This is a genomic window from Pseudomonas sp. PA15(2017), from assembly GCF_001945395.1.
In the GTDB taxonomy this organism is placed as follows: domain Bacteria; phylum Pseudomonadota; class Gammaproteobacteria; order Pseudomonadales; family Pseudomonadaceae; genus Aquipseudomonas.
The window spans coordinates 1-55,483 of the sequence record NZ_MSXV01000037.1 but is presented as its reverse complement, the minus strand read 5'-3'; the positions used below and the strand labels follow the sequence as shown (position 1 = coordinate 55,483).

At 63.7% G+C, this 55,483-nt stretch carries 57 protein-coding genes (1 of these 57 cut by a window edge); 25 read left to right on the top strand and 32 right to left on the bottom strand.

The window, feature by feature from the left end; all coding sequences use genetic code 11:
• A protein-coding gene (gene tatC, locus BVH03_RS11985; RefSeq protein WP_075961375.1) for a twin-arginine translocase subunit TatC crosses the window boundary here: on the top strand, window positions 1-242 show its 3' portion. 508 nt of this gene lie to the left of the window's left edge; only the last 242 of its 750 coding nucleotides appear in the window; the start codon falls outside the window, past its left edge; the stop codon is at window positions 240-242.
• 39 nt (window positions 243-281) lie between these two features.
• Here the strand turns inward: tatC and BVH03_RS11980 are convergent, their stop codons facing one another.
• Window positions 282-599, bottom strand: coding sequence for a YqfO family protein (locus BVH03_RS11980; protein WP_075961374.1), 318 nt, complete (start codon window positions 597-599; stop codon window positions 282-284).
• Between the two features lie 286 nt (window positions 600-885).
• Entirely contained in the window at window positions 886-4,782 is a 3,897-nt protein-coding gene (gene purL, locus BVH03_RS11975) for a phosphoribosylformylglycinamidine synthase (protein WP_075961373.1), read from the bottom strand.
• Window positions 4,783-5,115: 333 nt separating this feature from the next.
• On the opposite strand from purL, the gene mltF reads away from it, so the two are divergent.
• Window positions 5,116-6,579 (top strand): membrane-bound lytic murein transglycosylase MltF, encoded by a 1,464-nt coding sequence (gene mltF / locus BVH03_RS11970; protein WP_075961372.1) that lies wholly within the window; start codon window positions 5,116-5,118, stop codon window positions 6,577-6,579.
• A gap of 162 nt (window positions 6,580-6,741) precedes the next feature.
• On the opposite strand, the gene BVH03_RS11965 is transcribed toward mltF, so the two are convergent.
• The 7 genes from BVH03_RS11965 to BVH03_RS11935 form a co-directional block, all read right to left on the bottom strand.
• Window positions 6,742-7,200 (bottom strand): hypothetical protein, encoded by a 459-nt coding sequence (locus BVH03_RS11965; RefSeq protein WP_075961371.1) that lies wholly within the window; start codon window positions 7,198-7,200, stop codon window positions 6,742-6,744.
• 106 nt (window positions 7,201-7,306) lie between these two features.
• Complete coding sequence (gene tadA, locus BVH03_RS11960) at window positions 7,307-7,783, bottom strand: tRNA adenosine(34) deaminase TadA (protein WP_075961370.1); 477 nt, start codon at window positions 7,781-7,783, stop codon at window positions 7,307-7,309.
• A 15-nt stretch (window positions 7,784-7,798) separates the two neighbouring features.
• Window positions 7,799-9,175, bottom strand: coding sequence for a multicopper oxidase family protein (locus tag BVH03_RS11955; protein ID WP_075961369.1), 1,377 nt, complete (start codon window positions 9,173-9,175; stop codon window positions 7,799-7,801).
• A 137-nt stretch (window positions 9,176-9,312) separates the two neighbouring features.
• Window positions 9,313-10,887 carry an iron ABC transporter permease gene (locus tag BVH03_RS11950; RefSeq protein WP_075961368.1) on the bottom strand — a complete coding sequence of 525 codons (1,575 nt, stop codon included), beginning with the start codon at window positions 10,885-10,887 and terminating at the stop codon, window positions 9,313-9,315.
• A gap of 2 nt (window positions 10,888-10,889) precedes the next feature.
• On the bottom strand, window positions 10,890-11,876 hold the full coding sequence (locus BVH03_RS11945; protein ID WP_371915353.1) for an extracellular solute-binding protein: 987 nt from the start codon (window positions 11,874-11,876) through the stop codon (window positions 10,890-10,892).
• Between the two features lie 186 nt (window positions 11,877-12,062).
• On the bottom strand, window positions 12,063-13,076 hold the full coding sequence (locus BVH03_RS11940) for an NAD(P)-dependent oxidoreductase (RefSeq protein ID WP_075961366.1): 1,014 nt from the start codon (window positions 13,074-13,076) through the stop codon (window positions 12,063-12,065).
• A 106-nt stretch (window positions 13,077-13,182) separates the two neighbouring features.
• Entirely contained in the window at window positions 13,183-14,097 is a 915-nt protein-coding gene (locus BVH03_RS11935; RefSeq protein WP_075961365.1) for a LysR family transcriptional regulator, read from the bottom strand.
• A 421-nt stretch (window positions 14,098-14,518) separates the two neighbouring features.
• Here BVH03_RS11935 and BVH03_RS11930 point away from each other — a divergent pair, with 421 nt between their 5' ends.
• The 3 genes from BVH03_RS11930 (at window position 14,519) to BVH03_RS11920 (ending at window position 19,916) form a co-directional block, all read left to right on the top strand.
• Window positions 14,519-16,156 (top strand): amidohydrolase, encoded by a 1,638-nt coding sequence (locus tag BVH03_RS11930; RefSeq protein WP_075961364.1) that lies wholly within the window; start codon window positions 14,519-14,521, stop codon window positions 16,154-16,156.
• Between the two features lie 99 nt (window positions 16,157-16,255).
• A complete protein-coding gene (locus BVH03_RS11925; RefSeq protein ID WP_075961363.1) occupies window positions 16,256-17,599 on the top strand; it encodes an APC family permease in 1,344 nt (447 codons plus the stop codon).
• A 370-nt stretch (window positions 17,600-17,969) separates the two neighbouring features.
• Window positions 17,970-19,916 (top strand): bifunctional diguanylate cyclase/phosphodiesterase, encoded by a 1,947-nt coding sequence (locus BVH03_RS11920; protein ID WP_075961362.1) that lies wholly within the window; start codon window positions 17,970-17,972, stop codon window positions 19,914-19,916.
• A 149-nt stretch (window positions 19,917-20,065) separates the two neighbouring features.
• Here BVH03_RS11920 and guaA read toward each other — a convergent pair whose 3' ends face one another.
• The 4 genes from guaA to BVH03_RS11900 form a co-directional block, all read right to left on the bottom strand.
• Window positions 20,066-21,643 (bottom strand): glutamine-hydrolyzing GMP synthase, encoded by a 1,578-nt coding sequence (gene guaA / locus BVH03_RS11915; protein WP_075961361.1) that lies wholly within the window; start codon window positions 21,641-21,643, stop codon window positions 20,066-20,068.
• A 76-nt stretch (window positions 21,644-21,719) separates the two neighbouring features.
• A complete protein-coding gene (guaB, locus tag BVH03_RS11910; RefSeq protein ID WP_075961360.1) occupies window positions 21,720-23,189 on the bottom strand; it encodes an IMP dehydrogenase in 1,470 nt (489 codons plus the stop codon).
• Between the two features lie 224 nt (window positions 23,190-23,413).
• Entirely contained in the window at window positions 23,414-23,950 is a 537-nt protein-coding gene (locus tag BVH03_RS11905) for a sugar ABC transporter ATPase (RefSeq protein ID WP_075961359.1), read from the bottom strand.
• A 93-nt stretch (window positions 23,951-24,043) separates the two neighbouring features.
• Window positions 24,044-24,505, bottom strand: a complete 462-nt coding sequence (locus BVH03_RS11900; protein WP_075961358.1) for a multidrug/biocide efflux PACE transporter — start codon at window positions 24,503-24,505, stop codon at window positions 24,044-24,046.
• 85 nt (window positions 24,506-24,590) lie between these two features.
• On the opposite strand from BVH03_RS11900, the gene BVH03_RS11895 reads away from it, so the two are divergent.
• From BVH03_RS11895 to BVH03_RS11885, 3 genes are read left to right on the top strand one after another with little or no spacing between them, the layout of a single operon-like run.
• A complete protein-coding gene (locus BVH03_RS11895; protein WP_075961357.1) occupies window positions 24,591-25,466 on the top strand; it encodes a LysR family transcriptional regulator in 876 nt (291 codons plus the stop codon).
• A 15-nt stretch (window positions 25,467-25,481) separates the two neighbouring features.
• Window positions 25,482-25,739, top strand: coding sequence for a hypothetical protein (locus BVH03_RS11890; RefSeq protein ID WP_075961356.1), 258 nt, complete (start codon window positions 25,482-25,484; stop codon window positions 25,737-25,739).
• A gap of 52 nt (window positions 25,740-25,791) precedes the next feature.
• Window positions 25,792-26,106 carry an NIPSNAP family protein gene (locus BVH03_RS11885; protein WP_075961355.1) on the top strand — a complete coding sequence of 105 codons (315 nt, stop codon included), beginning with the start codon at window positions 25,792-25,794 and terminating at the stop codon, window positions 26,104-26,106.
• Window positions 26,107-26,756: 650 nt separating this feature from the next.
• Here BVH03_RS11885 and BVH03_RS11880 read toward each other — a convergent pair.
• Window positions 26,757-27,152: a DUF488 domain-containing protein gene (locus BVH03_RS11880; protein WP_075961354.1), complete on the bottom strand. Its 396-nt coding sequence runs from the start codon at window positions 27,150-27,152 to the stop codon at window positions 26,757-26,759.
• A 66-nt stretch (window positions 27,153-27,218) separates the two neighbouring features.
• On the opposite strand from BVH03_RS11880, the gene BVH03_RS11875 reads away from it, so the two are divergent.
• On the top strand, window positions 27,219-27,890 hold the full coding sequence (locus BVH03_RS11875; RefSeq protein ID WP_075961353.1) for a COG3650 family protein: 672 nt from the start codon (window positions 27,219-27,221) through the stop codon (window positions 27,888-27,890).
• Window positions 27,891-28,133: 243 nt separating this feature from the next.
• Here BVH03_RS11875 and BVH03_RS11870 read toward each other — a convergent pair whose 3' ends face one another.
• From BVH03_RS11870 to BVH03_RS11850, 5 genes are all read right to left on the bottom strand, one after another.
• Window positions 28,134-28,325: a DUF1289 domain-containing protein gene (locus BVH03_RS11870; protein WP_075961352.1), complete on the bottom strand. Its 192-nt coding sequence runs from the start codon at window positions 28,323-28,325 to the stop codon at window positions 28,134-28,136.
• Window positions 28,325-28,849, bottom strand: a complete 525-nt coding sequence (locus BVH03_RS11865; protein WP_075961351.1) for a gamma carbonic anhydrase family protein — start codon at window positions 28,847-28,849, stop codon at window positions 28,325-28,327. The genes BVH03_RS11870 and BVH03_RS11865 overlap by 1 nt, the downstream gene beginning before the upstream one ends.
• A 22-nt stretch (window positions 28,850-28,871) precedes the next feature.
• Entirely contained in the window at window positions 28,872-29,474 is a 603-nt protein-coding gene (locus BVH03_RS11860) for a CoA pyrophosphatase (protein WP_075932716.1), read from the bottom strand.
• Between the two features lie 141 nt (window positions 29,475-29,615).
• Window positions 29,616-30,377 carry an ABC transporter permease gene (locus BVH03_RS11855; RefSeq protein WP_075961350.1) on the bottom strand — a complete coding sequence of 254 codons (762 nt, stop codon included), beginning with the start codon at window positions 30,375-30,377 and terminating at the stop codon, window positions 29,616-29,618.
• The gene (locus BVH03_RS11850) at window positions 30,374-31,300 is read right to left on the bottom strand and encodes an ABC transporter ATP-binding protein (RefSeq protein ID WP_075961349.1); all 927 of its coding nucleotides are present in this window, start codon (window positions 31,298-31,300) and stop codon (window positions 30,374-30,376) included. Before BVH03_RS11850 ends, BVH03_RS11855 begins: the two co-directional genes overlap by 4 nt.
• A 248-nt stretch (window positions 31,301-31,548) precedes the next feature.
• On the opposite strand from BVH03_RS11850, the gene BVH03_RS11845 reads away from it, so the two are divergent.
• Window positions 31,549-31,860, top strand: a complete 312-nt coding sequence (locus BVH03_RS11845; protein WP_075961348.1) for an I78 family peptidase inhibitor — start codon at window positions 31,549-31,551, stop codon at window positions 31,858-31,860.
• A 70-nt stretch (window positions 31,861-31,930) separates the two neighbouring features.
• The gene (locus BVH03_RS11840; protein WP_075961347.1) at window positions 31,931-32,848 is read left to right on the top strand and encodes a LysR substrate-binding domain-containing protein; all 918 of its coding nucleotides are present in this window, start codon (window positions 31,931-31,933) and stop codon (window positions 32,846-32,848) included.
• 45 nt (window positions 32,849-32,893) lie between these two features.
• Here BVH03_RS11840 and BVH03_RS11835 read toward each other — a convergent pair whose 3' ends face one another.
• The 8 genes from BVH03_RS11835 to mdcA all read right to left on the bottom strand — a co-directional run bounded on the left by BVH03_RS11835 (window position 32,894) and on the right by mdcA (window position 40,565).
• Window positions 32,894-34,240, bottom strand: a complete 1,347-nt coding sequence (locus tag BVH03_RS11835) for an SLC13 family permease (RefSeq protein ID WP_075961346.1) — start codon at window positions 34,238-34,240, stop codon at window positions 32,894-32,896.
• A gap of 251 nt (window positions 34,241-34,491) precedes the next feature.
• On the bottom strand, window positions 34,492-35,427 hold the full coding sequence (gene mdcH, locus BVH03_RS11830) for a malonate decarboxylase subunit epsilon (RefSeq protein WP_075961345.1): 936 nt from the start codon (window positions 35,425-35,427) through the stop codon (window positions 34,492-34,494).
• The gene (locus BVH03_RS11825; protein ID WP_075961344.1) at window positions 35,424-36,056 is read right to left on the bottom strand and encodes a malonate decarboxylase holo-ACP synthase; all 633 of its coding nucleotides are present in this window, start codon (window positions 36,054-36,056) and stop codon (window positions 35,424-35,426) included. Before BVH03_RS11825 ends, mdcH begins: the two co-directional genes overlap by 4 nt.
• A gap of 9 nt (window positions 36,057-36,065) precedes the next feature.
• The gene (mdcE, locus tag BVH03_RS11820; protein WP_075961343.1) at window positions 36,066-36,872 is read right to left on the bottom strand and encodes a biotin-independent malonate decarboxylase subunit gamma; all 807 of its coding nucleotides are present in this window, start codon (window positions 36,870-36,872) and stop codon (window positions 36,066-36,068) included.
• A 2-nt stretch (window positions 36,873-36,874) separates the two neighbouring features.
• Window positions 36,875-37,726 (bottom strand): biotin-independent malonate decarboxylase subunit beta, encoded by an 852-nt coding sequence (locus tag BVH03_RS11815; RefSeq protein ID WP_075961342.1) that lies wholly within the window; start codon window positions 37,724-37,726, stop codon window positions 36,875-36,877.
• Window positions 37,719-38,018: a malonate decarboxylase subunit delta gene (locus BVH03_RS11810; protein ID WP_075961341.1), complete on the bottom strand. Its 300-nt coding sequence runs from the start codon at window positions 38,016-38,018 to the stop codon at window positions 37,719-37,721. Before BVH03_RS11810 ends, BVH03_RS11815 begins: the two co-directional genes overlap by 8 nt.
• Window position 38,019: 1 nt before the next feature.
• Complete coding sequence (locus BVH03_RS11805; protein ID WP_075961340.1) at window positions 38,020-38,898, bottom strand: triphosphoribosyl-dephospho-CoA synthase; 879 nt, start codon at window positions 38,896-38,898, stop codon at window positions 38,020-38,022.
• Window positions 38,898-40,565: a malonate decarboxylase subunit alpha gene (gene mdcA, locus BVH03_RS11800; protein ID WP_075961339.1), complete on the bottom strand. Its 1,668-nt coding sequence runs from the start codon at window positions 40,563-40,565 to the stop codon at window positions 38,898-38,900. Before mdcA ends, BVH03_RS11805 begins: the two co-directional genes overlap by 1 nt.
• Window positions 40,566-40,737: 172 nt before the next feature.
• Here mdcA and BVH03_RS11795 point away from each other — a divergent pair, with 172 nt between their 5' ends.
• Window positions 40,738-42,270, top strand: coding sequence for a sigma-54-dependent transcriptional regulator (locus BVH03_RS11795; RefSeq protein ID WP_075961338.1), 1,533 nt, complete (start codon window positions 40,738-40,740; stop codon window positions 42,268-42,270).
• Window positions 42,271-42,332: 62 nt separating this feature from the next.
• On the opposite strand, the gene BVH03_RS11790 is transcribed toward BVH03_RS11795, so the two are convergent.
• Window positions 42,333-42,707 (bottom strand): hypothetical protein, encoded by a 375-nt coding sequence (locus BVH03_RS11790; protein WP_075961337.1) that lies wholly within the window; start codon window positions 42,705-42,707, stop codon window positions 42,333-42,335.
• A gap of 104 nt (window positions 42,708-42,811) precedes the next feature.
• Window positions 42,812-43,279 (bottom strand): flavodoxin, encoded by a 468-nt coding sequence (locus tag BVH03_RS11785; RefSeq protein WP_075961336.1) that lies wholly within the window; start codon window positions 43,277-43,279, stop codon window positions 42,812-42,814.
• 124 nt (window positions 43,280-43,403) lie between these two features.
• Between BVH03_RS11785 and BVH03_RS11780 the strand changes: the two genes are divergently transcribed.
• Together BVH03_RS11780 and BVH03_RS11775 are read left to right on the top strand one after the other, a co-directional pair.
• Window positions 43,404-43,856 (top strand): PAS domain-containing protein, encoded by a 453-nt coding sequence (locus BVH03_RS11780; RefSeq protein WP_075961335.1) that lies wholly within the window; start codon window positions 43,404-43,406, stop codon window positions 43,854-43,856.
• Between the two features lie 62 nt (window positions 43,857-43,918).
• Window positions 43,919-44,521 carry a hypothetical protein gene (locus BVH03_RS11775; protein WP_075961334.1) on the top strand — a complete coding sequence of 201 codons (603 nt, stop codon included), beginning with the start codon at window positions 43,919-43,921 and terminating at the stop codon, window positions 44,519-44,521.
• A 6-nt stretch (window positions 44,522-44,527) separates the two neighbouring features.
• Here BVH03_RS11775 and BVH03_RS11770 read toward each other — a convergent pair whose 3' ends face one another.
• Entirely contained in the window at window positions 44,528-45,475 is a 948-nt protein-coding gene (locus tag BVH03_RS11770) for a MerR family transcriptional regulator (protein ID WP_075961333.1), read from the bottom strand.
• Window positions 45,476-45,861: 386 nt separating this feature from the next.
• Between BVH03_RS11770 and BVH03_RS11765 the strand changes: the two genes are divergently transcribed.
• The 6 genes from BVH03_RS11765 to BVH03_RS11740 all read left to right on the top strand — a co-directional run bounded on the left by BVH03_RS11765 (window position 45,862) and on the right by BVH03_RS11740 (window position 48,966).
• A complete protein-coding gene (locus tag BVH03_RS11765; RefSeq protein ID WP_075961332.1) occupies window positions 45,862-46,434 on the top strand; it encodes an antibiotic biosynthesis monooxygenase in 573 nt (190 codons plus the stop codon).
• Window positions 46,435-46,583: 149 nt separating this feature from the next.
• Complete coding sequence (folM, locus tag BVH03_RS11760) at window positions 46,584-47,294, top strand: dihydromonapterin reductase (RefSeq protein WP_075961331.1); 711 nt, start codon at window positions 46,584-46,586, stop codon at window positions 47,292-47,294.
• A gap of 21 nt (window positions 47,295-47,315) precedes the next feature.
• Window positions 47,316-47,876, top strand: a complete 561-nt coding sequence (gene folE, locus BVH03_RS11755) for a GTP cyclohydrolase I FolE (RefSeq protein ID WP_075961330.1) — start codon at window positions 47,316-47,318, stop codon at window positions 47,874-47,876.
• 2 nt (window positions 47,877-47,878) lie between these two features.
• Window positions 47,879-48,250 carry a dihydroneopterin triphosphate 2'-epimerase gene (gene folX / locus BVH03_RS11750; protein ID WP_070885581.1) on the top strand — a complete coding sequence of 124 codons (372 nt, stop codon included), beginning with the start codon at window positions 47,879-47,881 and terminating at the stop codon, window positions 48,248-48,250.
• A gap of 75 nt (window positions 48,251-48,325) precedes the next feature.
• The gene (locus BVH03_RS11745) at window positions 48,326-48,628 is read left to right on the top strand and encodes a DUF1244 domain-containing protein (RefSeq protein WP_075961329.1); all 303 of its coding nucleotides are present in this window, start codon (window positions 48,326-48,328) and stop codon (window positions 48,626-48,628) included.
• Window positions 48,625-48,966 (top strand): HopJ type III effector protein, encoded by a 342-nt coding sequence (locus BVH03_RS11740; RefSeq protein WP_075961328.1) that lies wholly within the window; start codon window positions 48,625-48,627, stop codon window positions 48,964-48,966. The genes BVH03_RS11745 and BVH03_RS11740 overlap by 4 nt, the downstream gene beginning before the upstream one ends.
• Window positions 48,967-49,159: 193 nt before the next feature.
• Here BVH03_RS11740 and BVH03_RS11735 read toward each other — a convergent pair whose 3' ends face one another.
• Window positions 49,160-50,377 carry an argininosuccinate synthase gene (locus tag BVH03_RS11735; protein ID WP_075961327.1) on the bottom strand — a complete coding sequence of 406 codons (1,218 nt, stop codon included), beginning with the start codon at window positions 50,375-50,377 and terminating at the stop codon, window positions 49,160-49,162.
• A gap of 99 nt (window positions 50,378-50,476) precedes the next feature.
• Window positions 50,477-51,355, bottom strand: coding sequence for an OmpA family protein (locus BVH03_RS11730; protein ID WP_177344907.1), 879 nt, complete (start codon window positions 51,353-51,355; stop codon window positions 50,477-50,479).
• A 213-nt stretch (window positions 51,356-51,568) separates the two neighbouring features.
• Between BVH03_RS11730 and pyrC the strand changes: the two genes are divergently transcribed.
• The 5 genes from pyrC to bfr all read left to right on the top strand — a co-directional run bounded on the left by pyrC (window position 51,569) and on the right by bfr (window position 55,337).
• The gene (gene pyrC, locus BVH03_RS11725) at window positions 51,569-52,615 is read left to right on the top strand and encodes a dihydroorotase (RefSeq protein WP_075961325.1); all 1,047 of its coding nucleotides are present in this window, start codon (window positions 51,569-51,571) and stop codon (window positions 52,613-52,615) included.
• Complete coding sequence (rnt, locus tag BVH03_RS11720) at window positions 52,612-53,286, top strand: ribonuclease T (protein ID WP_075961324.1); 675 nt, start codon at window positions 52,612-52,614, stop codon at window positions 53,284-53,286. Before pyrC ends, rnt begins: the two co-directional genes overlap by 4 nt.
• 5 nt (window positions 53,287-53,291) lie before the next feature.
• The gene (gene argC, locus BVH03_RS11715; RefSeq protein WP_075961477.1) at window positions 53,292-54,224 is read left to right on the top strand and encodes an N-acetyl-gamma-glutamyl-phosphate reductase; all 933 of its coding nucleotides are present in this window, start codon (window positions 53,292-53,294) and stop codon (window positions 54,222-54,224) included.
• A 220-nt stretch (window positions 54,225-54,444) separates the two neighbouring features.
• Window positions 54,445-54,663 carry a bacterioferritin-associated ferredoxin gene (locus tag BVH03_RS11710; protein ID WP_070883855.1) on the top strand — a complete coding sequence of 73 codons (219 nt, stop codon included), beginning with the start codon at window positions 54,445-54,447 and terminating at the stop codon, window positions 54,661-54,663.
• A gap of 203 nt (window positions 54,664-54,866) precedes the next feature.
• Complete coding sequence (bfr, locus tag BVH03_RS11705; protein ID WP_075961323.1) at window positions 54,867-55,337, top strand: bacterioferritin; 471 nt, start codon at window positions 54,867-54,869, stop codon at window positions 55,335-55,337.
• The last annotated feature ends 146 nt before the right edge of the window (window positions 55,338-55,483 follow it).

Here is a 55,483-nt window from a genome sequence, read left to right as displayed (position 1 = left end):
TGGCCACCTTCATCATCGTCTGGGCCGGGCTGACCGATGTCGAAACGCTGCGCCGCAGCCGGCCTTACGTGATCGTCGGCTGTTTCGTGGTCGGCATGCTGCTGACCCCACCGGACGTGTTCTCGCAAACCATGCTGGCGGTGCCGATGTGGCTACTGTTCGAAGTTGGCCTGCTGGCCTGCGGCAGCATTCAGCGCCGGCCGGAACGGGAAAGCGAGCAGGAGCTGGCCGTTACCGAGTGAGGCTCGCGGCAGGCGCCGCGAGCACGGGAGCGCGCGCGATCAGAACTGCAGATCGGACAAGCGCCACACTTCGAAGGCGGGCACTTCGTAGGGGTGGGCTTTCTTCAAGGCTTTGACCGCGTTATGGATCAGCTCGTCGGCGACGACCAGCTCGACTTTCCATTCCGGGATCGTCGCCAGCTCGCCGCTCTGGCCAATGAACGGCTTGCTGCCTTCCAGCGGGCGGAACTGGCCGCGGCCCTGGGTTTGCCAGCAGCAGTGCTCGTAGCCGGCGGCGCGCCCGGCGCCTTCGGCGAAAACGGCCACCTTCACGCTTTCCAGGTGGCTCTCCGGAACGTAGAAACACAACTTGTACATCAACTACTCCACTGCAAGTCGCTGAAAACAATGTGCTAATCATGCCACAGCATGATGGCACATTGCCCAGCAAGATTCGTGACACAAGCATCACTGCTGAAACATTCGGATTCACCTGGCGGAGCACTGTTCCCGAGCGCAAAGATGCTGTCATGAGTTGATGCATCGAAACCGGCCGGCGCCCGCATCGCTTACTTGATAGAAGTCGAAATCGCGACGCGATTCAAATGCCGGAATGAAAAACGCCAGGCAATGCCTGGCGTTTTCGATACTGCGAGAAGAGCAATCAGTCGACCCACACCCGGGCGTTGCGGAACATGCGCATCCAGCCGCCGTCTTCCTGCCACTCGTCCGGGCGCCAGGAGTTCTGCACGGCGCGGAATACCCGCTCCGGGTGCGGCATCATGATGGTCACCCGGCCGTCGCGGCTGGTCAGGCCGGTGATGCCGCGCGGCGAGCCATTCGGGTTGGCCGGGTAGGCTTCGGTGACCTTGCCGTGGTTGTCGATGAAACGCAGCGCCACGGTGCCGGACAGATCGGCTTCGAGCAGGGCTTCCTCGCTTTCGAACTCGGCATGGCCTTCACCGTGGGCGATGGCGATCGGCATGCGCGAGCCGGCCATGCCACGCAGGAAGATCGACGCCGACTCCTGCACCTGGACCATGGCCACGCGCGCTTCGAACTGCTCGGAGCGATTGCGCACGAAGTGCGGCCAGAACTCGGTACCGGGAATCAGCTCGTGCAGGTTGGAGAGCATCTGGCAACCGTTGCACACGCCAAGGGTGAAGCTGTCCTTGCGCTCGAAAAAGCCCTGGAAGGCATCGCGGGCACGGGCGTTGAACAGCGCCGACTTGGCCCAGCCTTCACCGGCACCGAGCACGTCACCGTAGGAGAAGCCGCCACAGGCAACCAGGCCCTTGAAGTCGTTCAGATCGACGCGACCAGCGAGGATATCGCTCATGTGCACGTCAACCGAGGCAAAGCCGGCGCGGTCGAAGGCCGCAGCCATTTCCACCTGCCCGTTGACGCCCTGCTCGCGCAGCACGGCAACCTGTGGGCGCACGCCTTTCTTGATGTACGGCGCAGCGATGTCGTCATTGACGTCGAAGCCCAGCTTGATCGACAGGCCCGGGTTGTCTTCTTCCAGCAGCGCGTCGAATTCCTGATCCGCGCACTCGGCGTTGTCACGCAGACGCTGGATACGATGGCTGGTTTCGGCCCACTGGCGCTGCAGCAGGCGGCGCTGGCCGCTGAATACCGGCTGGTCGTTGTAGCTGATGGCCACGTCACCGTTGTTGACCGGCTTGCCGATCACCGCAACGCAGTCTTCCAGCCCGGCGGCGCTGAACTGGGCGAGCACGTCCGGGGTGGCGTCCTGGCGAACCTGAATCACCGCACCCAGTTCTTCGTTGAACAGGAAGGCGGCCAGCTCTTCACGGCACTCGACCAGGCCGTCGAGTTGCAGGCTGAGGCCGCAATGACCAGCGAAGGCCATTTCCAGCACGCTGACCAGCAGACCACCGTCGGAACGGTCGTGGTAGGCCAGCAGGTGACCGTCGGCATTGAGGCCCTGGATCACCGCGAAGAAGGCCTTGAGGTCTTCGGCGTCGTCGACGTCCGGCGCCTGCTTGCCGAGCTGGCTGTAAACCTGGGCGAGAATCGAGGCGCCCATGCGGTTCTGGCCACGGCCCAGGTCGATGAGGATCAGGTCGGTCTCACCCTTGTCCATACGCAGCTCTGGGGTCAGGGTCTGGCGTACGTCGGCGACCGGCGCGAAACCGGTGACGATCAGCGACAGCGGCGAGGTAACGCTCTTCTGCGCGCCCTCCTCGCTCCACTTGGTCTTCATCGACATCGAGTCCTTGCCGACCGGAATGGTCAGGCCCAGCTCGGGGCACAGCTCCATGCCGACTGCCTTGACGGTGTCGTACAGGCGGGCGTCTTCGCCCGGGTGACCGGCAGCGGACATCCAGTTGGCCGACAGCTTGATGTCGGAGAGCTTGTCGATACGCGAGGCAGCGATGTTGGTCAGCGTTTCACCGATGGCCATACGCCCGGAAGCCGGGGCGTCGAGCAGCGCCAGCGGCGTGCGCTCGCCCATGGCCATGGCTTCGCCGGTATACACGTCGAAGCTGGTGGCGGTCACGGCGACGTCAGCCACCGGTACCTGCCACGGGCCGACCATCTGATCACGGGCAACCAGGCCGGTGATGGTACGGTCGCCGATGGTGATCAGAAAGCTCTTGCTGGCCACGGCCGGGTGGCGCAGAACGCGCTCGGCGGCTTCGCCGATGTCCAGGGTGCTCGGGTCGAAATCGTCGCCCAGTTCGGCCTCGCGGGTCACCGAACGGTGCATGCGCGGCGGCTTGCCGAGCAGCACTTCGAGCGGCATGTCCACCGGGGTGTTGGCGAAGTGACTGTCGGTGACGGTCAGGTGCGGCTCCTCGGTGGCCTCACCGACCACCGCGAACGGGCAACGCTCGCGCTCGCAGATGGCCTGGAAGCGCTCGAAGTCCTGCGCGCTGACGGCCAGCACGTAACGCTCCTGGGATTCGTTGCTCCAGATTTCGTGCGGGGCCATGCCCGGTTCGTCGTTGGGCACGTTGCGCAGCTCGAAGCGACCGCCGCGACCGCCGTCGTTGACCAGCTCCGGGAAGGCGTTGGAAATGCCGCCGGCGCCGACGTCATGGATGAAGGCGATCGGGTTGGCGTCGCCCAGCTGCCAGCAGCGGTCGATGACCTCCTGGCAACGGCGTTCCATTTCCGGGTTCTCGCGCTGCACCGAGGCGAAATCCAGATCGGCGGAGCTGGCACCGGTGGCCACCGACGAAGCGGCGCCACCACCCAGGCCGATCAGCATGGCCGGGCCGCCGAGCACGATCAGCTTGGCGCCGACGGTGATTTCAGCCTTCTGCACGTGGTCTTCACGGATGTTGCCCATGCCGCCAGCGAGCATGATCGGCTTGTGATAGCCGCGCACTTCGTCGCCATGGGGCGTGCTGATCGATTGTTCGAAGGTACGGAAATAGCCGGTCAGCGCCGGACGGCCGAATTCGTTATTGAACGCGGCGCCGCCCAGCGGGCCTTCGATCATGATGTCCAGCGGCGTGACGATGCGCTCAGGCTTGCCGTAGGCCTGCTCCCAGGGCTGTTCGAAACCGGGGATGTTCAGGTTGGAAACGGTGAAACCGGTCAGACCGGCTTTCGGCTTGGCGCCGCGGCCAGTGGCGCCTTCGTCGCGGATCTCGCCACCAGAGCCGGTAGACGCGCCGGAGAACGGCGAGATGGCGGTCGGGTGGTTGTGGGTTTCCACCTTCATCAGGATGTGCACCGGCTCCTGCACCGCGCCGTACTGGCGGGTTTCAGGATTGGGGAAGAAGCGCCCGGCGGTGTGGCCGACGATCACCGAGGCGTTGTCCTTGTAAGCGGACAGCACGTTCTCGCTGTGCATCTGGTAGGTGTTCTTGATCATGCCGAACAGCGACTTTTCCTGGCTTTCGCCGTCGATGTCCCAGCTGGCATTGAAGATCTTGTGACGGCAGTGCTCGGAGTTGGCCTGGGCGAACATCATCAGTTCGATGTCGTGCGGGTTGCGCTTCAAGCCCTGGAAGGCGTTGACCAGGTAATCGATCTCGTCTTCGGCCAGGGCCAGGCCCAGCTCGACGTTGGCCCTCTCCAGCGCCGGACGGCCGCCACCGAGGATGTCCACGGCGGTCAGCGGCTTGGGTTCGGCATGGCTGAACAGCCCGGCCGCGTCCTGCAGATTGCTCAGCACCAGCTGAGTCATGCGGTCATGCAGCAGCGCAGAAGCCTGCTGTACGTCGGCTTCGCTCAGTTCGCCGGCGACATAATAGGCAATGCCCCGCTCCAGGCGACGGATCTTGTCCAGGCCGCAGTTGCGGGCGATGTCGCTGGCCTTGCTCGACCACGGCGAAATGGTGCCGAAACGCGGGATGCTCAGCAGCAGGCGACCGCTGGGTTCCTGCACCGGCACGCTCGGGCGGTACTTGAGCAGACGGGCCAGTACCTGCTCTTCGTCGGCACTCAGGGCACCGTCGACGTCGGCAAAGTGGGCGAACTCGGCATACAGGCCGGTCACAGCAGGCACTTTACTGGTCAGTTGCTCGAGCAATTTACCGTGGCGAAAAGCGGAAAGGGCGGGAGCGCCGCGCAGGATCAGCATCAGGGGACAGCCTCTGGGAAGGGGTGTGCTTTGAGGGCGCATATTCTAGCCTAAAGCGACGAGCGCAGCACGCCCGCTCATGCCCTGGCCGGCCAGCGGACAAGCGCCTGTAGGCGGCGCTTTCGCACTGCAGGCCGTTGAAAAACGTAGGCGAGGCAGCCAGTGCAAGGCAAAAACAGCCGAAAAAGCGGAGTGTACGAGCTGTACATGAGCATTTTGAGGCTGTTTTTAACGCGGCAATGGCAACGTAGGTAGTTTTTCAACGGCCTGATAGCAGAGCGCACGCGCGCTGTCCAGATATGGCACGGCACGACGTTGGCGTATACTGCGCCGATGCCCTCTCCATACCTGATTGGCAAGCGCTACGCCGGCTGGTTGTCGGCGCTCGGATTACTCCTGATGCTCAGCGGCTGCGCGGAACCTCCGAGCAGCCTGGAGCGGATCAAGGAGGAAGGCGTGCTGCGCGTGATTACCCGCAACAGCCCGGCCACCTACTTCCAGGATCGCAATGGCGAAACCGGCTTCGAATACGAGCTGGTCAAACGCTTCGCCGATGACCTGGACGTCAAACTGGAAATCCAGACCGCCGACAACCTCGATGACCTTTTCATACGCCTCGGCAAGCCGGGCGGACCGGTGCTCGCCGCCGCCGGCCTGGTGGAAAGCGAAGGCCGCCAGCAAAGTGCGCGTTTCTCCGTGCCTTACCTGGAAGTCACCCCGCAGATCGTCTACCGCAACGGCCAGCGCCGCCCCAGCCGCCCCGCGGACCTGGTCGGCAAACGCATCCTGGTGCTCAAGGGCAGCAGCCATGCCGAACAGCTTGCTGCGCTGAAGATCGAAGAGCCCGAGCTGCAATATGAAGAGTCGGCGGATGTCGAGGTCGTCGACCTGCTGCGCATGGTCGACGAGGGCGAAATCGACCTGACCCTGGTCGACTCCAACGAGCTGGCCATGAACCAGGTGTACTTTCCCAATGTGCGCGTCGGCTTCGACCTGGGCGACTCGCGCAACCTGGTCTGGGCGGTCGCTCCGGGCGAGGACGACAGCCTGCTGGAACAGGTCGACGGCTTCCTGCGCCGCTCCCAGGACAACGGTAGCCTGCAGCGCCTCAAGGAGCGCTACTACGGCCACGTCGACGTTTTGGGTTACGTGGGCGCCTATACCTTTGCCCAGCACCTGCAGCAGCGCCTGCCGCGTTACGAGAAGCACTTTCGCAAGGCTGCCCAGGCCAACGGCCTGGACTGGCGCATGCTCGCCGCCGTCGGTTACCAGGAGTCGCTCTGGCAACCGGGCGCCACTTCCAAGACCGGCGTCCGCGGCCTGATGATGCTGACCCTGCGCACCGCCCAGGCGATGGGCGTGTCCGATCGCCTCAACCCGCAACAAAGTATCCAGGGCGGCGCCAAGTACCTGGTGCACGTCAAGGAACAGTTGCCGGACAGCATTCAGGAGCCGGATCGCACCTGGTTCGCCCTCGCCTCCTACAACATCGGTGGCGGCCACCTGGAAGACGCGCGCAAGCTCACCGAGGCCGAGGGCCTGGACCCCGACAAGTGGCTCGACGTGCAGAAGATCCTGCCGCGCCTGTCGCAGAAACAGTGGTACAGCAAGACCCGTTACGGCTATGCCCGCGGCGGCGAGCCGGTGCATTTCGTGCGCAACATCCGCCGCTACTACGACATCCTCACCTGGGTGACCCAACCGCAGCTGGAAGGCAGCCAGGTCGCCGAAAGCGGTCTGCACGTACCGGGCGTCGCCAAGGACCACCCGGAGCAGCAGGAAAAGGCGCCGCTCTAGACGCCTGGTCATAATCTCTAAGCCCAGATTCGTCGACCTTGACTGCGAAGCGGCGGGAGCGGCCGTTCCCCGCTCCCACAGGTAAGGCGACGATGTCCGCTTCTGCCTTGTAGTGGCCGCTTCATGCGCATACGAGACTTTCAACAGACTCGAAGAAGCGACTCAGCGGGTGACGGTCTGGTTGCCCATGGCGCAGAAGCTCTGCGCCTTCGTGTTGGCCGGCAGGGCGCGTAATTGCGCGGAGCACTGCGCCTGGCTCGCAGAGCGGCTAACGTTCAGCACCGCGTCATCGTCGATGCTGATCAGATAGGGCTGGTTGTAGCGCATCTTGTCGTACCAGCCGCTGATCTGCAGATCGCTGTAAACGCAGCGGTAGCGCATATGGCCGGTGAAGCCCTTGAACTTGTCGCGCTGGAAGATGTGGTGATACTGCTGCCAATCGCGCTCGCGCTGGCCCTTGCGCACGGCATCCAGGCAACCCTGCAACTCGGTGATTTCCGGCTCGTGGAGAAAGATGCTCTGGGCCAGATTGGAGCCGTCCAGATGTGCCGTGGCCACCAGATAAACCTGCCGCTCCGCCGCCTGGGCAGACGCGCCCAGCAGTGCCGCTGCGGCAAACATCCCTGCTTTGATCAATTGCATGATTCCCTGCCTCAGTTGGTCGGCCTGCGGTACGAGTTCTGATCTGCCTGCGGCATCGCCACGAGCGACGCAACCTGAAAGAGGGCTAGCCCCGCCGCGCCTTGAAAAACGCCTTCAGCACCTCGCCACACTCCTCGCCCAGCACCCCGCCCTCAACCAGTACACGGTGGTTGAGGAAGGCTTGGTCGAAGAACTGGCCGCGGCTTACCGCCATGCCTGCGCGGGGTTCGCTGGCGCCGAATACCACGCGCTGTATGCGCGAGTGGACGATGAGTCCCGCGCACATGGCGCAGGGCTCCAGGGTCACGTACAGGGTGCTGCCGGGCAGGCGGTAATTGGCGATGGCTTGCGCGGCGGCGCGGATGGCGACCATTTCGGCATGGGCACTGGGATCTGAGGTGGAGATCGGGCAGTTGAAGCCACGGCCGATCACCTCGCCATCCTGCACCAGCACCGCGCCGACCGGCACTTCGCCGCGGGCAGCGCCTTCGGCTGCCAACTCCAGGGCTTCGCGCATGAAGCGCTCATCGTGGCTACGGTCGATGATCAAGGGGGCTCTCACGTCAAGGCACTCAAATCAGGCGATCTCGATGGCGGCCATCAGGCCGGTTTCCATATGGTCGATGACATGGCAATGGAACATCCACACGCCAGGATTATCGGCCACGAAGGCGATGCGCGCGGTCTCGTTCTTACCAAGCAGGAAGGTGTCGGTGTAGTACGGTTCGATCTTGCGGCGGTTGGAATCCAGCACCTTGAAGATCAACCCATGCAGGTGGATCGGGTGCTGGTACTGGGCCATGTTGCGCAGCACGAAGATGTAGTGGCCATCCTTCTTGAGGCTGGCGATGGGCCGGTCGGCGCAGGTCTTGTCGTTGATATCCCAGGCCTGGCCGTTGATCTGCCAGTACTTGTAGCGGCCGGCAGCCTCGTCGGCGGGCGATGCCAGTGCCGCGGCCCACTCGAAGTTGAAGCGCAGGGTTTCGGCTTTCGCCAGATCCGGCTCGGCCACCGGGTTCGGCGGCAATGCCGGCGGCCACTCGGCGGCAGGCTCGTTGCTGGCCACCGCTTTGATGGTCGCCAGGCGCAGTGGCCCGTTGCGCAGTGACAACTCTTCGCTGCCAACAGCCGGCACCTTGAGCGCCAGGTCGATGCGCATGCCCGGGCCGAGCCAGTAATCCTTGCCCAGCGGGCGTGGCTCGACCGGGTTACCGTCCAGGGCATAGATGCGCGCCTCGCCGCTGGAGAGATTGAGGCGATAGGTGATGGTGCTGTCGACGTTGATCAGGCGCAGGCGCACCACCTGGCCGGCGGGCAGTTCCAGGGTAGGCAACGACACGCCGTTGATGGTCGACAGGCGCCCACGGGTGCCTTCCCGGGCTGCCTCGCGAGGCACGCTGAATTCAGTGAAGGCGCCCGCCTCGTCCACGTGCCAGCTCTTCAGGCACAGGGTGCGCTCGTGGCGGAAACCGGTGGGCTCGCGCTCCTCGATGATCAGCGGACCGACCAGCCCGCGGCCCAGCTGTTTGGCGCTGGACTCGTGGGGGTGGTACCAGTAGCTGCCGGCGTCCGGGGTGACGAAGCGGTAATCGAAGAACTCGCCCGGCAATACCGGCGCCTGGGACACATAGGGCACGCCGTCCATTTCCAGCGGCAGGCGGATGCCGTGCCAGTGGATGGTGGTGGGCTCGGGCAGGTGATTGATGAAACGCACGCGCAGCTCGTCGCCCTGGCGGCAGCGCAGCTCCACGCCGGGCGCCTGGCCACCGAAGGTCCAGGCCGGGGTGACATGGCCGGGCACCAGCTCGATGTCGTGGGGTGCGGCAATCAGTTCGTAGTCGTGGGTCTTGCGGTCGAAGGGGCGCCCCAGCCAATAGCGCGCGCCGCCAGCGCCGAGACCGACCACGCCCAGGCCGACCAGACCGCCCAACACCTGTCTACGGGTGAAACTCATGAAACCTGCTCCTGAAGCGGGACTGCGGTGACACTAATCAGGTCTGAACGATTGCGCCTCTGCGGGCGCTGGAGAGCTGCGCACGATACACCTTGAGCGCCAGTGCGTTAAGCCGCGACAGCACTTCCTGCCCGCACTCAAGCACGCCGATAAGCGCGGGTCGTCAGCAAATACACCGGCAGCCCCGACACCAGCACGATCAGCGCGGCATAGGGCGCGGCGCCAGCGTATTCCAGGTTGCCGGTGTGCGACCAGACCTTGGTGGCCAGGGTTTCCAGGCCGGTGGGGCCGAGAATCAGCGTCGCGGTCAGCTCTTTCATGCAGTCGAGAAACACCAGCACGAAACCAGCGCCGATGGCCGGCGAGATGATCGGCAGGGTCACCCGCAGAAAGGTCGCGATAGGCGTGTGCCCCAGTGTGCGCGCCGCCTCTTCCAACTGCGGCGAGGCCTTTTCCAGGGCGACGCGGATCGGCCCTTGGGCCATGGGCATGAACAGCAACGCATAGGCCACCAGCAGCAGGATGCTGGTCTGGTACAGCGCCGGCACGTAGCCAAGGGCGAAGAACACCAGCGACAGGGCGATCACCAAACCCGGCAAGGCGTGCAGCAGATACGGCAGGCGATCCGCCAGGGTGGCCATGCGCCCGTAGTAACGCACCACCACCAGGCACACTGGCAACGCCAGCAGGCAGCTGAGCAAGGCGCCGCCGAAGGAATAGCGCAGCGACGACCACAGCGTTGCGACGATTTCCATTACCGGGAAGCTGGCCGAGCTGCCTTCGACGATCCAGAAACCCAGCATCACCAGCGGCACGCCACAGCCAACGGCCACCAGGACCACCAGCAGCGCCTGTGCCAGGACACTCCAGTGCCCCAGGCGCACCCGGGCGGCACTGCGCGCCACGCCCTGGCCGGTACGCGCGTAGCCGCGCCCGCGCAGGCGGAACTCGCCCCACAACAGCAGCATGCACAGCCCCAGCAGCAAGGCCGACAGCATGGCTGCGTTGCTGCCGCTGAACTCCAGCTCGAACTGCTGATAGATGGCGGTGGTGAACGTCTGGTAGCGCATGATCGACGGCGCACCGAACTCCACCAGCATGTGCACCGCCACCAACAGGCTGGTGGCCATCAACACCGGGCGCAGTAAAGGCAGGGTGACGCGCCAGAACACTTCACGGCGGCTGCAACCGAGCATGCGCGCCGACTCTTCCATGGCCGGGTCCAGGTTGCGCAGCACCGCCACCACCGGCAGGTAGATCAGCGGGTACTTGGACAGGATCATCACCAGCACGGTGCCGCCCAGGCCCTCGAACAGCGGGCTGATCGACACCCAGGTAAAGCCGCTGACGAACGAGGGTATGGCGAACGGCAGGCACAGTAGCACGTTCCAGTGCCGGCGCCAGCGCAGGTCGCTGCGCTCCACCAGCCAGGCCAGTGCCAGGCCGATCACCGCGCAGCCGAGCGTCACCAGCACCATCAGTTTCAGGGTGTTGGCCAACAGGCCGAACACGAACGGCCGCCACAACAGCGCAAAGGCCTCGTGCGGGCCGACCTGCGCGGCGCGCACCACCACGAAGAACAGCGGCAGCGCCGCGACCAGCAACAGCGCCAGCACCGGCAATTGCAGCCAGATCGGCGGTGCCTTGCGACGCCGGCTGGTGATGGCCGGTGCCGGCAGCGGTAGTTCCGGATTGACCGCCTGGGGCTGCATGATCAGTTCATACCCACTTCGCGTTGCAGCTCCAGAGCGTCCTCGGCCAGGCCGATCTGCGCAGCGGTGATGGCCGGCGGCTTGAGCTGGTCATAGGGTTTGAGCAGCGGATCGGCCGGCACCTTGGGGTTGACCGGGTATTCAGCGGACTGGGTGAGCACGGCCTTCTGGCCTTCTTCGCTGATCATGAAGGCGAGAAACTGTTGCGCCTCCTTCGGGTGCTTGCTGGCCTTGACCACGGCAGCACCGGAGACGCTCGACAGGCCACCGGCATCGCCATCGGCGAAGTAGTGCAGCTTGGATTTCAGCTCGCCCTTCTCTTTCTTCAGCGCTGTCCAGTAATAACTGTTGACCAGCGCCGCGCCGACCTCACCGTTCTCCACTGCCTTCATGGCGATCACGTTGTTGGTGTAGGTGGAGCCGAAGGCCTTGAGGCCGGTCAGCCATTCTTCGGCGGCTTCACGGCCGTCGAGGCGGATGACCGCGGCAGTCTGGCCGAGGAATTCGCCACTGCTCGGCACGAAGGCGATCTTGCCGGCCCACTCGGGGCCTGCCACTTCCAGCACGCTCTTTGGCAGCTCGGTTTCGGTGACCAGATCCGGGTTGTAGGCCAGCACGCGCACGCGCGAGGTGATGCCGATCCAGTTGCCGTTGTCATCGGAGAACTTGGCGTCGATCTGCTTGAGGGTGCTGTCATCGACCTTGGCCAGCAGGCCCTGGCTGCCGAGCTTGATCAGCGGCGGCGCTTCTTCGGTGTAGACGATGTCGGCTGGCGAGCGCTCGCCTTCCTCGGCGATCTGGTTAGCGAGCTGGCCACCGCCGCCCTTGCGGATCAGCACCTTGATGCCGGTCTTCTTCTCGAAGGCAGCCGCCACGGCCTTGCCGGTAGCCTCGTGCTGGCCGTTGTACAGGGTCAGGGTGACCGGATCCGCGGCATGGGCCGGGCCACTCAGCAGCAGGCCGCAGGACAGAACGCTGGCGCCGATCATGTGCGCCAATCCGGTTACTCGATGTACCGACATAAGCCTCTTCCCCTCGAAACAAATAGTTACCATGGATTATACGGGCCAACTGCGTTTGATTCTCAGGAAAATCCACCTGAAGCATTCGCCGTGATGAAAACCCAAAGGCGCGAATGGCCTGCACCATTCACGCCCTGCGCTGACGTTTACCGGCTAATCGTCGATCGGCTCCAGCTCACGCAGCTCGCCGCCTTCCTGCTGCAAGCGCTGCAGAAAGCGCGGGCGGTCCAGCAGTTGGTAAGGGAAGTACAGGCCGGGCCGCGTCGGCTGCTCGCCGTCCAGCCCCAGCAAACGTTCAACCACCATGGTCACGCAAAGGGCCGTCAGCAGTGCCGCGCCCTTTGGATGCACGACGGCATGCCGGGTGCGCAGCGGCTGGCCTTGCGGGTCTACACCGGTCAGCTCGATGAGGATTTCCGTCGACATCGCCCCGCCCTGGCGACGGGTGGAGCTGACGTCAATGGCCATGTTGAACTGCACGTTGGCAGCACCGGTTGCCGCGGCGAGGCCGACGACATCGACGGACGAGAACCCCGCCGCCTCGATAGGCGTGCCGTCCACGGCGTGAAAGCGCGCTTTCGCCTCGTCGCCTTCGCGCCACACATAAACGCCATCACGGCGCGTCAGTGCCGCCGGCAGCATCCGGTTCAGATGCTCGAAGTCGGCGGCGACGGTCGGCCCGCCGGTATCCTGCTCATCGACCAGGGCACCGAGGCGGATCTTATCGATTCGCCCGAACGCCTCGGCGGCATGCAGGGTCGACGCTGTCGTCGCGCCCACCAGCCATTCGTAGCCGAGCACGATGGGCGCAGCGTCGGGCGTGTGCATGTAGGTGGCGATTTCCGGCGCGATCTCGAATATCCCGGACGAGATGCTCAGGTGCGGTACACCGCGTTTCTGGGCAAACCGCAGCCCGGCCAAGGCGTGGTCCATATAGAACACCACCACCGCACTGACCGGCTGCTCGCCGAGGCCCAGGTCATCGGCTGCAGGGTCGATAACCACCGCCTGCGCATTGCCGATTCGCTGGGCGGCCTGCTGGGCCTTGGCCAGATCACGACCACCGATCAGCAAGGCAATATCGGGATGCTGGGCACGCAGCGCCGCAGCCGTGTGGCTACCGATGGCTCCAGAGCCACCCATCAACAGAATAGGGTCAACAGTCATACTGTACGTCCTCCGCTTGCTGACTTAACCTACCTTTAGTAGGAATCTGCAAACGAGCCAGCTAGACGACATCTAAGGCAGAGGATTGATCACGCTAGCGCGGTGGCTATGCCAAGCCCGAACCATGCGCCGCAAGATAGTCACGCAAATGCTCGATAAAGGCGTTGATCTTACGGGTCGCGCGGCGGGTGCTGGGATAGACGGCCAAGAGCCTTGAGCCCAAGTCGCGCTGATCGAAGCGGTAGTCGCCCAGCACAACCTGCAGCAGCCCCTCGCTCAAGTAGGGCAGCATGCTCCAGTACGGACATGGCATGATCCCCTGCCCGGCCAGACAAGCCTCGAGCAGCAGTTCCAGGTTGTCGCTGTTCAGGCGCCCCCGGTGCCTGATCAGGTGGCGCTGGCCGCCCTTTTCCAGGCACCAGCCCTCCCCCAGCGCGGCATGCCGGTAGACCAGCCAGTCGAAGTCGACCAACTGCTGCGGATGCTGCGGTATTCCTGCCCGCGCGAGATAGTCCGGGCTCGCGCACAGCACCGCGCGGCTCTCGCCGATGTCTTGGGCGATCAGCCCGGGCGAGTCGCTATGGCCGAGCCTCAGCGCCAGATCGTAGCGTCCGTCCATGAGGTCGACGTACTCGTCCGACAGATCGACCTCCAGGTAGATACCTGGATTCTTTTCCATGAAAGCGGCGCAGACGGCATTGAGAAAGGGTCGCCCGAAAGACAGCGGCCCACTGATCCTAAGGGCGCCCTGCAGACTCTGCTGCAGCTGGACGATTTCTTCTTCTCCCTCGCGAATCCGTGCAATCACATCTCGGGCAAGCTCCAGATACAGCGCTCCGGCCTCGGTCAACGCCATTCTTCGCGTGGTGCGCTCGAACAGCCGCACGCCCAGTTGCGTCTCCAGCAAGCGAGTGGCTTTGGCCACGCCCGATGGAGTCATGCCCAGCTGTTCGGCCGTGCGGCTGAAGCTGCGCGACTCGGCGGAGGCGACGAACAGTTGCATGGCACCGAGCTTATCCATGATTTAGTCCAAAAATTCTTAAAAGTTGTGACCAGGCCAGTCTAAATAATCGCGACTTCGAGCACTAATCTACGCCATGCAACCTGATCAACACCAACCGTTGCATGGCCGACGGCCAAGCACGTCAGCCCTGAGGCTGGGTGGCGGATATTGAACTCAAAAGGTCAATTGCTGCGGCCTCCAACTGAGCCCGACCGGGCAACGATAGGGAAGACCGCTTTCAGGCCCTGCACAAAACAACAATAAAAACAGGAAGCAACCACTTCATGGTGCACACCGACGCCTTGTCTCTCTGACCGCGACGACCTGGAAAACCACGATTTCCTGGCGCTGCACCCGCAATCCACCGACGCGTACCGACCGCCAACGACCTGAGCGGCCCGTTCGTACGCCCGCTCCTTCCCGTAGAACTGGAGTCACCATGTCCCGCACAGCCGAACTGATCATCACCCAGGCCAACATTCACACCATGGATGCCCACTGCCCGCGGGCCGAAGCCATCGCGATCCGTGATGGCCGAATCCTGGCGGTGGGTTCCAACCGGGACATCGAAGCACTGGCGAACTCCGGCACAAGGCGCATCGATGCCCAGGGCAGGCTCCTGCTACCGGGCCTGCAAGACACCCATGTGCACTTCCAGTTGAGCAGCGCCGACATGTACCACAGTGCCGACCTGTACGAAGCGCAGACCCTCGACGAGTTGCTGTCGACCATCCGTGACTTCGCCAAGGCGAACCCGAACAAGCTGTGGGTTCGCGGCGTCGGTTTCTCCACTTCACGCTTCACCCCCGAGCAGTTGACCAAAGAAGCGCTGGACAACGTGACCGATGGCCGCCCGGCGCTGATGTTCGCCAATGATTATCACAATGGCTGGGCCAACAGCGCTGCCTTTGCCGCCGCCGGCGTGCACCCCGGCAGCCCGGAGCCGGAGAACGGCAGCTACCTGCGCCTGGCCGACGGCACGCCCAAGGGCTGGCTGATCGAAGATGCCATCTGGGCCATGGGCCGCATCGCCCCGTCGTACACCGATGACGACTTCCTTGAGGCGATGGCCCACTACAGCAAGGTCTTCAACAGCCGCGGCATCACCGGCGTGCTCGATGCGATGGTCAGCCGCAACTACATGAAGAACTACCAGGCCTCCTTCGAGCGCGCAGACCTGACGCTACGCGTGCGCGCCACCTCCAAGGTGTTCGCCCACAAGCCACTGGCCGAGCAGCTCAACGACCTCATCGACCTGCGCCGCACCTACCAGGGCGACCGCGTGTCACTGCATTCGGCAAAGTTCTTTCTCGATGGCACGCTGGAGAACGGCACGGCCGTATTGCTTCAGCCACGTAGCGACAACGGCGGCAATGCCGAGCTGATGTTTACCCAGGAGCAGATCAACGAATATTTCGCGGCCTTCGATCGCGAGCGTTTTCAACTGCATGTGCACAGCATCGCCGATGGCGCCGTGCGCGCGGCCATCGACGGGATCGAATACGCCCGCAAGCATAACGGCACATGGGATGCCCGTCACCAGTTGGCCCACCTGCAGGTCGTCGAACCGAGCGACATTCCACGGATGCGCGAACTGGGCATCCTCGGCAACTTCCAGACCCTTTGGGCGCAACCCATCCCGGACACCGACCGCATTGCCGACGCCATGCTTGGTCCAGCGCGCACGCCTTGGATCTACCCCATCGGCGAATGTATCCGCCAGGGCGTGACCTGCATGCTCAGCAGTGACTGGGGTGTGACCTCCTTCGACCCCTTCCAGATCATCCAGTGTGCGGTCACCCGACAAGACCCGACCGCCGGTGAACATGGGCCTGTGCACACCCCGCAGCACCGCATCAGCGTCGAAGACGCGATCAGTGGTTACACCATCAACGCCGCCCATGCGGCTTGGCGCGATGACTGCACGGGCAGCCTGAGCGTGGGCAAATACGCCGACCTGATCATTGTGGATCGCGACCTGTTCAGCATCTCGCCCTACGACATCGGCCAGACCCAGGTTCTGCTGACCTTGCTGGAAGGCCAGGAGGTTCACCGCCACCAGCAGTTCGGCGGCTAAGTCGAGGTCCGCGCCATCCGCACAGGCCAGCCACATCGCTCACCGGCACTCGCCGGCGGTGTGAGTTGCACAACGACAATGAAAAATCTGGAGTCCAGCATGGGCCTCTCAATCAGCACCGCTACCGAACAAGGCGCCCCCACTCTGCGCCGCACCTTGCGCATGAAGGATCTCGTCGCCTACGGCCTGGTCTACATCGCCCCGATGGCGCCGCTCACCACCTTCGGTTTCGTATGGGACGCCTCCGGCGAGCTGATCGCCCTGGCCTACCTGCTCGGCGCGCTATGCATGTATTTCACCGCGCAGAGTTACGTCGCCATGTCTGCCAAGGTTCCGTCCTCGGGCTCGGTGTATGGCTTCACCCGGCACAGCCTTGGCGAAGTCCCGGGCTTTATCGCCGGCTGGCTGATTCTGCTGGATTACCTGCTGATCTCGGCGCTGGTGTTCCTGGTCATGTCGATCGGCTTGCAGACCCTGCTGCCGAACCTCGATCGCACGTTGAGCATTCTCGGCCTGGTGGCGCTCTGTCTGGCGGTGAACTGGGCGGGCATCGCGGTGACCACCCGGATGAGCCTGGTGTCGGCGGCCATCCAGTTCGTGGTCATGATCGTGCTGATCATCCTGGCGCTGTATGCGCTTTCCGATGGCAAGGGCGCTAGCGCACTGACGGCCGCTCCGTTCTACGATGCCAGCCAGTTCGACCCGATGAAGATCTTCGCGGCCACCTCAATCTGCGTTCTGTCATTCCTGGGCTTCGATGCCATTACGACGCTCTGCGAAGAGGCCAAGAGCGATGACCGCCGGATGATCGGGCGAGCGATCTTCATCGTCCTGGGCATCTGCACCCTGGTGTTCGTCGGCGGCACCTGGGTGCTGGGCAACCTGATGCCCGGCATCACGATCGACGATCCGTCCAGTGCGATCTATCAATTGCTGACCGTGCAGATCAGCCCCTTTAGTACGCTGGCGGTGGCCTGGATCATCGCGCTGCTGACCGGCTTCACCAATGTGCTGCCCATGCAGGTCGGCGTATCGCGGGTGCTCTGCGCCATGAGCCGCGACCGCCAACTGCCCGGCATTCTGACTCGGCTTAACCCCAAGAACGGCACGCCTCAGGTCGCCTTGCTGTTCTCTACGCTCATTTCCCTGGCCGTGGCCATCGCCATACGCAACGACATCGACACCCTGGCGACCTTCGTGAATTTCGTTGCCCTTTCGGCTTTCGCCCTGTTGCACGTTTCGGTGCTAGTGCAGTTCGCCATCAAGGAGAGAAGCCGCCTCTTCGCCCATTGGATCGTGCCAATCGTGGGCATCGTCGTGGTGCTGGTAATCCTCCAGAGCATGAACCGCAGCGTACTGGAACTGGGTGCCGTCTGGCTGCTGATCGGCTTTGTGTACGGCCTGTTCCTACGTCAAAAAGGCCGAGCGGCACTGGAGGTCTGAGCGGTGAAGGCAAGAATCTGAGCAACAAGCCTTACGCCAAACTCCACCCGCATCTGCCAGCCCCGAAGCTCGCCATCGCGCGGGCTTTTGATTTATCTGTCTCTGCGTCGCATCCCAAACGCCAAACGCTGTAGACGACAGCTCTCCTGCCTGCCAATTGCTCATGCAGCGCAATGGCGCCTGCCTTACTGGCAATTTATTGCGACCAGCGCACGGAACGAAATCAAAGTGCCACTACTCATAAGATTGCAGTAATTTGAGGACCGGCCGATACGATCACACGAAAGCAGGATTCGGCCCTGCGTTGTACAGACTGGAAAGAACAATCCGTTCGGTTATTCAGCTGGTTGTATTTTCAGAGCGACGCCTGATGAAGAAAACACTGCTGGCCGTGCGAGCGTTGATGTCCGTCCCCAAGGACAACCCCGGCCTGGTCAAGGCGCAATACAGCGCGCTGGCTCGCCAATTGCCGATGATGTATTTCATCCTGCTGGTCAACACGCTGCTGCTGGCCGGCACTCACTTTGCGGTCGCGCCACGCTGGCTGGTGGTGTACTGCCCAGCGGTCATGACGTTGTTCGGCGTGATTCGTACGGTGGAATGGATCCGCACGCGCAAGCAGACGCGCAGTCCGGCACAGATGCTGACGGCGCTGAAGCGCACCAACATGCTCGCGCCATTCGTGGCCGTTGCCTTCACCGCCTGGTCGCTGGCACTGTTTCCCTACGGCGACGGCTACACCCAGGCGCATGTCGCCTTTTACATGGCGATCACCGTCATCGGCTGCATTTTCTGCATGATGCACCTGCTGCCAGCCGCCCTGGCCACCACGGCAGTGGTCAACACCGCGTTCGTGGTGTTCTTCGCGTCGACCACTATCATCACCTTCGTCGCCACCGCGATCGACGTGCTGCTGGTGTCCATCGCCATGCTGGTCATCCTCAAGGTGCAGTACGCCGACTTCACCCGGCTGGTGAACATGCAGGCGCACACGGCGAAACTCAGCGAGGAGAACCTTCACCTGGCCAATCAGGACAGCCTCACCGGGCTGGCCAATCGGCGGCAGTTCTTTTCTCGCCTCGATACGCTGTTGGCCCGCGCCCGTGAGCAGGAGACCCGGCTGGCCGTGGGGCTGATCGACCTGGATGGCTTCAAGCCGGTCAACGACCTGTATGGTCACAGCGTTGGTGACAGGCTGCTCTATCAGGTTGGCCAGCGCCTGACCGGGTTGCTCGACGACGACACACACCTGGCCCGGCTGGGCGGCGACGAATTCGCCCTGATCATCACCCAGCCCATGAGCGACGACCAGTTGCGCACCTTTGGCGAAAAAGTCTGCGCCAGCATGCGCGAGCCGTTCCTGCTCGTGGACATACCCATCCAGATCAGCGCCTCACTGGGCATCGCCACCTTCCCCGATCAGGCAGCCAGCGCCACCGAGGTGTATGAATACGCCGACTATGCCCTCTACCAGAGCAAGCGCCACCGCCCCGGCACGGTGTGCCTGTTCAGCGCCGCCCATCGCCAGCAGCTCAACCGTGAAGGGTTGACCGAACAGGCCCTGCGCCGTGCCGATCTGAACGATGAGTTTCACGTGGTGTTCCAACCCATCGTGGAGCTTGGCAGTGAACGAACCATCGCGTTCGAGGCACTGGCACGCTGGCAAAGCCCGGAGTTGGGTAACGTGTCGCCCAGCGAATTCATCCCGATTGCCGAACGCGTCGGCATGGTCAATCGCCTCACCGTGCCGCTGCTTGGCAAGGCGCTGGAAGCGGCCGCGAGCTGGCCTGCCGGGATGCGCCTGTCGTTCAACCTGTCGGCCCACGACTGCGGTTCGGAAGACGCCGCCCAGCAGATCGTCGAGCTGATCAAACGCAGCCCGTTCGACCCGGCCCGTATCGACCTGGAAATCACCGAAACCGCCGCCATCCAGGATCTGCCGCAAACCCAGCAGGCGATCCGCCGGTTTCGCGAACTGGGCTGCGGCATTTCCCTCGACGACTTCGGCACCGGCTACTCCAGCCTGAGCCAGATCCACGCGCTGTCGCTGACCAAGCTGAAGGTGGATCGCACCTTCGTCACCCACATCGACGCCGACCCGGCCAGCTTCAAGATCGTCAAATCCCTGATCGCCCTGTGCCAGGACATGCAGCTGGAATGCATCGTCGAAGGCGTGGAAACCGCCGCAGAACTCGCCGCCTTGAAAAACCTCGGCTGCGCCTGGGCCCAGGGCTACCTGTTCGCCAAACCCATGCCGGCCAGCGAAATCGGCGCCTGGCTCGAAGGCGAGCAACTGGCCAGGGCGAAGGCGGTTTGATGCGCCGGTAGGGCGAGGCGTAACCCTCGCCTCATGTCCCGAAAGCAGCAAACGCCATCCGAACTTGCCAGCCCAAAACGCCAAAAGCCCGCATTACGCGGGCTTTTGGTTTTATGACCACTGACTACCGGCCTAGACCGGACGCGGGATCACTCCCACTCGATGGTCGCTGGCGGCTTGCTCGATACGTCGTAGGTGACGCGGGAGATGCCGTCGATTTCGTTGATGATCCGGCCGCTGACGATTTCCAGCAGCTCGTAGGGCAGGTGTGCCCAGCGTGCGGTCATGAAGTCCACGGTTTCCACGGCGCGCAGGGCGACGACCCAGGCGTAGCGACGGCCGTCACCGACCACGCCCACCGAGCGTACCGGCTGGAACACCACGAAGGCCTGGCTGGTCTTGTGGTACCAGTCGGCCTTGCGCAGTTCTTCAATGAAGATGTGGTCGGCGCGGCGCAGGATGTCCGCGTATTCCTTTTTCACTTCACCGAGGATGCGCACGCCCAGGCCCGGTCCCGGGAACGGGTGGCGGTAGACCATGTCGTACGGCAGGCCCAGCTCCAGGCCGATCTTGCGCACTTCGTCCTTGAACAGTTCACGCAGTGGCTCGACCAGCTTGAGGTTCATTTCCTCCGGCAGGCCGCCGACGTTGTGGTGCGACTTGATCACGTGGGCCTTGCCGCTCTTGGCACCAGCCGACTCGATCACGTCCGGGTAGATGGTGCCCTGGGCGAGGAATTTGATGTTCGGCAGCTTGCTGGCTTCGGCGTCGAACACGTCGATGAAGGTGCGGCCGATGATCTTGCGCTTCTTCTCCGGGTCAGCTTCGCCGGCCAGATTGTCGAGAAATTGCTTTTCAGCGTCGGCGCGGATCACCTTGACACCCATGTTTTCCTTGAACATGGCCATCACCTGGTCACCTTCGTGCAGACGCAGCAGGCCGTTGTCGACGAACACGCAGGTCAGCTGGTCGCCGATGGCGCGATGCAGCAGCGCGGCGACCACCGAGCTGTCGACACCGCCGGACAGGCCCAGCAGCACGTTGGCGTCGCCGACCTGCTCACGCACCTGGGCGATGGCGTCTTCGACGATGTTGGACGGCGTCCACAGCGCTTCGCAGCCGCAGATGTCCTGCACGAAACGGGTGAGGATGCGACCGCCCTGCTTGGTGTGGGTCACTTCCGGGTGGAACTGCACGCCGTAGTAACCGCGAGTGTCGTCGAACATGCCGGCGATCGGGCAGCTCGGGGTGCTGGCCAGCACGTTGAACTGGCTCGGCAGCTGGGTGACCTTGTCGCCGTGGCTCATCCATACGTCCAGGCCCAGCACGCCGTCGGCGTCGACATGGTCTTCGATGCCGTCGAGCAGCTTGCTCTTGCCGACCACGTCGACGCGGGCATAGCCGAACTCGCGCAGGTCGGAGCCTTCGACCTTGCCGCCCAGTTGCTCGGCCATGGTCTGCATGCCGTAGCAGATGCCCAGCAGCGGTACGCCGAGGTCGAACACGGCCTGGCGCGCGCGCGGGCTGTCGGCTTCGTGAACCGACTCGGGGCCGCCGGCGAGAATGATGCCGCGCGGGGCGAAGGCACGGATGTCCTCGTCGGACATGTCCCAGGGATGCAGTTCGCAGAACACCCCGATCTCGCGCACGCGGCGAGCGATCAGCTGGGTGTACTGGGAACCGAAGTCGAGGATCAGGATACGGTGAGCGTGAATGTCGAGGGCCATGACTCTGTTCTCGTCAGTGGAAGCAGAAACAACGCGGGGCTGTCGATACAGCCCCGTTGAAAGGTGATGCTGGGAATCAACCGACCCGGTAGTTCGGGGCCTCTTTAGTAATCTGCACGTCGTGGACGTGGGATTCGGCCATGCCGGCACCGGTGATACGCACGAACTCGGGCTTGGTGCGCATCTCGTCGATGGTCGCGCAACCGGTGTAGCCCATGGAGGCACGCAGGCCGCCCATCAGCTGATGGACGATGGAGCCCATGGCGCCTTTGTAGGCCACACGGCCTTCGATACCTTCGGGAACCAGCTTCTCGGCACCAGCGGCGGAATCCTGGAAGTAACGATCCGAGGAGCCCTGAGCCTGGGACATGGCGCCCAGCGAACCCATGCCGCGGTAGGCCTTGTAGGAGCGGCCCTGGAACAGTTCGATCTCGCCTGGGGCTTCTTCGGTACCGGCCAGCATCGAGCCGATCATCACGGCGGAGGCACCAGCGACGATGGCCTTGGACAGGTCACCGGAGAAGCGGATGCCGCCGTCGGCGATCAGCGGGATGCCGCTGCCTTCCAGCGCAGCGGCGACGTTGGCCACGGCGGAGATTTGCGGCACGCCGACGCCTGCAACGATACGGGTGGTGCAGATCGAGCCCGGGCCGATGCCGACCTTGACCGCGTCAGCGCCAGCTTCGGCCAGTGCCAGGGCAGCAGCGCCGGTGGCGATGTTGCCGCCGATCACCTGGATGTCCGGGAAGTTCTGCTTGACCCAGCGCACGCGCTCGATCACGCCCTTGGAGTGACCGTGGGCGGTGTCGACGATGATCACGTCGACACCGGCATTGGCCAGCGCGGCTACGCGGTCACCGGTATCGGCGCCGGTGCCGACCGCAGCGCCGACGCGCAGACGCCCCTGGTCGTCCTTGCTGGCCAGCGGGTAGGCCTTGGCTTTTTCGATGTCCTTGACGGTCATCATGCCCTTGAGCGTGAAGGCGTCGTCGACGATCAGCACTTTCTCGATGCGGTGCTTGTGCAGCACGTCGCGAACGGCTTCCTTGGCGGCGCCTTCCTTGACGGTGACGAGGCGCTCCTTGGGCGTCATCACGTCACGCACCAGGGCATCCATTCGGGTCTCGAAGCGCACATCGCGGGAGGTGACGATACCGACCAGGTCGCCATTGCTCAGCACCGGCACACCGGAGATGTTGTTCTGGCGGGTCAGCTCGAACAGGTCGCGCACGGTGGCGTCGGCCTCGATGGTGATCGGGTCCTTGACCACGCCAGACTCGAACTTCTTGACCTTGCGCACTTCAGCGGCCTGCTGCTCGATGGTCATGTTCTTGTGGATGATGCCAATGCCGCCTTCCTGCGCCATGGCAATGGCCAGGCGGGCTTCGGTGACGGTATCCATGGCCGCGGAAAGCAGCGGGATATTCAGCTCGATGCCGCGGGTAAGGCGAGTCTTGAGGCTTACGTCCTTCGGCAGAACGTCGGAGAAACCGGGAATGAGAAGAACGTCGTCGAAGGTAAGGGCTTCTTGACTGATACGCAGCATGGCGGGGGCTCCCAGGCGGGAAAATTGGAAGCGCGCCATTATACCGAGTCGGCTGCTGTCACTCAATGTAAAGAATGGGAATGACCGTTCGGCGTTTAATCGAAACGATTGTCGCAGAGCGGGGAACCGAAGCGCATTCGTGTAGCCTGAACTATCTCAGGCTCAAGGAAGAGCTCCCCTTTTCGTTCGAAAGCAGCAACTTCGTCGAGCGGTCGACGCCTCGCTCAAGCCTCCACCACCGTCACCGGATAGCCCAACCGCTCGGCGAACTCTTCGAGAAAAGCCGCAGTGAATCGCGCCTGCGCCCAGCCATTGAAGATGAAGCCCAGGTTGGAAAACCCGCAGGGCTGCAGAAACAGAAAGCCATTGATGTCGTCTTCATGCCCGCACAGCGGACAGGTGAAGTTATCGGTCTCGCCGGGCATCCATTCGTCCAGGCTCTCGAAAAGCGCTTCGCCGATTTCCTGCCGGCATTCCGGGCAACCGGCTTCCTCGAGAAAAGCCTCGGTGGGCGTATAGATGCAGCGTCGGTAAATGACTTCCAGGCCATTGACCGGCTGATCGAATGGCAACCCCTCGGCCGCCTCCACCACTCGGCTGGCTCCCGGCGCGATGGCGTAGGCCATGCCGCTACGCCCGCAGGTGGTCGGCAGCGCGGCGACAATGTCGCGCTTGGCCAGCCAACGCAGAACCTGCTGCGCCTTGCGCTCGTGACCGGGAAAACTGGAAATGCGCGGAACAATGATGCTTTGCGTGGCCATGCCGACTCTGGAGTAGCGAAAACCGCGCAGCTTAGTGGCAGCCGCCGGTCGGCTACAAGCCGGCCGGGACTGACGGCCATGCGCGCTCGGCCATCAGGGGCATGCCAGCGAGCGCGCCTGGCGCCGGCTGAAATAGCGCTCGCGCAGTTTGTCGTAGGCCAGGTTGTAGCCCAGGGTGTACGGCAGGAAGAACAGGATCAGGCCGATTTCCAGGAAAAACGCTTCGACCAGGCTGATCGACAGCCACCAAGCTCCCAGCGGCACCAGCAACATGATCAGACCGACCTCGAACAGCAGCGCGTGGCTGATCCGCGCCCACAGACCGCGCTCGAAGCCAATGTATCGCTGCGCGATGTCGAACAGGATGTTGAAGACCATATTCCAGAGCATGGCGACGGCCGAAACCATCAGGGTAAACACGCCCATATGCACCAACGACTTATCCATGACCCAGGCCAGCAGCGGTGCCGACAAAATCACGGCGATCACTTCGAACAGGATGGCATGCAATACGCGCTCCTTCATGGAGCGCCGGGCAACGTTGGACTGCTTCATTTCAGACTCGCCAGATAAGATCGATGACGCTATTCTCATCGGTAAAACTGCCATTTAAAAGTTAACTGCCATCGGCTTAACCGATATGAACCCTTCTCCAGAATCACTTCACGCTTTCGCGCAGGCGGCCGCTACCGGCTCGTTCAGCGCTGCCGCCAGGCGCCTGGGCAAAAGCCAGTCGACAATCAGCGAGGCGATTTCGCGCCTGGAGGTCGAGTTGGACGTCACGCTGTTCGAGCGCGGCGCCCGCCAGCTGACGCTTACCGATGCCGGCGCCAGCCTGCTGAGCCATGTCGAAGACGTGCTGGCTGCCTCCGATCGCCTGCTGCGCCAGGCCAGCCAACTGGCTTCGGGCCTGGAGCCCAAGCTGACGCTGGTACTCTCCGATGCCTACCAGACCAGCCAGTACCAGGCGCGCTTGGTGGAGCTCGACGAATGCTATCCGGACCTTGAGTTCGAGTGTTTCTTCGCCGAGCACGCCGACGTGCTCGATCTGGTCGGCCAGGGCCGCGCGCACCTGGGCCTGCTCGCCGCCCAGGCCACCTACCCACCCGAATTCGCCCACGCGAGCCTGGCAGACGCAGCAGACTTCGGCCTGTTCGTCGCCAAGGGCCACCCGCTCAGCCAGTTGCCGCGCGCCACCTTCCAAGACCTGATGCACTGGCGCGTAATGCGCCTGAGCAGCGTGGCGGCCCGCCACGGTGAGCTGGACGACCTGCCCGGCAGCGGTGGCCGCTGCTGGTCCGCGCCGGACTACCTGCTGCTTCTGGAAATGGCAGCCCTGGGTTTCGGCTGGGCCGCCCTGCCCCGCCAGCTGGTGCAGAACCACGGTGGCGACGGGCTACATGAACTGAAGGTCAACGGCTGGCCGAAGCAGGTGCCCGTCGATGTGGTCTGGTCACGCGCGCGACCGCTGGGCCCAGCGGCTTCGTGGCTGCTGGAGCGTCTGTTGAATGCGTGAAGGTGGCTGGCTGTTGTGAAGAGCTATACGCCAATCGATCTCGAGCGCCGCAGCTTCACAGGCCTGCGCTGCGTGTTTCTGTCGATCACCGCGCTGACACTGGGTGGATCGCTGTACGCCTTGATCGCAACGGACTTCAATCTGTGGCTGGCAGGCTTTCTGCTGCTGCCCAATGGTCTGCTGATTTACCTCGGCGTCTTCGCCAAGGACAACACCCTGCGCACCACCCACGAAACGCTGAAGGATCTCGGCCAGACCTTTGGCTGCCCCTGATGCGGGGCATCGCTGCGCGCGTTATGCTGCCCGCCCCGTCAAGGAGAAGACCATGATCACCTGTTACCTGCGCTACATCATCGACCCGTACCAGTTGGCCGAATTCGAGCACTACGCCAAATTGTGGATTCCCCTGGTGGAGAAATTCGGCGGCCAGCACCACGGCTATTTCCTGCCATCCGAAGGCGCCAACAATGTGGCCCTGGCGCTGTTCAGTTTCCCCAGCCTGACGGCCTACGAGGACTATCGCGAGCGCTCCATGCAGGATGAAGAATGCCTGGCCGCCTTCGCCTACGCCCAGCAGAACCGCTGCATCCTCAGCTACGAGCGCAGTTTTCTACGCCCGGTTGGCGTCGAAGCTCGTTAACGATCCTTGGGTTTCTGGGAGCTTGTGGCCGGTGAATCGACTGCGATAAAGCAGAACCGGCCGTTCGCCGAACCATTGTGGGAGCGCGCCATGCGCGCGAAAAATCGCGGGCATGGACTGGGCGTCCCCGCCCGCTCCCACGGATAACCGCCAATCCATAGAGTGGATCTGGGCGCTTGGCCGGTGTTTCACCTGCGCGGCCTGCCTCATCCACCGCCCTGCAATCGCGGTGGTGGACAAAGAGCGTGGCTGCTGCAAGGCAGAAGCGGCCGTTCCCCGATCCACTGTGGGAGCGCGCCATGCGCGCGAAAAATCGCGGGCATGGACTGGGCGTCCCCGCCCGCTCCCACAGATAACCGCTAATCCATAGGGTGGATCTGGGCGCTTGGCCGATGCTTCACCTGCGCGGCCTGCCTCATCCACCGCCCTGCAATCGCGGTGGTGGACAAAGAGCGTGGCTGTTACAAGGCAGAAGCGGACATCCAGCGAACTCGTGGGAGGGGCGTTAGCCCCGAGTTTTTATCAAGGCAAACAAAGAGCTCGGGGCTAAAGCCCCTCCTACAAAAGCCACGCATTCACAGGCTGCTTCCGCGACGTTATGGTCACTACATACGCAATTATCGCGAATGATCCTATACAGCACCCAAGCCCTACAGCTCGCCGGCGTAGCACACGGGCGAGCTGCTCGCGCCCTGCCGATCCAGTTCATCCTCGAGAAAATCCTGCAGCACGCGCGCATTGTTGCGCTCCTGATCACGGGCGGCGTAGAGCAGCGTCACGCTGCCTGCACCGGCACGCGCCAGCAGGCCCTGCCAGTGCTCTGGGTGGGCCGCCAGTTCGCGGCGATAGCCCTGACTGAATGCTTCGAACGCACCAACCCGATGGCCGAACGCCCGGCGCAACGCGGTGGACGGCGCCACCTCGCGCAGCCACGCATGGTGCTGCAGTCCAGCCTTGCTCACGCCCCGCGGCCACAACCGATCGACCAGTACCCGGTAGCCGTCGGTATCTTCAGCTGGCTCATAAACCCGCTTGCAGCAAATCATTGTCAGGCCTCCTTGAGATTGCCCCACGGCCTCGGTAACGTGGCCGCTCGCCAGACGGAGAGCCCCATGCACATCAGCCGTAAACTCCTAGTGTTCGCCCTGCTGCCGCTGTTCGCCAGTTGTCAGGTGTACAAGAGCAAACCTGCGGATGCGGAAAAAGCCCAGACGCGCCTGCAGGGCGAGCTGACTCGCGAAAACGGCCAGCTGTGGCTCAAGCCCTGCGAGGATCCGCGCCGCTTCGCGATTGCCGAAGGCACCACCACCATCACCCAGGATGCCAGCGAATTGCTGGGCGATGGCCACTCGGCGCTGTTCGCCGATCTGCGCGGGGTCATGGGCTCGACCCAGGTCAGCGGCGCCGATGGCGCGATGCAGGTCAGCCGCGTGTACCGGCTGCAACCCGAGGGGCACGGCTGCGACGACCCCAACTTCAAACGCACCCTGGTGCGCGCCGCAGGCCAGGAGCCGTTCTGGAGTGTGACGGTCAGTAATCAGGGCATGGTGCTCAGTGGCCCGGACCACGAGCCGCTGGCGTTGCCTTACATGGAAGAACAACTGCCAGAGGGCCGTATCAACCTGACCAGCGAAGCCAACGGCGAACGCGTGGAGCTGTGGCTCTCGCCGCAACGCTGCGTGGACAGCATGAGCGGCGCGGTGCAGCACATGAGCGCCCAACTGCGCCTCAATGGCAAGCTGATGCGCGGCTGCGCCGCGTTTGGCGGCGCACGCAACGACTGAACAATGAGCAGGGATGCGCCAAAGGCAGCGCATCCTGTTAGATGCCTACCCGCGTTTTCTGGCTTGAATTCATCTCTTTGGACTGCAGAGGGGCGGGAGAGGCCATTGGTGGAGTATTTGTGGGAGCGGGCCATGCCCGCGATTTTTCGCGCGCATGGCGCGCTCCCACAGTGGATCAGCGAGCGGCCGCTTCTGCCTTGTAGCAGACTATTGATGTCGCTTAAAAAGACCGTGAACAGATCCTTAAAGCAAAATGCCCTTGTCGCGGGCCCGCTCGTGGCAAAGCTGCAGCACCTGACGACGCTCGTCGTTTGCCATGCGGCTCCAGCGGGTGATCTCGTCGACGTTGCGCTGGCAACCGATGCAGATGTCTTCTTCGTCCAGCGCACAGACATGCACGCAGGGCGAGGCGACCGGGCGTTCGAGGGTCTGCATCAGTCGTCCTGCTCGGCCAGTTCGGCGGCGTAGCGCTTGGCGTTGTGCACGTAGTGAGCGGCACCGGCCTCGAGCATCTTTTTCTGCGGCTCGGTGAGCTCACGCACCACCTTGCCCGGCGAGCCCACCACCAGCGAGCCATCGGGAATTTCCTTGCCCTCGGCGATCAGCGCGTTGGCGCCAATGATGCAGTGCTTACCGATACGCGCACCGTTGAGCACCACGGCGTTGATGCCGACCAGGCTGTAATCGCCCACCGTGCAGCCATGCAGCATGGCGTTGTGGCCAACGGTCACGCCGGTGCCCAGGGTGAGCGGCGAGCCCGGATCGGTGTGCATCACCGCGCCGTCCTGCACGTTGCTGTTCTGGCCGATATGAATGAGTTCATTGTCACCACGCAGCACGGCGCCGAACCACACGCTGGCGCCTTCATCCAGACGCACGTTGCCAATCACCGTGGCGTTGGGGGCGATCCAGCTTTGCGGATGCTGTTCGACGCGGGCTTTGCCCAGGCGGTATTTCATGACGGAAGTCTCGCAGGCAGGTTCACTTGAGGTGAATGTAGTGCTCGGGCGGGCGGCGCATGTCGATGTCAGCGTCGTAAACCAGGTTGACCAGCTCAACCAGCATGATCGCCGTCAGCCCCCAGATCTTGTATTCGCCATAGCGATAGCTCGGCACGTACCAGCTTTGCCCGAGGTAATCGATGCGATGGGTGACTTCGCGGGGGTCGTCGCGGAAGAATACCAGCGGCACCGAGAACACTGCGGCGATCTCGCCATCGTTGGCCTGGTAATCGACGAAATCCGGTACCACGCCGACGTAAGGCGTGACCTGAATACCGTGCCGGGAAACCAAGGTGCCCAGCGGGCCGACGATCTCCACCAGCCCGGGCGGCAGGCCGATTTCCTCCTCGGCTTCGCGCAGGGCGGTTTCGATCAGATCACGGTCCTCCGGATCACGCCGGCCACCGGGAAAGGCGACTTCGCCACCGTGGGTGGACAGGCCGCTGGCGCGCAACGTGAGCACCACTTCGGGCTCGTCGCTGCGGGTGATGGGCACCAGCACCGCCGCTTCGGGAAAGCCCTCCTGGGTTTCCATGAAACGTGGGCTGTAACCACGAACGCGTTGGAGTAACTCGTCCAGCATGGGCATTCTCGGCATTCTTCTGCGCCGGATAATGGCATGAAAAAAGCTCGGAACCCACCCTTCAACACTGACGAAAAGCTCGCGAGCTAGGATCATGCGAGCCTGTTTTTAACGCAGCAGGGCCGACGCGCAGCAGCTTTTTCAACTTTTCAGGCGATAACCTGTTTTGAAAATCCACCCCACGGTCAGAATGCAGACCAGCAGAAAGCCCAGGATCATGCCCAGGCTGACCATCACGTTGACGTCCGACACGCCGTAGAAGCTCCAGCGGAACGCGCTGATCAGGTACACCACCGGGTTGAACAGGGTCACCGTCTGCCATACCGGCGGCAGCATGCTGATCGAGTAGAAACTGCCGCCGAGAAAGGTCAGCGGCGTGACGATCAGCGCCGGGACGATCTGCAGCTTTTCCCAGCCATCGGCCCACACGCCGATGATGAAGCCGAACAGGCTGAAGGTCAGCGCCGTGAGCACCAGGAAGGCCAGCATCCACAGCGGATGCAGAATCTCGAAATCGACGAACAGCCGCGCCGTGGCGAGGATGATCAAACCGAGCACGATGGACTTGGTGGCCGCCGCGCCGACGTAACCGACGAGAATCTCCAGGTAGGAAATCGGCGCCGACAGCACTTCGTAGATGGTTCCCGAATACTTGGGCATGTAGATGCCGAACGAGGCGTTGGAAATGCTCTCGGTCAGCAGCGCCAGCATGATCAGGCCGGGAATGATGAAGGCGCCGTAACTGACGCCGTGCACCTGGGTCATGCTCGAGCCGATGGCCGAGCCGAACACCACGAAGTACAGCGAGGTGGTAATCACCGGCGTGGCGATGCTCTGCAGCACGGTGCGCCAGGTGCGCGCCAGCTCGAACAGGTAGATGGCGCGGATCGCGTAGAAATTCATGCCTGCTCCTTCACCAGACTGACGAAAATATCTTCCAGCGAGCGTTCGCTCGACTGCAGGTCCTTGAAGGCGATGCCGTGCTGGGCCAGGGCCTGCAGCAGCTCGGCGATGCCGGTGTCGTCCTGCTGGCCGTCGAAGCTGTAGACCAGCTCATGGCCGTCATCACGCAGTTGCAGCTCATCGCGCTGCAGCGCTGGCGGCAACTCGGCGAGCGGCTGCTGCAGGTGTAGGGTCAGTTGCTTCTGGCCGAGCTGGCGCATGAGAGTGTCCTTGTCCTGCACCAGAATGATCTCGCCCTTGCGGATCACGCCGATGCGGTCGGCCATCTCCTCCGCCTCCTCGATGTAGTGAGTGGTGAGGATGATGGTCACCCCGCGCTCGCGCAGCTTGCGCACCATTTCCCACATGTTGCGGCGCAGTTCGACGTCGACGCCGGCGGTGGGCTCGTCGAGAAACAGGATCTCCGGCTCGTGGGACAACGCCTTGGCGATCATTACTCGGCGCTTCATGCCGCCGGACAGCTCCATGATCCGCGCGTCCTTCTTCTCCCACAGCGACAGGTCGCGCAGCAGCTGCTCAAGATAGGCGTTGTCCGGCGCCTTGCCGAACAACCCGCGGCTGAAGCGCACCGCCGCCCACACGCTCTCGAACCCTTCGTTGAACAGCTCCTGGGGCACCAGGCCGATCTTCGAGCGGGCCGCACGGTAGTCACGCAATATGTCGTGACCAGCTACCGTGACCGAACCGCTGCCCGGATTGACGATGCCGCAGATGATGCTGATCAGCGTGGTCTTGCCAGCCCCATTGGGGCCGAGCAGCGCGAAGATCTCGCCTTTGCGGATATCCAGGTCGATGGATTTGAGCGCCGGGTGGCCCGACGCATAGGTCTTGTTCAACTGCTGAATGGAAATGACCGGTTGCACGGTACGCCTCGATCCTGAAAACAGCGGGCCATTGTAAAGAAATGTTGCCCTGCGCGCTGAGCCGCCTGACGCCCCTGCCCGTGCCGGTGCAAGATCGGCTGCCGGTAATGGGCGAGAAAATACCGGTCGCCCGCCCAGGCGAGCATGCTGCGATTGTCTGAATTCGGAACACGGGCACGACAACCGAGTCCGATACACGGCACACTCACGCACTTCACCGCGAACTCTTCACATACAAGGATCATGCAATGGCTTTCAAACACCTGATTGGCGGCGCCGCTTTGCTCGCCCTGCTCGCCGGCTGCAGTTCGACCGACACAGCATCCACCCAGGCGTCGAAACCCGCCAACAGCAACGGCAAATGCAGTGCCGAAGCCGCACAGAACCTGCTCGGCCAAGTGGCCACCGCCGAAATCGTCGAACGGGCCCGCGAGCAATCCGGCGCACGCACTGCCCGCGTGCTGTCGCCCGGCGACATGGTGACCCTGGACTACGACTCCCAGCGCCTGAACATCGACATCACCGAAGCCGAAGTCATCGAGCGCATCGCCTGCGGCTGATTCGCCACGGCGCGGTTGATCTGCGGCCCAATCGGGCCACTTCCATATCACAAGGGTTTGGATCTGGCCCATGCAGATCGATGAGGAACTGACGCTCAGGAAGCTGGAAATCTTCCTGGCGTTCATGCGCAGCGGCAACCTGGCCCGTGCGGCCAGCGAGCTGAACACCAGTAACGTCAGCGTGCACCGCGCCATCCACTCGCTGGAAAACGCGCTGCGCTGCCCGCTGTTCAAGCATCAGGGGCGCAACCTGATCCCGCTGGAAAGCGCCTATGTGCTGGAAGAAAAAGCCCAGAAGCTGATCCAGGATGCCGAGGAAATGGTGCGCCTGGCCCGCGAAGCAGCGGGGTTCGGGGCCGAGCGTTTCAAACTTGGCGCACTTTATTCGCTGACGGTGAAAACCGTACCGCAACTGATCATGGGCCTCAAGCTGCGGCGCAGCGAGCTGAACATCGACCTGATCCTCGGCTCCAACGTCGACCTGATGTACAAGCTCAAGAACATGGAGCTGGACGCCATTCTCATCGCCCTGGATGACAGCGTCAGCGATCCGGACTGCGAACAGCTGCCACTGTTTTCCGATGACATCTTCCTGGCAGCGCCCAACGATTCGCCCTTCGCCGAGCACGCCGAGGTGGACCTGGCAGATCTCTGCGACGACACCTTCATCACCCTGACCCAGGGCTATGCGACCTTTCGCGATGGCACGCGGGTGTTCGAGCAGGCCGGCTTCGAGCCCAAGGTGGCGATGCAGGTGAACGACATCTTCACCCTGCTCAGCATGGTCAGTTCGGGAGTGGGCTACGCCCTGCTGCCGGGGCGCATCGCGGCGGTGTACGAGAACCGTGTCAAGTTGATTCCCTTGCAGGCCAAGTATCACCTGCAGCAGCACATCGGCGTGCTATTCCTGAAAGCCAAGGAGCGCGACCCCAATCTGCTCGCGCTGCTGGCCGAATGCCGCATGTACAGCCTGGGGCAGACGGCCTGATACGGGATGGCAGATGACGACTCGCGGTCGTCACCTGCCCCCGGTTTACATCCAGCCCGGCACCACGAACAGCAGCCACGCCAGCAGCGGACCGAACGCCACCACCAGGCCGCTGTAGATCAGGAAGCGACGGAACAGGGCTTCGCGCTCTTCCTTCGCGGCCGACGCCACCACCAGCGCGCCGTTGGTGGAGAACGGGCTGACGTCCACCACGGTCGAGGAGATCGCCAGCGCGCAGATCACCCCGGCGGCGCTGAGTTGGCCCTGCATCAGGAACGGCACCGCAAGAGGGATCGTAGCGCCCAGTACCGCCGCCGATGACGCGAAGGCAGAGACGATGCCACCGACATAGCAGACCAGCAGCGCCCCCAGGAGCGGAATGCCGATGGCACTGACGCCGTGGCCGACGAAGTCCACCGCACCGGCTTTCTGCAGCACGGCGACATAGGTCACCACGCCGCTGATCAGCAGTACCGTGGACCAGCTGATGCCATCCACCGCGCCCTTCTGCGCAGACGGCGAGATGATCGCGATGGCCACGGCGACGGTGATCGCCACCAGACCGACGTTGAGGTCATAGGCCAGTGCAGCGATACCCAGGCCCAGCAGGCCGACCAGGGTGATCAGGTGGTCGCGGTTGATGCGCACTTCGTCCAGTGCCTGCGGATCATTGGACAGGGTGCCACCACCGGCGCTGACCACCGCACCATGGCCCTCGATGGCGAACTGGCGCGACGAAGCCTGGACGCCGGCGATCAACGGCTCATCGACCACGGCACGTCCACGGCGCAGCAGTGCGATGCCACCAAAGGCAAAGAAGCAGATGAACGCCATCAGCAGGTTGAAACCAAGGCTGGTGAGAAATACGGCCATTTCTGTCACCTCCAGCCCGGCCTTCTGCACCACCTGATTGGTGATGCCGCCATACACGCTGATCGGCGAGAAGCCACCCGCCTGGGCGCCGTGAATCACCAGCAGGCCCATCATCAGCGGGTTGATCTGGTACTGCTTGGCAAAGCGCAGCGCCACCGGCCCGATGATCGCCACCGCCGCCGGGCCCAGCGCGCCGAACGCGGTGAGCACTGCCGTGACGACGAACATCACCCACGGAATGGCCACGATATGGCCGCGCACGCCCTTGACCGCCCAATGCACCAGCAGGTCGATGGTGCCGTTCTTCTGGGCGATGGCGAACAGATAGGTGATGCCGACCAGGGTCAGGAACAGATCGGCAGGAAAGCCCGCCAGGACCTCCTTGCCCCCCATCCCGACCCAGATGCCGCCGACGATGAAAGCCAATGCAAAACCGACGGCCCCCATGTTGATGGGCAGTGCCGTGGCCACGATGAACATGATCACCAGGCCGATGATCGTTGCGATTTCCGGACTCATACGCCCTCCCGATACACCTGGTTGGTTTCATCCGATGGCGACCGGCCATCCATGGGTGCTGCCTGGCCGTGCGCCGCTGCATACGTCATGGGTGCACCTTGGCGGTTGCCTTGGGGTGCGCGGCGGCCAGCAGCCGGTTGGGGCCGCAAGGGGTAAGGATGGCGCGTGGAGTTCGTCGGTGGGCGATCATCGTTGTTATCCTCGTTGACGCATCGAAGTTATTGTTTTTGTGCTTCGGCAATCGGACGTCGTTATCGGCTCCCGCTCACCTCCTGACGCAGCAGCGCCTGCAGGGTGTCCAGGCGCGCGCCCTGAAAGGCGACGACCATTGCCGGCTCGAACACCCGCCGGGCCAGGCCACTGAGCACGCTGCCCGGCGGCAGTTCGAGGTGCAAGCGCACGCCCCGCTCGAACGCCGTTTGCAGAACGCCGGCCCAGTCGACGATCCGGCACATGTTGTTGGCCAGGTCGTCACGCAGGGCCTCGGGCTCGCTCAACAGCCGCGCGGTAGTGCCGCTCAGGTAGCGAATGGCAGGGCGCCGCAGTGCGACATCGGCGAACGCCTCGCCCAGCCTTGCCGCCGGTTCGGCGAGCAGCACGCAATGCGAGGGCACGCTGACCGCCAGCGGCTTAACCGCCCCTGCCCCGGCCGCCCGGGCGCGGGCGCCCACGGCCTGCATCGCCATGTGGCTGCCGGCGATCACCAGCTGGTTTTCGGCATTGATGTTGGCCAGGAAAACGGGCGACAGCGGGCCATTCACTTCGGCCAGCAGGCACTCGATGGTATTCAGGTCGAGGCCGAGAATCGCCGTCATGCCGTAGCCCTCGGGATACGCCTGTTGCATCAGCTGGCCACGCAGGGCAACCAGCCGCAGCGCATCGGCGAAACTCAGCGCATCGGCGGCCACCGCCGCCGCATACGCGCCGATGGACAGGCCGGCGACGTAATCGGCCGACAGGCCACGGGCCTTCAACAGACGCGCTCCCGCCACCCCGGCGATCAACAGGCACAGCTGGACGGCGCGGGTGCTTTGTAACGCCTCGGCAGAATCCAGCTCCGCAAATGGCTGGCCAAGCACTGCCTCGGCTTGCGCGAGGCACGCCTCAACGATGGGGTCAGCCGGCAAGCTGTGCAGCATGCCGGGCTGCTGCGCGCCTTGGCCGGGGAAGGCCCACAAGGTGCTCATGCCGCCACCTGCTGCAGCTGCCACGGATCGCTGACCAGCAGCGGACCGCCTTGGGCCTTCAGCAGGACACGCGGCGCCTCGTCGGCCCATTCGCGCAGTGCCACGGCGCCCTGGGACGTTTCCAGTTGCAGGTCGATACGCCCCGGCGCGCCATCCAGCAGGCGGCAAAGGCTACGGGCCCACTCCCGAGACAGTGGGTGGGGGGCGCGTAGCGACAGGTCGAGATCGCTGTGCGGGTGCGCGGCTGCGATGCCGCTGGCCAGTTCGAAGCCCAGGCTGCCGGTGACGCCCCAGGCCAGGCCCTGGGCATCGAGACGCGGCGCCAGCTGGCTGAGCGCCCGCAGCGCTGGCCAATGCGCCTGCGCATGACGGTGCCAGCCCTCGGCCCTGGCGACCGCCTGGGGGCTGACCAGACGACTGATATCGGTCAGGCGCATCCAGGCCGCATACCGTTGTTCGCGCGCAGCGCCGCGTACGCCCACCGCGACCCAACCAGGCTCGGCTGGCGCACGACGCACCACCACCGGCACATGCCCGCCCAGAGCCGCGCGAGCCCAGGCCGGTGCCTCCTGCGGCAGGTGCTCGGGGCGCAGCCCCCAGAGCAGGTCATGTGGACGAGGGCCATGCATGATCGGCTCCTACCACTGCGCGCGCAGCAATTCGCGCACCCGCGAGGAGGCCGCGCGGTTGGCGGCGCCCAGGCGGTTGCGCAAATCACGGGGGCTGGCGGCGATGTCGGCCAGGGCACGGCTCAGGGCGTGCTGCACGCGGCTCAGGTCGGCCGCCGTGGGCTGCGTCACCTGCTCCACGTCGAGCACCTCGGCGAGCAGGCCGAGCGAGGCGTAGTTATCCAGGTCGTAAGCCATTGGTGGCACGCTGGCGGCCAGCGCCTCCAGCTCGTCGACGCTGCGCAGGGTGATGCGCGCGGCGGCAGCCTTGCCCATGGCATGCACCATCACCCCGGCGTCGCGCAGGGCAATCAGCCGATTGGCCTGGTAGCCGTGAGCGAGAAAGGCGCCGGACATGGCCTTGCCGACCAGCAAGCCGATCACCCCATGGCCGGCCAAGCGGGCACGGGCATAGGCGTCCACCGCGCCGGCCAGGGCCTGATGGATGCCGTAGGCTTCTTCGCGGCGGCCATAGGCCTGGCTCGGCACGTCGACGATGGCGATCAGCGCTCGCTTGTGCGCCTTTTCGCGATCCGCCTCGATGGCTTCATCGACCGCCTGGGCCAGGCCCCAGCCTTCGAGCAGGCCGACCTCGCCGTTGCGGGCACGGGGAAAGGGATTGTCGGCATCGGCGATCACCGCCAGATAGCGCACCGGCTGGCCGGCCAGCTCGCCGTCGGCTACCTGCAGCGAGGCGGGCAGCCCGGAAATCGGCTGCGCCTTGCCGGCCAAGGCGTTGAACCAGTGCAGGCCGCGTTGTTCCAGTGCAGTGGTCATGTTCATGCTCCCCGGTAGGCACTGCGCACGGCAGCGGCATCGGCCTGGATGGAAGCGTCAACGGCGCGCAGGCGCTCGAGGAACCAGGCGTGGCGGCGGCTGCGCTCCCAAGCCGGCTTGCCCTTGGCGAACAGCCCGTGCAGCTCGCTGCGGATGGCCTCGACGTCATCGGCCACATAGCCATCGACCAGGCCGCTGGCGTGGCGCTGCTCGCCACCGGTCAGGCTCCAGATGAACGGGCGGTCGCGCGAATCGTATTCGTCCAACCCGGCTTCCTGCTCGATCACTTGCGGGCCATTGAGGCCCAGGCGCGCCTCACGGGTGACCAGCAAGTAGCTGCACAGCCCGGCGGCGATGGACATGCCGCCGAAGCAGCCAACCGGGCCAGCCACCAGGCCGATAACCGGCTGGTACTGGCGCAGGTCGACGATGGCAGCCTGGATCTCGGCAATGGCGGCCAGGCCCAGGTTGGCTTCCTGCAGGCGCACGCCGCCGGTTTCCAGCAGCAGCACGGCGCGGGTCGGCGTGCCGTTACGGTTGTCCTCGGCGGCCAGTTCCAAGCTACCCGCGATCTTCGCGCCGCCCACTTCCCCGAGGCTGCCGCCCTGGAAGGCGCCTTCGATGGCGATCACCACTGCGGGTTGGCCGTCGAGCGAACCCTTGCCGACCACCACGCCGTCATCGGCTTGCGGGACGATGCCCTGCTTTGGCAGCCAGGGCGACATCAGCCGGGCGAAGGGATCGACCAGCTCACGAAAACTGCCGGCATCGAGCAGCGCGCGCGCGCGCTCACGGGCACCAAGTTCGGTAAAGCTGCGCTGCGCCAGCAGGCGCTGGATGTTCTGATCAGCCATGGTCGAGTTCCTCCAGGCCCTGTTCCAGACGCAGGCGCACCACGCCGGGCGTGGCGCCGAAATCGTGGATGGCGATGTTCAGCGCCGGCAGTTGCTGCTCGCCGAACATACGCTCGAGCAGCAGTTGCCAGCGCGGCGCGCTGCCGTTGACCGAGGTCACCACCTGGATCGCCAGGATGCCGGCCTGGCCGGGCTCGAGCATCACCTCCAGGTCGCCGGAACCGACGCAGCCCACCAGCGCGCGGCCCTGAGCCGGTTGGCCGGCGGAAAATCGAAAAGACAGGGTTTCCATTTCACAGACTCCCAAGCTGCGCCGGCAGGCCATGCTGCAGGCGGTCGAGGAACAGGGTGGCGGCGAGCAGATCGGCAGCGCCGCCAGGCGAGGCGCGCAGATGCAGCATGTCGCGCTCCAGATCACGCAGGTAGCGGCGCCCGTCGAGGCTGGCGCAGCCGCCCGCGGCGAGCACCGCCCGGGCGCCGCTCTGCATGCGGGTCAACCCGGCCATGCCGGCGCGGTAGAGCACGCAGGTGTCGGCCAGTTGAGTCATGATCGCCAGCAGCGCATCGAGGCAGGCATTCTGCTCCCCTGCCCCGGCGGCGCGGCTGCGCGCCAGTTGCGGCAGCGCCTGCTGGATCACCGCCGGAAAGCCCAGTTGCGCCTCTTCACGCGCACCGTGCACGCCATACAGACGGCAGACCTGAGCACCATGACTGTCGCCCGTCACGGGCACGGCGCGGTCATTGAGCAGGGCCAGGCGGGCGGCGCGCAGCGCAACCTGGGCGGGTGCCAGGGCACTGGTATCGAGTGCAGCCGCGGCGCTGAGCAGGCCGAGCGCCCAGATCGCACCACGATGGGTGTTGACGCCGCCGGTTACGCGCAGCATCTCCTCTTCGCCTTCGCGGCCGATACGACCGACCGCCTCACGCAGGTATACGTCGATCTCGCCGCCTTGCTGCGCCGCCTCGGCCATGGCCTTGAAGCTCGGCCACAGGGCCAGCGCCGAGGCATGCATAAGCCCCAGGTGCAGGTCGGTATGGGCGCCGCTGCCACGCCGGTCGACCAGCCCCGGCTTGGGCGACAGGTCGGCCTCGTCGATCAGCGCGTCTACCGCTAAATCAGCCAGCCAGTCGCTCACTGAGAGCTTTGGCTGTAATGCATTGAGTGCATTCATCACCAGCTCCTGAACTTGGCGGGCGGGTTGTAGAGGCCACCCGACCATTCGACCAACTCGGCGATGCTCTTGGCCGCGAGCAGTTCGCGGCTGGCATCGGTGCGGCGAATGCCGAGGTCTTCGGGCAGCGCGATCAGCCCTTCGCGGCGCATGCGTGCGGTTTCTTTCGGGTCATGGCGCAGGCCGATGGCGGTGACGCCGGCGACCGCGGCGATCATCGCCTGGCGTTCTTCCAGGGAGCGCGCCTTGTACAGGTAGGCGATGCCTTCCTCGGTGAGCAGGTGGGTGACGTCGTCGCCGTAGATCATGATCGGCGCCAGGGGCATGCCGGCCTTCTTCGCCACGTCCACCGCATCCAGGCGCTCGACGAAGGTGGGCTTGCCGCCCTCCTGGAAGGTCTCGACCATCTGCACCACCAGTTTCTTGCCGCGCTCGAGCAGGGTTACCGGGCCTTCGCCGCCTGGCGTGGCCATGTCCAGCCAGGCTGGCGTGCTGTGGCGGCGGCCGCGGGGGTCATGCCCCATGTTTGGCGCGCCGCCGAAACCGGCCAGGCGGCCGCGGGTGACGGTCGAGGAATGGCCATCGCCGTCCACTTGCAACGTGGCACCGATGAACAGGTCGACCGCGTACTGCCCAGCCAGCTGGCACATCAGGCGATTGGAGCGCATCGAGCCGTCACGACCGGTGAAGAACACGTCCGGGCGCTGGGCGATGTAGTGCTCCATGCCCAGCTCGGTGCCGAAGCAGTGCACGCTTTCCACCCAGCCGCTCTCGATGGCCGGGATCAGCGTCGGGTGCGGGTTGAGCGTCCAGTTGCGGCAGATCTTGCCCTTCAGGCCAAGGAACTCGCCGTAGGTCGGCAGGATCAGCTCGATGGCGGCGGTATTGAAGCCGATGCCATGGTTGAGCGACTGCACGTTGTGTTTTTCGTAGATGCCGCGGATCGCCATCATTGCCATCAGCACGTGCACCGGCTTGATATGGCGCGGGTCGCGGGTGAACAGCGGTTCGATGTAGAACGGTTTGTCGGCCACCACCACGAAGTCGACCCAGGACGCCGGAATGTCGACCCGCGGCAGCTCGTCGACGATCTCGTTGACCTGGAAGATCACGATGCCGTCGCTGAACGCCGTGGGTTCTACCAGCGCCGGGGTGTCCTCGGTGCTCGGGCCGGTATAGATGTTGCCGTGGCGGTCGGCCTGGAAGCCGGCGACCAGGGCGACGTTGGGGATCAGATCCACCAACAGTCGCGAGTAGAGTTCGATGTAGGTGTGGATGGCGCTGACTTCCAGCAGGCCGTCTTCGAGCAGTTGGCCGATGCGCAGGCTCTGTGGGCCAGCGAAAGAAAAGTCGAGCTTGCGGGCGATACCGCGCTCGAATAGGTCGAGGTGCTCGGCGCGGCTGACGCTGGGCATGATCATGTGCAGATCGTGGAGGCGACCGGGATCGACCTGGGCCAGCGAGCGGGAGAGGAAATCCGCCTGCTTCTGGTTGTTGCCTTCGAGCACCACGCGGTCGCCGGGCGCGATCAGAGCTTCGAGGGCCGCAACGATCCTGTCGCCCGGCAGCACCACGCCCTCGACGAGATGCCGCACCTGGTCGAGCCGCCGCGCTTTCTCGGCTCGGCGCCGCGACCATTGTGGCGGTGGGGAAATAGCTGTTGTCATTGAAGACTCCACGAGTTCCGCTGTCGTGGGGGCACCTTAGAAGTCGCGGCGCAGGCCATCAATCAAGCCCGGCGGAAGATCGTTACGGTTAGGTTAACGATCCATGGCGGTTAACAGTCGCCGTGCAGACCGGGCATACTGCGCCACCGTTCTCCCCTCGCCTCGGCTCGTCATGCGCATTCACGTCACCTTCATCGATCGCGTTGGAATCACCCAGGAGGTGCTCGCCCTGCTGGGCGGTCGCAACCTCAATCTCGACGCCGTAGAGATGGTGCCGCCCAACGTCTACATCGACGCGCCGACGCTCAGCGCCGAAGTGCTCGACGAACTGCGCGATGCACTGTTCAAGGTGCGCGGCGTGCAGGCGGTGACGGTGGTCGACATACTGCCGGGGCAACGCCGGCGCCTGCAGCTCGACGCCTTGCTGGCCGACATGAGCGATCCGGTGCTGGCGGTCGATGGCGGCGGCCGCGTGCTGCTGGCCAACCCGGCGCTGATCGCCCTGTGTGGCCGTGAGCCGGAGGGCGAAGCGCTCGGCGAGCTGTTCGCCGACGCCGATCTGCACCAGGCGCTGCTCGACCAGCATTTTCGCCTGCCACTGCGTGAGGTGACACTCAACGGCCAGGCGCTGTTGCTCGATGCCACCCCCATCAGCGAAACCGCCGAAGCCGGCCAATTGGCGGGCGCCCTGCTCACCCTTTACGAGCCCAGTCGCATCGGCGCGCGCCTCGCCGCGCTGCACCACGATCATGCCGAGGGGTTCGATTCGCTGCTGGGCGACTCGCTGCCCATCCGCACCCTCAAGGCTCGCGCCCAGCGGGTAGCGACGCTCGATGCACCGTTGCTGATCCATGGCGAAACCGGCACCGGCAAGGAGCTGGTGGCACGCGCCTGCCACGCCCTGAGCCCGCGCCATGGCGCGCCGTTTCTGGCACTCAACTGCGCGGCGCTGCCGGAAAGCCTCGCCGAAAGCGAGCTGTTCGGCTACGCGCCCGGTGCCTTTACCGGCGCCCAGCGCGGCGGCAAGCCCGGGCTGCTGGAGCTGGCCAATCAGGGCACGGTGTTTCTCGACGAGATCGGCGAGATGTCACCGTACCTGCAGGCCAAGCTGCTGCGTTTTCTCAGTGACGGCACCTTTCGCCGGGTCGGTGGCGACCGCGAAGAGCGCGTCAACGTGCGCATCATCAGCGCCACGCACCGCGATCTGGAGCGCATGGTCGCCGAGGGCGAGTTTCGCGAGGATCTGTTCTACCGCCTGAACGTGTTGAACCTGCAGGTGCCGCCGTTGCGCGAACGCGGCCAGGACATCGTGCTGCTGGCTCGGCATTTCATGCAGCAGGCATGCGCGCAGATTCAACGCACCCAGTGCCGCCTGACGCCGGAAACCTATCCGGCCCTGCTTGGCAATCGCTGGCCGGGCAACGTGCGTCAGCTGCAGAACGTGATCTTTCGGGCGGCGGCGATCTGCGAAAGCAATCTGGTGCAGGTCGATGACCTGGACATCGCCGGTACGGCGGTGGCCCAGCAACAGCCGGGAGGGGAAGTGGTCAGCCTGGAGACGGCTGTATCGGCGTTCGAGAAGGAGTTGCTGGAACGGCTCTACGTCAGCCATCCCTCGACGCGCCAACTGGCGGCCCGCCTGCATACGTCACACAGCGCGATCGCCACACGCCTGCGCAAATACGGAATCAAAGCTACTCGCTGAGGCCTTTCCATGGGCGGGTGTTTCAAACCCCTCGGGGTAGAAACACCCACACCGATCAGCGCTTACTGGCTGGCGCCGCCGCCAGTGCCACCGGCACTGCCGCTACCGCCGGTGCCGCCACCCATGCCGCCGCCGGTGCCAGTACCGGTTCCCGAACCGCCGTTGGTGCCAGTGCCACCTGGCATCGGATCGGCGCCAGCGCCGGTGCCATTGCCCGTACCGGTACCCGTGCCCGGCGTGGTGGTGGTGCCGTCGGTGCCAGGTGCCGGGGTGCCCGGGGTCATCATGCCGTTATCGGTCGGCGGGGCACCCGGTGTGGTCGACTGCTGCGGCGTAGTGGTGCCCGGTGCCGGAGCACTGGAATCCGCAACGGCAGGCAGAACTGCACCGGCCAGCAGGCCGCTGAGTACGAGGGCAGGAATCTTCATCTTGTTCATTGTCGTCACCTTTCATCCAATTGGTGTGCAAGCTCATCCGTTTTCTTCAATGAAAACGAACGCTCCCTATACCCGACTGGCCAGGGTTCAACAACGTTCGAGCATCAAGATGGACGGTCGCTTTTTTGCAACATCTCGACAAATTCTCCGATCCAGGGCTCCGCATCCTGCTCGGGCGTGACACTTTCGCTGGCATCGATACGCAGCATCGGCAGCACTTCACGAACGCCCAGTTCGCCGTACAGTTCACGGGCCTGTTCACCACCCGCGCAGTAGGTATCGCCGTAGCTGGAATCGCCCAGGGCGATGACGCCACCTGGCAGGCCGCTCCAGGCCGGCAGTTGGTCGCGAATATGGTGGTACAGCGGTTGCAGGTTATCCGGCAGCTCGCCCATGCCGGTGGTCGAGGTCACTATCAGGAAGGCCTCGGGCGCGAACGCCTTGACGTCAGCCAAAGTGGCACGCGGGTTGTGCCAGGCTTCGATACCGGCGGCCTTGAGCAGCGACTCGGCATGCCGGGCCACTTCTTCAGCGGTGCCGTAAACCGAACCGGAAAGAATCGCGACTTTCATGAGAACTCCATCGATTGAGACTGAGCGCATTATGCGGCATCAGGCTCACGCCTGCCGCACCCAGCGAAGCGAGCAAGCCGCGCACCTCTGGTAGACTGGCGAAAATCGACAGGGGGCGCATGTGATGATCAATGCTAACTTGCTGCAACGGGTAGTCGAGGCCTCTAACGATGGCATCGTGGTCGCGGAACAAGAAGGCGAGGATCACATCCTCATCTATGCCAACCCGGCGTTCGAAACCCTGACCGGATACAGCAGCGAGGAAATCCTTTACCAGGACTGTCGGTTCCTGCAGGGCGAGGAGCGTGATCAGCCGGCCGCGGCGCTGATCCGCAAGGCCATTCACAGCCGCCAGCCTTGCCGCGAGGTGCTTCGTAATTACCGCAAGGACGGCAGTACCTTCTGGAACGAGCTGTCGATCACGCCGGTCTTCAACGAAGCCGACCAGCTCACCTATTTCATCGGCATCCAGAAGAATGTCAGCGAACATGTTGCCGCCCAGGAGCGGGTACAGGCCCTGGAAAGCGAGCTCAAAGCTCTGCGCGCCGAACTGGCCGAACTGAAAAAATCGCGGTAGCGGTAACGAAACATCCGACGAGTTGTCACAAGGGAGTCTCACCACCTTGCGCAGAAGTCGTAATGCAAGACTCGTCGCTGTTAACCCCCCTCGAAATGGAATTCATTCAGCAGCTTACGGAAAACGCTCCCGCCCCTGCCGAACCGGACCCGGTTCTGCAGGTCGATGCCGCGCGCCAGACCGCCGAGTTGCTGGCTCTTTGCGCCGCCAAGGAGCAACTGACCATCGAGGCACACATCGACAATCAGCGCCTGACATTCACCCCCCATCTGGTCACCGACGCCCAGAACGCCCCGCACCTTGAACTCGGCACCCCGCAGATCTTCGAGGAAGGCTCCTTTCACCGCGCTTGGCGCTTGCCGCTGGAGCCGGCACAGCCTTTGCTGCGCCGCGACGGTCAGCCAAGCAGCCTGGTGGTTCAGGAACTTTCGCTGACGGGTCTGCTGGTGGCGCAGACGGCCAAGGCCTCACCGCCGCAGCGGTTCAGCCTTGGTCTGGATATCGACGATGTCGAGCCGGTGATTCTCCAAGGCAGCCTGGTGCGCATCACCGATGACGGCCTGCTCGCCTACGAGCTGACCTTGGACGAGGACAGCAGCGAGCGCCTGCAGGCCCATCTCTACCAGGAGCACCGCAAGCTGTACCCCCACGCCCACAGCTTATAGGGCCGATCAGGTATCCAGGCGCCCTGCCAGAAATTGCCGCAAGCGGCGGCGCATCAGCCGCCCATCGCTGCCCAGACAGGCAATCGCCGAGCCTTTGAAGCTCTCTTCCAATAGGTCGGCGCCCTCGCCCACCAGCGCCACCGGGCACTCCAGGCTCAACGACAGGCGCTCGAGCGATTGCCGGGTATCGGCGGCCGGCGCCTGATTGGAAAACACCACCACGGCCACCGGCTGCATCTTGCCGCATACCTGGGGCAATTCCTCCAGCGCCTGGCCGATGCCCAGCACGTGTACCGCGGCATCGGCGGGGTTGAGCTGCAGCCCGGTCACCAGTAGCTCGAGCTCTCGACAACGGCCAGGCAGCGCCACCAGCAAGAGGCGCCGCCCCGGCTGATCGCGTAGGTTGTGCAACCGCTGCAGCACCCGGGCACGCAGATAGGTATCGAAGAACAGCCATTCGCTGCCATAGCCGGGCCGCCCATAGCGCAGCAGCAGGCGCTGCCAAAGCGGCATGATGATGTCCTGAAAGGTCACCGACAGCGGATAGCTGGAAAACACCTGGCCATACACACGATCCAGCTCGGCCTCATCGAATGCCTGCAAGGCGGCGAGCAGACGGGTCTGCCATTGCGCCCATTCGCCCGAGGTGGCCGATTCGTAGCTGGGCGCGGCTTGGGCGGTTTCACTGCGGGTCAGGATGCGCCCTACCTTGCTGACCGGCACACCGCGCTCGATCCACGCCAGCACGCTGCGCACGGTTTCCACATCGGCAGGCGAATAGAGCCGATGCCCACTGTCTGTGCGAACCGGCTGGATGAGGCCGTAACGCCGTTCCCAGGCGCGCAGCGTCACCGGGTTCACGCCTGTCAACCGCGCCACCTCGCGGATCGGGAACAGGTCCTCTTCCTTGAAAGCATTGACGTTGAAAGGTGCAGAACCAACCAGATCGGACATAGAAAAAACCGTTGCAGAGGTCAGGATTTCACAAGTCTACTCCAGCTCGGGCCGCCATTGACGTTACTTGTACAAGCCCTGTACAGGCGTTAATGACCCGGCTCGCGTGCTCCACAACGAATCCAGACTGTTCAAGCCGGCGCAAGGTTGCGGTGAATATCCGCAAGCCAAACGGCGCAGGCGGCTTCCGCCGACGAACGGCATGACACCAGCGGTCCTTGTATATGGCGGCACCTGGCCACTTTTGCCGAATCGGCATCGAATCGGGCTAGCTAATTTGCTGGAAATAGGAATAATCCTTGCTGCAATCATGACGCGGCTCACCACCCCGAACCGCGCCTATCGCCTGGCCCTACCCTGGCCATGTGCTCAGCAGGAGATACACGATGTCTACCGAACCGGTTACCCTGATGGTGGCGCGCCGCGTCGCTGGCGAGCGCTATCACGATTTCATCGCCTGGCTGCGCGAAGGCGAACAACTGGCTACCGACTTCCCCGGCTACCTGGGTTCCGGCGTACTCGCTCCGCCACCGGGCGACGACGAATTTCAGATGATCTTCCGCTTCACCGACGAGCACACCATGGCCACCTGGGAGCATTCCGCTTCTCGCCGTGCCTGGTTGGAGCGTGGCAAGGGTTTGTTCGCACAACCCCACGAGCACCGTGCCCTTGGCCTGGATGCCTGGTTCGGCGCAGGCCTGCGCCAACCGCCGCGCTGGAAACAGACCATCGCCATCTGGCTGGCCTTCTTCCCGGTGTCGCTGTGTTTCAACCTGCTGTTCGGCAACTTGCTGGCCGATGTGCCGCTGATCACTCGCGTGCTGCTCAGCACCCTGGCCCTGACGCCGTTGATGACCTACCTGTTCATCCCGCTGGTGACCCGCCTGCTCGCCCCCTGGCTGCAAGACACCCGCAGCGCACCACTTCCACGCCGGGCGAGCACGACCACCAGCAGTTGAAACGGAGGCGCCACCACCTGCGGTAATGGCGCCTGGCTTTCCCAAAGAGCACGAAGGGTTGTACAGGTTGTACGGCTGCTATAACGTTGTACAACCGGGCTAGCCGACCCTTGTCGCAGCGCCCTTCGTCCACTCTTGGCCACCCTCCCATGAGCGTCAGCAACGCCCCGATCCTGATCACCGGCGCCAGCCAGCGAGTCGGCCTGCATTGTGCCGAGCGCCTGCTCGACGACGGCCATCCGGTGATCGTGACTTTTCGCAGCGAAAAGCCTGCCCTGCAGCGCTTGCGCGAGCGCGGCGCGCTGACCCTGCAGGCCGACTTCGGCGACGAAGCCAGCATCCTGGCCTTCATCGAAAATCTGAAAAGCCGGACGGACAGCCTGCGGGCGATCGTCCATAACGCCTCGGCCTGGTTCGCCGAAGCGCCAGGCGAGGAAGCCGCTGCCTTCGCTCAGCTATTCACCGTACACATGCTGGCGCCCTACCTGATCAACCTGCACTGCGCCGAACTGCTGCAGCGCAGCGAGCAGGCGGATATCGTCCATATCAGCGATGACGTGGTGCGCAAGGGCTCCGCCAATCGGCCGGCGTACTGCGCCAGCAAGGCTGGTCTGGACAGCCTGACCCTGTCGTTCGCCGCGCGCTTCGCGCCAGCCATCAAGGTCAACGGCATCGCCCCGGCACTGCTGATGTTCAACGAAGACGACGACGCTCAATACCGCGCCAAGGCCCTGAGCAAATCCGCCCTGGGCTTCGAGCCCGGCCCCCAGGTGATTTACCAGAGCCTGCGCTACCTGCTGGATACCCCTTACATCACCGGCACCACCCTGACCGTGAACGGCGGCCGCCACCTCAAGTGAGGCGCCTCGAGGACCCTGACGATGAATCCACTACTGCCCAACCACTACCGCGAAATCCTCCTCGGCCTCGGCGAAGACCCCGAGCGTGAAGGCCTGCTCGACACCCCCAAGCGTGCAGCCAAGGCCATGCAGTACCTGTGCAACGGCTACGAGAAAAGCCTGGAAGAAGTCGTCAACGGCGCGCTGTTCAGCTCCGACAGCGACGAGATGGTGATCGTCAAGGACGTCGAACTCTACTCGCTGTGCGAGCACCACCTGCTGCCCTTCATCGGCAAGGCGCACGTGGCCTACATTCCCACCGGCAAGGTGCTCGGCCTGTCGAAGATCGCGCGCATCGTCGACATGTACGCGCGCCGCCTGCAGATCCAGGAAAACCTCACCCGGCAGATCGCCAACGCCATCGAGCAAGTCACCCAGGCCGCCGGCGTGGCCGTGGTGATCGAGGCGCAGCACATGTGCATGATGATGCGCGGTGTGGAAAAGCAGAATTCGGTGATGAGCACCTCGGTGATGCTCGGCGCCTTTCGTGAGTCCTACAATACCCGTCACGAATTCCTGCAACTGATCGGACGGAGCAAGTAAGCATGCCCAGACTCGAACCCGGCATGGCGCGCATCCGCGTCAAGGACCTGCGCCTGCGCACCTTCATCGGCATCAAGGAAGAGGAGATCAACAACAAGCAGGACGTGTTGATCAACCTGACCATTCTTTACCCGGCCGTCGATGCGGTGCGTGACAACGACATCGAGCACGCCCTCAACTACCGCACCATCACCAAGGCCATCATCGCCCATGTGGAAGGCAACCGCTTCGCCCTGCTGGAGCGGTTGACCCAGGAGATTCTCGACTTGGTGATGACCCACGAAGCGGTGCGCTACGCTGAAGTGGAGGTCGACAAGCCCCACGCCTTGCGCTTCGCCGAGTCGGTATCGATAACCCTCGCCGGGCACCGCTGAGCTATCGGCCGCCCGGTTGCCGAGCGGCCTGCCGACTTTTATCATCGCCGCCATCCTCCCGGAGAGAGCATCGCCATGAACGACCAACAACGCCTCGAACTGGAAGCTGCCGCCTATCGCCGCCTGGTTCAGCACCTGCGCGAACGCCCGGACGTGCAGAACATCGACCTGATGAACCTGGCTGGCTTCTGCCGCAACTGCCTGTCCAAGTGGTACAAGGCCGCAGCCGACGACCTGCAGATCGCCATCACCCCCGATCAGGCCCGCGAAGAGGTCTACGGCATGCCCTACGCCGAGTGGAAGGCCAAGTACCAGACCGAAGCCAGCCCGGAGCAGCAAGCTGCCTTCAATGCCAAGAACCCGAAAGGAACCGCATGAGCCATCTGAACGATTTCCGCGCACGCCTGAGCGCCGAGCATTTCGCCTTCGCCGAAACCCTGGCCTTTATCGCCGAACACTACGACTACCAGCCCAGCGCCTTTCGCAACGGTGAAGTGAGCAACGCAGCCGGCCAGAACGAAGGCTCGTGCAAGACCCTGGGCCTGGCCCTGCTCGAAGGCCTGAGCGATCAGGAAGCCCTGCTGTGCTTCGGCGAACACTACCGCAGCGTGCTGGCCACGCCTGAAGGCAGCGACCACGGCAACATCCGCGCCCTGATGAAGAGCGGCCTGGCCGGCGTCGAGTTCGATCAGCAACCGCTGACCCGCAAAGCCTGACGTTCCCCTCGCCGGCCAGACGCACGTCTGGCCGGTGCATCCTCCGCCCCAGATTCATTACGCCCACAGCTCATCGCGCCTGCGGCTGCACGCCCAGAGCGGTGAAAGGGTCGATCATGGACAGCTGGAAACAGAAATCGCCCAGCGCCGCCCCGGCGAATGCGGGGCGGCGCGGTGGACGGGGACGCAGCGTTTACAGCAGCTTGCGATCCTTGCCAGCGGCGATGCGCAGGCGCAGGGCGTTGAGCTTGATGAAGCCCGCCGCATCGGCCTGATTGTACGCGCCGCCGTCTTCTTCGAAGGTGGCGATGTTGGCGTCGAACAGCGAATCGTCGGACTTGCGGCCGACGACGACGACGTTGCCCTTGTACAGCTTCAGGCGCACCACGCCATTCACGTTGGCCTGGGAAGCGTCGATCATCTGTTGCAGCATCAGACGCTCCGGGCTCCACCAGAAACCGTTGTAGATCAGGCTGGCGTACTTCGGCATCAGCTCGTCTTTGAGGTGAGCGACTTCGCGGTCCAGGGTGATCGACTCGATGGCACGGTGGGCCTTGAGCATGATGGTGCCGCCGGGGGTTTCGTAGCAGCCGCGGGACTTCATGCCGACGAAACGGTTCTCGACGATGTCCAGACGGCCGATGCCGTTCTCGCCGCCGATTCGGTTCAACTCGGCCAGCACGGTGGCCGGGCTCAGTTCCTTGCCGTCGATGGCAACGATGTCACCGTTGCGGTAGGTCAGCTCGATGTAGGTCGGGGTATCCGGCGCCGCTTCCGGCGACTTGGTCCAACGCCACATGTCTTCTTCGTGCTCGGTCCAGGTGTCTTCCAGCACGCCGCCTTCATAGGAGATGTGCAGCAGGTTGGCATCCATGGAGTACGGCGACTTCTTCTTGCCGTGGCGCTCGATCGGGATGGCATGCTTTTCGGCATAGTCCATCAGCTTCTCGCGCGACAGCAGATCCCACTCGCGCCACGGGGCGATGACTTTCACGCCTGGCTTGAGCGCGTAGGCACCCAGTTCGAAACGCACCTGGTCGTTGCCTTTGCCGGTGGCGCCGTGGGAGATGGCGTCGGCGCCGGTCTCGTTGGCGATCTCGATCAGGCGCTTGGCGATCAGTGGGCGCGCGATGGAGGTACCGAGCAGGTATTCGCCCTCGTAGACGGTGTTGGCGCGGAACATCGGGAACACGAAATCACGCACGAACTCTTCGCGCAGGTCGTCGATGTAGATTTCCTTGACGCCCATGGCCTGGGCCTTGGCGCGGGCCGGCTCGACCTCTTCACCCTGGCCGAGATCGGCGGTGAAGGTCACCACTTCACAGTTATAGGTATCTTGCAGCCACTTGAGGATCACCGAGGTGTCCAGGCCACCGGAATAGGCCAGAACTACCTTTTTGACGTCCGCCATGCCATCCACTCCACGGGGTTGTTCGAAAGCCCGTGATTCTACTTGCCATGGGCCGCGATTTACAGGGGTGCGACAGGCGATGGCGTCGAGGCGACAGACTCAGGAAGTAGCGGCAGGCGTTGCCGGCACCGGTGGCGCTGCCGGGGTGGCCTGCTCGGTGGGCTGTAGCGGCGCATCCGGCACCTTGTCCAGCCGTACGGACACGCGACGATTCTTGTCCCGATTGGCCACGCTGTTGTTGGGCACCAGCGGATAACGCTCACCGTGGAAACGCATGATGATGCGCTCCTCGGGTACGCCCTGGGCCTTGAAATAGTCCATCACCGCCAAGGCACGGCGGCGGGACAGATCGCGATTGGTCAGGCGATTGCCACTGTTGTCGGAATGCCCGTCCAGCTCGATACGATTGACCGTGGGGTCGGCCTTCATGAAGTCGAGGATGATTTCCAGCCGGGCCTTGGCCATGGCATCGAGCTCGGTGCCACCGCCCGGAAAGCCGATAGTGGACTGGCGTACCTGGTCGAAGTTGACCGGCAGTAGCTTGGCGGTGCAATTGAGGTAATCATCGTAGGCCTTGCGAAAACGCACGGGCAGCAGCCGCACTTCCAGGCTTTCACCGCCCATCGATGTACGATGGCGCACCAGCGGGCTACGCCCTTCCAGCAGACCGGTGAGCAGGCGCCCTGCCTGCTCCTGGCTGCTGTTGAACGGTACCTCGCCATTGCGGACGCTGACCGCACCCAGGTTGATGTCGCCGCGCCCAGGTTGCCAGGGCGCCGCAGCGGCCAGCAAGGTGGCCGAGCCGCTGCCCAGCAAGCGCTCCCGAGCCTGCAGGCGAAAGGTGGCCTGTTCACCGGCGCGGCGCACGAACTCCCCGGCACCGAAATCGGTGATCGGCTGGCTGAGGCGGCATTCGAACTTGTCACCGACCACCTGCCATTCGACCTTTTCCAGGCGGGTCTGGAAGCTGATCGCCATGGCAGGCAAGCTCGCGCCAGCACTGAGGATCAATCCAATGAGAAGGAAAAGAGGCTGGCGCACAGCGAACTCCGGGAAAAACAACCACGTACCCTCTGGGTATCGGTGGCCAACGGGAAAACTTGAGTGCGCAGCCTGCCTATCTGCGGCGTGCCCCCGTCGCCCTTTTCCGGTAGCATTCCAAGCATGTTTTCGCTCCGCCTGGAAGCCTCAATGACCGACCGCATCACCCTGCTGCGTCCTGACGACTGGCACATTCACCTGCGCGACGGCGCCGTACTGCCGCACACCGTTGCCGATGTGGCCCGCACCTTTGCTCGCGCGATCATCATGCCCAATCTGGTTCCGCCGGTGCGCAACGCCGTCGAGGCAGGTGAGTATCGCCAGCGCATTCTCGCCGCACGGCCAGCCGGCAGCCAGTTCGAACCGCTGATGGTGCTCTACCTCACCGACCGCACTACCGGCGACGATATCCGCGCCGCCAAGGCCAGCGGCTACGTGTATGCGGCGAAGATGTACCCGGCGGGCGCGACGACCAACTCCGACTCCGGCGTCACCAGCCTGGACAACATCAGCGGCGCCCTGGAAGCCCTGGCGGAAACCGGCCTGCCGCTGCTGGTGCACGGCGAGGTGACCCGCTCGGAAATCGACGTGTTCGACCGTGAGAAAGCCTTCATCGACGAGCATCTGTGCCGCGTCGTCGAGCGCTTTCCGACGCTCAAGGTGGTGTTCGAGCACATCACCACCGCCGATGCCGCGCAGTTCGTCAAGGAAGCGCCGGCCACCGTCGGGGCGACCATCACCGCCCAGCACCTGCTGTACAACCGTAACCACATGCTGGTGGGCGGCATTCGCCCGCACTTCTACTGCCTGCCGATTCTCAAGCGCAACACCCATCAGCAGGCGCTGCTGGACGCGGCCACCAGCGGCAGCCCGAAATTCTTCCTGGGCACCGACTCGGCGCCCCATGCCAAACACGCCAAGGAAAACGCCTGCGGTTGTGCCGGTTGCTACACGGCCTACGCCGCCATCGAGCTGTACGCCGAAGCGTTCGAGGAGCGCGGCGCGCTGGACAAGCTGGAGGGCTTCGCCAGCCATTTCGGCCCGGATTTCTACGGCCTGCCGCGCAACACCGACACCATCACCCTGGCGCGCGAAGCCTGGGCCGCCCCGGCCAGCCTGCCGTTCGGCGAACAGACCGTGATTCCCCTGCGCGCTGGCGAAACACTGCGCTGGCGCCTGCTGGAGGCCGGCCAATGAGTGAAGAACTGTACGAAGACGATCAGGACCTGCCGACCAGCAGCGGGCCGCGCCACCCAATGGCCGCACGCTTTCGTGGCTACCTGCCGGTGGTCGTGGACGTCGAGACTGGGGGCTTCAACAGCGCTACCGACGCCCTGCTGGAGATTGCCGCCACCACCATCGGCATGGACGAAGGCGGCTTCCTGTATCCGGATCACACCCACTTCTTCCGGGTCGAACCGTTCGAGGGCGCCAACATCGAACAGGCAGCCCTGGACTTCACCGGCATCAAGCTCGACCACCCGCTGCGCATGGCAGTGACCGAAGAACATGCGCTGACCGAGATCTTCCGTGGCCTGCGCAAGTCCCTGAAGGCCAATGGCTGTAAACGCGCCATTCTGGTCGGCCACAACAGCAGCTTCGACCTCGGCTTCCTGAATGCCGCGGTGGCGCGCTGTGACCTCAAGCGCAATCCTTTCCACCCTTTCTCCAGCTTCGACACCGCCAGCCTCGCCGGCCTCGCCTACGGGCAGACCGTGCTGGCCAAGGCCTGCCAGGCCGCCGGCATCGAGTTCGACGGTCGCGAAGCCCACTCCGCCCGCTATGACACCGAGAAGACTGCCGAGCTGTTCTGCGGCATCGTCAATCGCTGGAAGGAAATGGGCGGCTGGGAAGACTTCGACGAGTGAATGCCATGAAAAAATATCAGATTTTCATCGATGGGCAGGCTGGCACTACCGGCCTGCAGATTCGCCAGCGCCTGGCCAATCACCCGCAGATCGAGGTGGTCACCATCGATCACGACAAGCGTCGCGACGTCGATGCCAAACTCGCGCTGATGCGCTCGGTCGATGTCACCGTGCTGTGCCTGCCTGACGACGCCGCGAAAGAAACCGCGGCCCAGGCCCGCGAAGTCGGCTGTCGCGTGCTGGACGCCAGCTCCGCCCACCGCACCGCCAGCGACTGGGTGTTCGGTATGGCCGAACTGGCCAAGGGTCAGCGCGAAGCGATCGCCAACGCCCGCGCCGTCAGCAACCCGGGTTGCTACGCCACCGGCGCCATTGTGCTGCTGCGCCCGCTGATCGAGGCCGGCCTGCTCGGCGCCGATCGCGAGCTGTGCATCAACGCGGTGTCCGGCTACACCGGTGGCGGTACCAAGATGGTCGAGCGTTACGAGGGCGAAGGCGCGCCGGCCTACGCCGCCTACGGCCTGGGCTTTGATCACAAGCACATCCCGGAAATCCAGCACTGGAGCGGCCTGAACGCCCGCCCGATCTTCCAGCCAGCGGTCGGCAACTTTGATCAGGGCATGCTGGTGATGATTCCGCTGCAAGGCAGCAACGGCGCCGAGCTGCACAAGGCCCTGGCCGCCTACTACCAGGGCGAGCAGTTCGTGCAGGTGCAGCCTTACAACGAGATTGCCGCGGACACCGCACCCTTCATTACGCCGCATGGCCTGAACGGCAGCAACCGCGCCGAACTGCAGGTATTCGGTGCGGGCAGCGGGCAGCAGGCGCTGCTGGTGGCCAAGCTCGATAATCTGGGCAAAGGTGCCTCGGGCGCTGCCGTGCAGAACCTGAACATCATGCTCGGCCTCGAAGAAGGGCTGTGCACGCAGATCGCCTGATCACTGCCCTCCCCCAAATAAAAAACCGGCTCCAGGCCGGTTTTTTATTGGCTGTAGATTGATCCACGGTCCAGCAAAACCACCTGCGCAGCGCTGGGCACGACCGCTCATCCAAAGTTACCGGCCAGCATCAATCGAGAGCCGTTTTATCTTTGACACGTATTCTCATTAACATTAGTATCCTTCGCCATCAGTCTCAGCCAAGCGACGGGCCAAGCCTATGTACGTCTGCCTTTGCGAAGGTGTCACCGACGGTCAGATCCGCGAAGCAATCTACGAAGGTTGCTGCAGCTACCGTGAAGTCCGTGAAACCCTGGGCGTTGCCAGCCAGTGTGGCAAATGTGCATGCCTGGCCAAGCAAGTGGTGCGCGAAACGCTGGGTGAAGTGCAACAAAGTCAGGTAGCAATGGCTTACCCGGGAAATTTTGTTGCGGCTTAAATAGCACCTTTTTGAAGAACCGGATCTCGCATCCGGTTTTTTTATGCCTGAAATTCAATGAGTTAGCGCCAAAACGCACAACTTAAACACTCTCATTTATATTTATTTTCACTTATATTTCAATAACTTACGTTTGACAGCCGTATTTCGCAAGCCCAGAATTCGCCATCGGTTACTTAATTCCAGGCAGGACGGGCTTCATCATGAAAGGCGACAAGACAGTAATTCAGCACTTGAACAAGATCCTCGGCAACGAGCTGGTCGCGATCAACCAGTACTTCCTGCATGCCCGTATGTACGAAGACTGGGGCCTGACCAAACTCGGCAAGCACGAGTACCACGAGTCCATCGACGAGATGAAGCACGCCGACAAGCTCATCAAGCGCATCCTGTTCCTGGAAGGCCTGCCGAACCTGCAGGATCTGGGCAAGATCCTGATCGGTGAGAACACCCAGGAAATGCTCGAGTGCGACCTGCGGATCGAGCACAAGGCACACATCGACCTGAAAGAGGCAATCGCCTACTGCGAGAGCGTCGGCGACTACGCCAGCCGTGAACTGCTCGAAGACATCCTCGAATCCGAGGAAGAGCATATCGACTGGCTGGAAACCCAGTTGAGCCTGATCAAGGCAGTGGGTCTGCAGAATTACCTGCAGTCGCAGATGGAAGAATAATCGTCGACTGCAACGAAAGACGGGAGCCAAGCAGACTGTGTGAAAACCTAGCAGTCCGAGGGTGAGTTGAAGACAATGCCTCTATCGGTTGATAGGGGCATTGTCGTTTATGGGTTATATCCAGGGCGAAGGTCGCGGGCAAAGCA

Coding starts and splice junctions, on each gene's coding strand:
- BVH03_RS11920 (WP_075961362.1), top strand. CDS start 17,970: ATGAAGAAAACACTGCTGGCCGTGCGAGCGTTGATGTCCGTCCCCAAG.
- argC (WP_075961477.1), top strand. CDS start 53,292: ATGAAAAAATATCAGATTTTCATCGATGGGCAGGCTGGCACTACCGGC.
- BVH03_RS11835 (WP_075961346.1), bottom strand. CDS start 34,240: ATGAGTCCGGAAATCGCAACGATCATCGGCCTGGTGATCATGTTCATC.
- BVH03_RS11780 (WP_075961335.1), top strand. CDS start 43,404: ATGATCAATGCTAACTTGCTGCAACGGGTAGTCGAGGCCTCTAACGAT.
- purL (WP_075961373.1), bottom strand. CDS start 4,782: ATGCTGATCCTGCGCGGCGCTCCCGCCCTTTCCGCTTTTCGCCACGGT.
- bfr (WP_075961323.1), top strand. CDS start 54,867: ATGAAAGGCGACAAGACAGTAATTCAGCACTTGAACAAGATCCTCGGC.
- BVH03_RS11965 (WP_075961371.1), bottom strand. CDS start 7,200: ATGTTTGCCGCAGCGGCACTGCTGGGCGCGTCTGCCCAGGCGGCGGAG.
- BVH03_RS11795 (WP_075961338.1), top strand. CDS start 40,738: ATGCGCATTCACGTCACCTTCATCGATCGCGTTGGAATCACCCAGGAG.
- mdcE (WP_075961343.1), bottom strand. CDS start 36,872: ATGACCACTGCACTGGAACAACGCGGCCTGCACTGGTTCAACGCCTTG.
- mdcH (WP_075961345.1), bottom strand. CDS start 35,427: ATGAGCACCTTGTGGGCCTTCCCCGGCCAAGGCGCGCAGCAGCCCGGC.
- rnt (WP_075961324.1), top strand. CDS start 52,612: ATGAGTGAAGAACTGTACGAAGACGATCAGGACCTGCCGACCAGCAGC.
- folX (WP_070885581.1), top strand. CDS start 47,879: ATGCCCAGACTCGAACCCGGCATGGCGCGCATCCGCGTCAAGGACCTG.
- mltF (WP_075961372.1), top strand. CDS start 5,116: ATGCCCTCTCCATACCTGATTGGCAAGCGCTACGCCGGCTGGTTGTCG.
- BVH03_RS11875 (WP_075961353.1), top strand. CDS start 27,219: ATGCACATCAGCCGTAAACTCCTAGTGTTCGCCCTGCTGCCGCTGTTC.
- BVH03_RS11945 (WP_371915353.1), bottom strand. CDS start 11,876: ATGATCGGCGCCAGCGTTCTGTCCTGCGGCCTGCTGCTGAGTGGCCCG.
- BVH03_RS11790 (WP_075961337.1), bottom strand. CDS start 42,707: ATGAACAAGATGAAGATTCCTGCCCTCGTACTCAGCGGCCTGCTGGCC.
- BVH03_RS11710 (WP_070883855.1), top strand. CDS start 54,445: ATGTACGTCTGCCTTTGCGAAGGTGTCACCGACGGTCAGATCCGCGAA.
- BVH03_RS11815 (WP_075961342.1), bottom strand. CDS start 37,726: ATGGCTGATCAGAACATCCAGCGCCTGCTGGCGCAGCGCAGCTTTACC.
- guaA (WP_075961361.1), bottom strand. CDS start 21,643: ATGGCCCTCGACATTCACGCTCACCGTATCCTGATCCTCGACTTCGGT.
- guaB (WP_075961360.1), bottom strand. CDS start 23,189: ATGCTGCGTATCAGTCAAGAAGCCCTTACCTTCGACGACGTTCTTCTC.
- BVH03_RS11770 (WP_075961333.1), bottom strand. CDS start 45,475: ATGTCCGATCTGGTTGGTTCTGCACCTTTCAACGTCAATGCTTTCAAG.
- BVH03_RS11735 (WP_075961327.1), bottom strand. CDS start 50,377: ATGGCGGACGTCAAAAAGGTAGTTCTGGCCTATTCCGGTGGCCTGGAC.
- BVH03_RS11825 (WP_075961344.1), bottom strand. CDS start 36,056: ATGCATGGCCCTCGTCCACATGACCTGCTCTGGGGGCTGCGCCCCGAG.
- folE (WP_075961330.1), top strand. CDS start 47,316: ATGAATCCACTACTGCCCAACCACTACCGCGAAATCCTCCTCGGCCTC.
- folM (WP_075961331.1), top strand. CDS start 46,584: ATGAGCGTCAGCAACGCCCCGATCCTGATCACCGGCGCCAGCCAGCGA.
- pyrC (WP_075961325.1), top strand. CDS start 51,569: ATGACCGACCGCATCACCCTGCTGCGTCCTGACGACTGGCACATTCAC.
- BVH03_RS11885 (WP_075961355.1), top strand. CDS start 25,792: ATGATCACCTGTTACCTGCGCTACATCATCGACCCGTACCAGTTGGCC.
- BVH03_RS11865 (WP_075961351.1), bottom strand. CDS start 28,849: ATGAAATACCGCCTGGGCAAAGCCCGCGTCGAACAGCATCCGCAAAGC.
- BVH03_RS11805 (WP_075961340.1), bottom strand. CDS start 38,898: ATGAATGCACTCAATGCATTACAGCCAAAGCTCTCAGTGAGCGACTGG.
- BVH03_RS11955 (WP_075961369.1), bottom strand. CDS start 9,175: ATGAGTTTCACCCGTAGACAGGTGTTGGGCGGTCTGGTCGGCCTGGGC.
- BVH03_RS11845 (WP_075961348.1), top strand. CDS start 31,549: ATGGCTTTCAAACACCTGATTGGCGGCGCCGCTTTGCTCGCCCTGCTC.
- BVH03_RS11765 (WP_075961332.1), top strand. CDS start 45,862: ATGTCTACCGAACCGGTTACCCTGATGGTGGCGCGCCGCGTCGCTGGC.
- BVH03_RS11870 (WP_075961352.1), bottom strand. CDS start 28,325: ATGCAGACCCTCGAACGCCCGGTCGCCTCGCCCTGCGTGCATGTCTGT.
- BVH03_RS11950 (WP_075961368.1), bottom strand. CDS start 10,887: ATGCAGCCCCAGGCGGTCAATCCGGAACTACCGCTGCCGGCACCGGCC.
- BVH03_RS11880 (WP_075961354.1), bottom strand. CDS start 27,152: ATGATTTGCTGCAAGCGGGTTTATGAGCCAGCTGAAGATACCGACGGC.
- BVH03_RS11940 (WP_075961366.1), bottom strand. CDS start 13,076: ATGACTGTTGACCCTATTCTGTTGATGGGTGGCTCTGGAGCCATCGGT.
- BVH03_RS11785 (WP_075961336.1), bottom strand. CDS start 43,279: ATGAAAGTCGCGATTCTTTCCGGTTCGGTTTACGGCACCGCTGAAGAA.
- BVH03_RS11905 (WP_075961359.1), bottom strand. CDS start 23,950: ATGGCCACGCAAAGCATCATTGTTCCGCGCATTTCCAGTTTTCCCGGT.
- BVH03_RS11925 (WP_075961363.1), top strand. CDS start 16,256: ATGGGCCTCTCAATCAGCACCGCTACCGAACAAGGCGCCCCCACTCTG.
- BVH03_RS11745 (WP_075961329.1), top strand. CDS start 48,326: ATGAACGACCAACAACGCCTCGAACTGGAAGCTGCCGCCTATCGCCGC.
- BVH03_RS11810 (WP_075961341.1), bottom strand. CDS start 38,018: ATGGAAACCCTGTCTTTTCGATTTTCCGCCGGCCAACCGGCTCAGGGC.
- BVH03_RS11840 (WP_075961347.1), top strand. CDS start 31,931: ATGCAGATCGATGAGGAACTGACGCTCAGGAAGCTGGAAATCTTCCTG.
- BVH03_RS11930 (WP_075961364.1), top strand. CDS start 14,519: ATGTCCCGCACAGCCGAACTGATCATCACCCAGGCCAACATTCACACC.
- BVH03_RS11980 (WP_075961374.1), bottom strand. CDS start 599: ATGTACAAGTTGTGTTTCTACGTTCCGGAGAGCCACCTGGAAAGCGTG.
- BVH03_RS11895 (WP_075961357.1), top strand. CDS start 24,591: ATGAACCCTTCTCCAGAATCACTTCACGCTTTCGCGCAGGCGGCCGCT.
- BVH03_RS11900 (WP_075961358.1), bottom strand. CDS start 24,505: ATGAAGCAGTCCAACGTTGCCCGGCGCTCCATGAAGGAGCGCGTATTG.
- BVH03_RS11730 (WP_177344907.1), bottom strand. CDS start 51,355: ATGGCGATCAGCTTCCAGACCCGCCTGGAAAAGGTCGAATGGCAGGTG.
- BVH03_RS11935 (WP_075961365.1), bottom strand. CDS start 14,097: ATGGATAAGCTCGGTGCCATGCAACTGTTCGTCGCCTCCGCCGAGTCG.
- BVH03_RS11775 (WP_075961334.1), top strand. CDS start 43,919: ATGCAAGACTCGTCGCTGTTAACCCCCCTCGAAATGGAATTCATTCAG.
- BVH03_RS11855 (WP_075961350.1), bottom strand. CDS start 30,377: ATGAATTTCTACGCGATCCGCGCCATCTACCTGTTCGAGCTGGCGCGC.
- BVH03_RS11860 (WP_075932716.1), bottom strand. CDS start 29,474: ATGCTGGACGAGTTACTCCAACGCGTTCGTGGTTACAGCCCACGTTTC.
- mdcA (WP_075961339.1), bottom strand. CDS start 40,565: ATGACAACAGCTATTTCCCCACCGCCACAATGGTCGCGGCGCCGAGCC.
- BVH03_RS11740 (WP_075961328.1), top strand. CDS start 48,625: ATGAGCCATCTGAACGATTTCCGCGCACGCCTGAGCGCCGAGCATTTC.